General features: G+C 66.1%; 42 protein-coding genes (2 of these 42 cut by a window edge). 17 read left to right on the top strand and 25 right to left on the bottom strand.

Annotation, left to right across the window (positions count from 1 at the left end):
* The 13 genes from CAG44_RS03695 to ccoN (CAG44_RS03630) all read right to left on the bottom strand — a co-directional run.
* A protein-coding gene (locus tag CAG44_RS03695) for a sulfite exporter TauE/SafE family protein (protein ID WP_085691611.1) crosses the window boundary here: on the bottom strand, nt 1-67 show its 5' end (the start). It extends 617 nt beyond the left edge of the window; 67 of the gene's 684 nt are visible here — the first part of the coding sequence; it begins with the start codon at nt 65-67; the stop codon falls past the left edge of the window.
* Nucleotides 60-275: a cbb3-type cytochrome oxidase assembly protein CcoS gene (gene ccoS, locus CAG44_RS03690; RefSeq protein WP_025340014.1), complete on the bottom strand. Its 216-nt coding sequence runs from the start codon at nt 273-275 to the stop codon at nt 60-62. Before ccoS ends, CAG44_RS03695 begins: the two co-directional genes overlap by 8 nt.
* Nucleotides 254-2,728, bottom strand: coding sequence for a heavy metal translocating P-type ATPase (locus tag CAG44_RS03685; RefSeq protein WP_085691610.1), 2,475 nt, complete (start codon nt 2,726-2,728; stop codon nt 254-256). The genes ccoS and CAG44_RS03685 overlap by 22 nt, the downstream gene beginning before the upstream one ends.
* A 139-nt stretch (nt 2,729-2,867) precedes the next feature.
* A complete protein-coding gene (locus CAG44_RS03680) occupies nt 2,868-3,395 on the bottom strand; it encodes a FixH family protein (protein WP_085592831.1) in 528 nt (175 codons plus the stop codon).
* 15 nt (nt 3,396-3,410) lie between these two features.
* On the bottom strand, nt 3,411-4,826 hold the full coding sequence (ccoG, locus tag CAG44_RS03675; RefSeq protein ID WP_085592829.1) for a cytochrome c oxidase accessory protein CcoG: 1,416 nt from the start codon (nt 4,824-4,826) through the stop codon (nt 3,411-3,413).
* Between the two features lie 321 nt (nt 4,827-5,147).
* Nucleotides 5,148-6,125, bottom strand: a complete 978-nt coding sequence (gene ccoP / locus CAG44_RS03670) for a cytochrome-c oxidase, cbb3-type subunit III (protein ID WP_046615057.1) — start codon at nt 6,123-6,125, stop codon at nt 5,148-5,150.
* On the bottom strand, nt 6,122-6,313 hold the full coding sequence (locus CAG44_RS03665) for a CcoQ/FixQ family Cbb3-type cytochrome c oxidase assembly chaperone (protein ID WP_003259925.1): 192 nt from the start codon (nt 6,311-6,313) through the stop codon (nt 6,122-6,124). Before CAG44_RS03665 ends, ccoP (CAG44_RS03670) begins: the two co-directional genes overlap by 4 nt.
* Before the next feature lie 5 nt (nt 6,314-6,318).
* Nucleotides 6,319-6,927 (bottom strand): cytochrome-c oxidase, cbb3-type subunit II, encoded by a 609-nt coding sequence (gene ccoO, locus CAG44_RS03660; protein ID WP_013973496.1) that lies wholly within the window; start codon nt 6,925-6,927, stop codon nt 6,319-6,321.
* Nucleotides 6,927-8,369: a cytochrome-c oxidase, cbb3-type subunit I gene (ccoN, locus tag CAG44_RS03655; protein ID WP_015271137.1), complete on the bottom strand. Its 1,443-nt coding sequence runs from the start codon at nt 8,367-8,369 to the stop codon at nt 6,927-6,929. Before ccoN (CAG44_RS03655) ends, ccoO (CAG44_RS03660) begins: the two co-directional genes overlap by 1 nt.
* Before the next feature lie 443 nt (nt 8,370-8,812).
* Nucleotides 8,813-9,754: a cytochrome-c oxidase, cbb3-type subunit III gene (gene ccoP / locus CAG44_RS03645; protein WP_085592825.1), complete on the bottom strand. Its 942-nt coding sequence runs from the start codon at nt 9,752-9,754 to the stop codon at nt 8,813-8,815.
* Nucleotides 9,751-9,945, bottom strand: coding sequence for a cbb3-type cytochrome c oxidase subunit 3 (locus tag CAG44_RS03640; RefSeq protein ID WP_025340008.1), 195 nt, complete (start codon nt 9,943-9,945; stop codon nt 9,751-9,753). The genes ccoP (CAG44_RS03645) and CAG44_RS03640 overlap by 4 nt, the downstream gene beginning before the upstream one ends.
* A 5-nt stretch (nt 9,946-9,950) precedes the next feature.
* On the bottom strand, nt 9,951-10,559 hold the full coding sequence (gene ccoO, locus CAG44_RS03635) for a cytochrome-c oxidase, cbb3-type subunit II (RefSeq protein WP_013973492.1): 609 nt from the start codon (nt 10,557-10,559) through the stop codon (nt 9,951-9,953).
* A 13-nt stretch (nt 10,560-10,572) separates the two neighbouring features.
* Nucleotides 10,573-11,997: a cytochrome-c oxidase, cbb3-type subunit I gene (gene ccoN, locus CAG44_RS03630; protein WP_013973491.1), complete on the bottom strand. Its 1,425-nt coding sequence runs from the start codon at nt 11,995-11,997 to the stop codon at nt 10,573-10,575.
* A 50-nt stretch (nt 11,998-12,047) separates the two neighbouring features.
* Here ccoN (CAG44_RS03630) and CAG44_RS03625 point away from each other — a divergent pair, with 50 nt between their 5' ends.
* A complete protein-coding gene (locus CAG44_RS03625; RefSeq protein WP_085691609.1) occupies nt 12,048-12,740 on the top strand; it encodes an alpha/beta family hydrolase in 693 nt (230 codons plus the stop codon).
* 113 nt (nt 12,741-12,853) lie between these two features.
* Here CAG44_RS03625 and CAG44_RS03620 read toward each other — a convergent pair whose 3' ends face one another.
* Nucleotides 12,854-13,138 carry a pyrimidine/purine nucleoside phosphorylase gene (locus tag CAG44_RS03620; protein WP_033699336.1) on the bottom strand — a complete coding sequence of 95 codons (285 nt, stop codon included), beginning with the start codon at nt 13,136-13,138 and terminating at the stop codon, nt 12,854-12,856.
* Between the two features lie 74 nt (nt 13,139-13,212).
* Nucleotides 13,213-13,764, bottom strand: coding sequence for an exonuclease domain-containing protein (locus CAG44_RS03615; RefSeq protein ID WP_075045871.1), 552 nt, complete (start codon nt 13,762-13,764; stop codon nt 13,213-13,215).
* Between the two features lie 172 nt (nt 13,765-13,936).
* On the opposite strand from CAG44_RS03615, the gene CAG44_RS03610 reads away from it, so the two are divergent.
* Entirely contained in the window at nt 13,937-14,737 is an 801-nt protein-coding gene (locus CAG44_RS03610) for an ABC transporter substrate-binding protein (protein ID WP_025340005.1), read from the top strand.
* A gap of 63 nt (nt 14,738-14,800) precedes the next feature.
* The gene (locus CAG44_RS03605) at nt 14,801-15,814 is read left to right on the top strand and encodes a GNAT family N-acetyltransferase (protein WP_085691608.1); all 1,014 of its coding nucleotides are present in this window, start codon (nt 14,801-14,803) and stop codon (nt 15,812-15,814) included.
* Nucleotides 15,815-15,929: 115 nt separating this feature from the next.
* On the opposite strand, the gene CAG44_RS03600 is transcribed toward CAG44_RS03605, so the two are convergent.
* Nucleotides 15,930-16,460 carry an RNA polymerase factor sigma-70 gene (locus CAG44_RS03600; RefSeq protein WP_015271130.1) on the bottom strand — a complete coding sequence of 177 codons (531 nt, stop codon included), beginning with the start codon at nt 16,458-16,460 and terminating at the stop codon, nt 15,930-15,932.
* Between the two features lie 317 nt (nt 16,461-16,777).
* Here CAG44_RS03600 and CAG44_RS03595 point away from each other — a divergent pair, with 317 nt between their 5' ends.
* Nucleotides 16,778-29,731, top strand: coding sequence for a non-ribosomal peptide synthetase (locus tag CAG44_RS03595; protein WP_085691607.1), 12,954 nt, complete (start codon nt 16,778-16,780; stop codon nt 29,729-29,731).
* A 278-nt stretch (nt 29,732-30,009) separates the two neighbouring features.
* On the opposite strand, the gene dsbG is transcribed toward CAG44_RS03595, so the two are convergent.
* From dsbG to dsbD, 3 genes are read right to left on the bottom strand one after another with little or no spacing between them, the layout of a single operon-like run.
* On the bottom strand, nt 30,010-30,768 hold the full coding sequence (dsbG, locus tag CAG44_RS03590) for a thiol:disulfide interchange protein DsbG (RefSeq protein WP_046615068.1): 759 nt from the start codon (nt 30,766-30,768) through the stop codon (nt 30,010-30,012).
* Nucleotide 30,769: 1 nt separating this feature from the next.
* Nucleotides 30,770-31,606 (bottom strand): TlpA disulfide reductase family protein, encoded by an 837-nt coding sequence (locus tag CAG44_RS03585; RefSeq protein WP_025340001.1) that lies wholly within the window; start codon nt 31,604-31,606, stop codon nt 30,770-30,772.
* On the bottom strand, nt 31,606-33,321 hold the full coding sequence (gene dsbD / locus CAG44_RS03580) for a protein-disulfide reductase DsbD (RefSeq protein WP_085691606.1): 1,716 nt from the start codon (nt 33,319-33,321) through the stop codon (nt 31,606-31,608). Before dsbD ends, CAG44_RS03585 begins: the two co-directional genes overlap by 1 nt.
* 325 nt (nt 33,322-33,646) lie before the next feature.
* On the opposite strand from dsbD, the gene CAG44_RS03575 reads away from it, so the two are divergent.
* From CAG44_RS03575 to CAG44_RS03535, 8 genes are all read left to right on the top strand, one after another.
* Nucleotides 33,647-36,478 carry a xanthine dehydrogenase family protein molybdopterin-binding subunit gene (locus tag CAG44_RS03575; protein WP_085691605.1) on the top strand — a complete coding sequence of 944 codons (2,832 nt, stop codon included), beginning with the start codon at nt 33,647-33,649 and terminating at the stop codon, nt 36,476-36,478.
* Nucleotides 36,471-37,007: a (2Fe-2S)-binding protein gene (locus tag CAG44_RS03570; RefSeq protein ID WP_013973477.1), complete on the top strand. Its 537-nt coding sequence runs from the start codon at nt 36,471-36,473 to the stop codon at nt 37,005-37,007. Before CAG44_RS03575 ends, CAG44_RS03570 begins: the two co-directional genes overlap by 8 nt.
* A 2-nt stretch (nt 37,008-37,009) precedes the next feature.
* On the top strand, nt 37,010-38,221 hold the full coding sequence (locus CAG44_RS03565; RefSeq protein ID WP_075045863.1) for a cytochrome c: 1,212 nt from the start codon (nt 37,010-37,012) through the stop codon (nt 38,219-38,221).
* A 3-nt stretch (nt 38,222-38,224) separates the two neighbouring features.
* Complete coding sequence (locus CAG44_RS03560; protein ID WP_085691604.1) at nt 38,225-39,196, top strand: XdhC family protein; 972 nt, start codon at nt 38,225-38,227, stop codon at nt 39,194-39,196.
* Complete coding sequence (locus CAG44_RS03555; RefSeq protein WP_085691603.1) at nt 39,193-39,756, top strand: NTP transferase domain-containing protein; 564 nt, start codon at nt 39,193-39,195, stop codon at nt 39,754-39,756. Before CAG44_RS03560 ends, CAG44_RS03555 begins: the two co-directional genes overlap by 4 nt.
* 120 nt (nt 39,757-39,876) lie before the next feature.
* On the top strand, nt 39,877-40,560 hold the full coding sequence (locus CAG44_RS03550) for a response regulator transcription factor (RefSeq protein ID WP_025339994.1): 684 nt from the start codon (nt 39,877-39,879) through the stop codon (nt 40,558-40,560).
* Nucleotides 40,557-41,879, top strand: a complete 1,323-nt coding sequence (locus CAG44_RS03545) for an ATP-binding protein (protein WP_085691602.1) — start codon at nt 40,557-40,559, stop codon at nt 41,877-41,879. The genes CAG44_RS03550 and CAG44_RS03545 overlap by 4 nt, the downstream gene beginning before the upstream one ends.
* 218 nt (nt 41,880-42,097) lie before the next feature.
* Complete coding sequence (locus tag CAG44_RS03535) at nt 42,098-43,489, top strand: aspartate aminotransferase family protein (protein WP_085691601.1); 1,392 nt, start codon at nt 42,098-42,100, stop codon at nt 43,487-43,489.
* A 141-nt stretch (nt 43,490-43,630) separates the two neighbouring features.
* Here the strand turns inward: CAG44_RS03535 and CAG44_RS03530 are convergent, their stop codons facing one another.
* The gene (locus CAG44_RS03530; RefSeq protein WP_085592795.1) at nt 43,631-44,752 is read right to left on the bottom strand and encodes a cupin-like domain-containing protein; all 1,122 of its coding nucleotides are present in this window, start codon (nt 44,750-44,752) and stop codon (nt 43,631-43,633) included.
* Between the two features lie 142 nt (nt 44,753-44,894).
* Here CAG44_RS03530 and CAG44_RS03525 point away from each other — a divergent pair, with 142 nt between their 5' ends.
* Complete coding sequence (locus tag CAG44_RS03525; protein ID WP_085691600.1) at nt 44,895-45,863, top strand: alpha/beta hydrolase; 969 nt, start codon at nt 44,895-44,897, stop codon at nt 45,861-45,863.
* 133 nt (nt 45,864-45,996) lie between these two features.
* Here CAG44_RS03525 and CAG44_RS03520 read toward each other — a convergent pair whose 3' ends face one another.
* Both CAG44_RS03520 and pvdM read right to left on the bottom strand, forming a co-directional pair.
* Nucleotides 45,997-47,283 (bottom strand): aminotransferase class V-fold PLP-dependent enzyme, encoded by a 1,287-nt coding sequence (locus CAG44_RS03520; protein ID WP_085691599.1) that lies wholly within the window; start codon nt 47,281-47,283, stop codon nt 45,997-45,999.
* Nucleotides 47,284-47,300: 17 nt separating this feature from the next.
* Complete coding sequence (pvdM, locus tag CAG44_RS03515; RefSeq protein ID WP_085691598.1) at nt 47,301-48,647, bottom strand: pyoverdine-tailoring dipeptidase-like protein PvdM; 1,347 nt, start codon at nt 48,645-48,647, stop codon at nt 47,301-47,303.
* 312 nt (nt 48,648-48,959) lie between these two features.
* Here pvdM and CAG44_RS03510 point away from each other — a divergent pair, with 312 nt between their 5' ends.
* Nucleotides 48,960-50,570 carry a PvdJ/PvdD/PvdP-like protein gene (locus CAG44_RS03510; RefSeq protein ID WP_085691597.1) on the top strand — a complete coding sequence of 537 codons (1,611 nt, stop codon included), beginning with the start codon at nt 48,960-48,962 and terminating at the stop codon, nt 50,568-50,570.
* A gap of 121 nt (nt 50,571-50,691) precedes the next feature.
* Here the strand turns inward: CAG44_RS03510 and CAG44_RS03505 are convergent, their stop codons facing one another.
* Genes CAG44_RS03505 through CAG44_RS03495 form a run of 3 tightly spaced genes read right to left on the bottom strand, consistent with a single transcriptional unit; the run spans nt 50,692 to nt 55,236 of the window.
* Entirely contained in the window at nt 50,692-52,095 is a 1,404-nt protein-coding gene (locus CAG44_RS03505; protein WP_085691596.1) for an efflux transporter outer membrane subunit, read from the bottom strand.
* 3 nt (nt 52,096-52,098) lie between these two features.
* Nucleotides 52,099-54,063 carry a MacB family efflux pump subunit gene (locus CAG44_RS03500; RefSeq protein WP_025339985.1) on the bottom strand — a complete coding sequence of 655 codons (1,965 nt, stop codon included), beginning with the start codon at nt 54,061-54,063 and terminating at the stop codon, nt 52,099-52,101.
* Entirely contained in the window at nt 54,064-55,236 is a 1,173-nt protein-coding gene (locus CAG44_RS03495) for an efflux RND transporter periplasmic adaptor subunit (RefSeq protein ID WP_085691595.1), read from the bottom strand. It lies immediately after the preceding gene.
* A 354-nt stretch (nt 55,237-55,590) separates the two neighbouring features.
* On the opposite strand from CAG44_RS03495, the gene CAG44_RS03490 reads away from it, so the two are divergent.
* The 3 genes from CAG44_RS03490 to CAG44_RS03480 all read left to right on the top strand — a co-directional run.
* Nucleotides 55,591-56,067, top strand: a complete 477-nt coding sequence (locus tag CAG44_RS03490; RefSeq protein ID WP_025339983.1) for a sigma-70 family RNA polymerase sigma factor — start codon at nt 55,591-55,593, stop codon at nt 56,065-56,067.
* A 168-nt stretch (nt 56,068-56,235) separates the two neighbouring features.
* On the top strand, nt 56,236-56,715 hold the full coding sequence (locus CAG44_RS03485; protein WP_075045851.1) for a histidine kinase: 480 nt from the start codon (nt 56,236-56,238) through the stop codon (nt 56,713-56,715).
* 72 nt (nt 56,716-56,787) lie between these two features.
* Nucleotides 56,788-57,671, top strand: the 5' portion of a protein-coding gene (locus CAG44_RS03480) for an MFS transporter (RefSeq protein ID WP_085691594.1). 442 nt of this gene lie beyond the right edge of the window; only the first 884 of its 1,326 coding nucleotides appear in the window; its start codon is at nt 56,788-56,790; the stop codon falls past the right edge of the window.

Genomic DNA, 57,671 nt, shown 5'->3' with positions numbered 1-57,671 from the left:
GGCAGTGGCCGCCGCCGAGCAGGCCGAGGACCAACGCCGAGCCCAGCAGGGGCAGCAGGTCAGGCACGGGGTGGGGGTTCCTTGTCGGTGTCGGCCTGGTTGTCGTCAGGCTTCACCGCCGCCTGGTGGCGCGGGTCCTGGTCGTCGAACAGGATGCTGTGGGCAGGGCTTTCCAGGTCGTCGTACTGGCCGCTGTCCACCGCCCAGAAGAAGATGTACACGGCCACGCCGACCAGCAGCAGGGCTGCGGGGATCATGACATAGAGTGCGGGCATGACGACTTCCTCCCGGGCAAGGGCGCTTCGTTCGCTGGCAGGCCCGATGGCAGGGGCAGGCGGGTCAGGCGCAGGGCGTTGAGTACCACGATCAGTGAACTGACCGACATGCCGATGGCTGCCCAAACCGGGGTGATCCAGCCAAGCGCGGCGAACGGCAACATCAGGCCATTATACAAGGTCGCCCACAGCAGGTTCTCGAGGATGTTGCGGCGGGTGCGGCGGGCCAGCTCGAAGGCCTGTACCAGCGCCTGCAGGCGGTTGGACAGCAGCACGGCGTCGGCGCTGGTCTTGGCCAGGTCGGTGGCGCTGCCCATGGCGATGCTGATGTCGGCGGCGGCCAGTACCGGCACGTCGTTGACCCCGTCACCCAGCATCAGCACCTTGCGCCCGGCCGCCTGCAGCGCCTTCAGCCGGTCCAGTTTGTCGTCCGGGCGCAGGCCGCCGATGGCTTGGTCGATGGCCAGCTGTGCGGCCACTTCGGCAACCATCGGCGAGCTGTCGCCCGACAGCAGCAGCGTGCGCCAGCCACGGGCCTTGCAGGCCGCCAGCAGGGCAGGGGCGTCGTCGCGCAGGCGGTCGTCCAGGCCGAACCAGGCCAGCGGCCCCTGACGGTCGCCCAGCAGCAGCCACTGGCCGCGCGGCTCTGGCACACCGGGGATTTCCGCGCCGCTCAGGGCGCAGACGAAGGTGGCCTGGCCAATGCGCAGGCGCTGGCCTTCGACCAGCCCTTCCAGGCCCAGGCCCGGCACGGTCTGCACGTCGTCAGCAGGCGTGGCGGTACGGCCGAAGGCACGGGCGATGGGGTGTTCGGAGCGGTTCTCCAGCGCTGCGGCCAGGGCCAGGCAGCGGTCGGCGGGCAGGCTGCCGAGCGGGCGAATGCTGCGCAAGGTCAGGCGGCCCTCGGTCAGGGTGCCGGTCTTGTCGAAAATCACCGTGTCGATCTGGTTCAGGCCTTCCAGCACATGGCCACGGGTGACCAGCAGGCCGAGCTTGTGCAAGGTGCCGGTGGCCGCAGTAAGCGCCGTTGGCGTGGCCAGGGACAGCGCGCAAGGGCAGGTCGCTACCAGCATGGCCAGCACGATCCAGAACGCCCGCGCCGGGTCCAGGTGCCACCACCACAGGCCGATGGCCGCAGCGGCCAGCAGCGAGAACAGCAGGAACCACTGCGAGGCCCGGTCGGCGATTTCGGCCAGGCGTGGTTTTTCGGTCTGGGCGCGTTCCAGCAGGCGGACGATGGCCGACAACCGCGAGTCGTGGCCGAGGGCTTCGACTTCCACGTTCAGGGTGCTTTCGACGTTCAGGGTGCCGCCGGTGACCCGCTCGCCGACCCGCCGTGGTTGCGGCAGGTATTCACCGGTCAGCAACGATTCATCGACGCTGGAGCGGCCTTCGACGATGCGCCCGTCGGCGGGGATTACCGCTCCTGGCAGCACCTGCACCGTGTCACCGCGCTGCAGTTCGCTGAGCAGGATGCGCTCGCTGCGGCCGGCGGCGTCCAGGCGCAGGCACGAGGCCGGCAGCAGGTTGACCAGCTGCGCAGTGGCCGCGGCGGTGCGTTCGCGGGCGCGGCGCTCCAGGTAACGGCCAGTGAGCAGGAACAGCGCGAACATGCCCACGGTGTCGAAATACAGCTCGCCACTGCCGGTGATGGCGGTCCAGATGCCGGCGCCGAAGGCCAGGCCAATGGCCAGCGACACCGAAACGTCCATGGTCAGGTGGCGGGTACGCAGGTCGCGTGCCGCGCCCTTGAAGAACGGTGCGCAGCTGTAGAACACGATGGGGATGGTGAGGAACAGCGCCACCCAGCGCAGGATGGTGTGCAGTTCGGGCGACAGGTCGATGTTGAATTCCGGCCAGGTGGCCATGGTTGCCATCATTGCCTGGAACCACAGCAGCCCGGCCACGCCCAGGCGGCGCAGGGCGCTGCGGTTCTCGCGGGCCAGTTGCTCGGCGGCCTGGTCGGGCTGGTAGGGGTGGGCGGCGTAGCCGATCTGGCGCAGCTCTGCGAGCAGGCGCGAGAGCGGCAGTTGCTTGTCATCCCAGTTCAGCAGCAGGCGGTGGTTGGACAGGTTCAGGCGCGCCTCGGCGACGCCGGGCAGGTTGCGCAGGTGCTTTTCGATCAGCCAGCCGCAGGCGGCGCAGCTGATGCCTTCGACCAGCAGGGTGGTCTCGGCCAGGTCGCCAGCATGGCGAACGAAGGTTTGCTGAACGTCGCTGCGGTCGTAGAGGGCCAGTTCGTCCTGTAGCTGCCTGGGCAGGGCCTCGGGGTTGGCGCTGTTGTCGCTGCGGTGCTGGTAGTAGTGCTCCAGGCCACCGGCGACGATCGACTCGGCCACCGCCTGGCAGCCGGGGCAGCAGAACTGCCGGGGCTGGCCGAGGACCACGGCGTTGAAGCGGCTGCCGGCGGGGACGGGCAGGGCGCAGTGGTAGCAGGGGGTGGGCTGGGTCATAAGGCAGGCACGACTGGTCAGGCAGATATGAAACCCTGTGGGAGCGGGCATGCCCGCGAAAGCGGCAGGCCTGAAAACACCGTTGCCTGGGCTATCGCATTCGCGGGCATGCCCGCTCCCACAGGGATTAGCGGTGTTGCTACTGCTGGTGCTCGGCACCCTGCAGCGCTTCATCACCCAGCTGCAAGGTCACACCATGCTCCACCTTTTCTTCCTCGAACAAGCGCCAAACCTGGCCACCTTCGCTACCCAGCAGCTCAACGAAGCGCCGCCCGTCAACCTTGTCCTCCAGCTGCCCCACATAGCGCCCAGCCTCGACCCGGCTCAGCAGCACCTTGCGGTCTTTCTCCGGCTGGGTTGGCGAAATCAGGTTCAGCTCCAGGCTCTGCGGGTCGCTGTTGCCGGCCAGGCGCACATCCACTTCGCCGGTCAGCTCGTCCAGGTGCACGCCGGCCTTCAGGCCCAGCGTCTGCGCCAGCAGTTCTCGGTCCAGCGAGCGGTTGATGCCCTTGCCAGCCTCGTAGTAGTTGTCGTTCACCAGGTTGTCCGGGTTGTGCACGGCGATGCTGACCATGGTCAGGCTCAGGCACACCGAGGTGGCGAGGATGCCGATGATGATCCAGGGCCAGAGGTGCTTGTACCAGGGGCTGGCGGCGGTGGCAGGCATTGTGGGTTATCTCTCTCAGCGGATCTGTGGGCCGATGAAGCGGCTCTTGGCTTCAACCTGGGCGTCGCTGTCATCGGCGCTCTTGAGGATGAAGGTGATTTCGTTGGTGGTCGATGGCAGTTTCTCGGGCGCGATCGACAGCTGCACCGGCAGGCTGACGATGTCACCAGCGTCCACGCGGATTTCGCGCTGGCCTTCAAGCTTCAGGTCCGGCAGGCCGGTGGCGTCCAGCACGTAGACGTGGTCACGCTGGTCCTTGTTCATCACTTTCAGGCTGTACACGTTCTCGATCCGGCCCTGGGCGTTCTCGCGGTACAGCACGCGGTCCTTGCTCACGTCGAAACCGACCAGCGAACGGGTGGCGAAGGCGGTGGCCAGGCCGACCATCATCACCAGCAGGACCACGGCATAGCCGATCAGGCGCGGGCGCAGCATGTGGGTCTTCTGCCCGGACAGGTTGTGTTCGGTGGTGTAGCTGATCAGCCCCCTGGGGTAGTTCATCTTGTCCATGATGTTGTCGCAGGCGTCGATGCACGCGGCGCAGCCGATGCACTCGATCTGCAAGCCGTCACGGATGTCGATGCCGGTGGGGCAGACCTGCACGCACATGGTGCAGTCGATGCAGTCGCCCAGGCCCGCAGCCTTGTAGTCCAGGTCTTTTTTGCGCGGGCCGCGGGTTTCGCCACGGCGCGGGTCGTAGGAAACGATCAGCGTGTCCTTGTCGAACATCACGCTCTGGAAGCGCGCGTAGGGGCACATGTACACGCACACCTGCTCGCGCAGCCAGCCGGCGTTGCCGTAGGTGGCGAGGGTGAAGAAGCCGACCCAGAAGTAGGCCCAGCCGTCGGCCTGGCCGGTAAAGAATTCGGTGGCCAGTTCACGGATCGGCGAGAAATAGCCGACGAAGGTCATGCCGGTGACGAAGCCGATCAGCAGCCACAGGCTGTGCTTGGCGAACTTGCGCAGGAACTTGTTGCCGCTCATGGGGGCTTTGTCGAGCTTCATGCGCTGGTTGCGATCGCCCTCGGTGACCTTTTCGCACCACATGAAAATCCAGGTCCACACGCTTTGCGGGCAGGTGTAGCCGCACCACACCCGGCCGGCGAACACAGTGATGAAGAACAGGCCGAAGGCGGCCACGATGAGGATGCCAGAAAGCAGGATGAAGTCTTGCGGCCAGATGGTGGCGCCGAAGATGTAGAACTTGCGCTCGGGCAGGTTCCACCACACGGCCTGGTGGCCACCCCAGTTCAGCCATACGGTGCCGAAGTACAGCAGGAACAGCACAGCCCCGCCGACCATGCGCAGGCGTCGGAACAGGCCGGTGAAGGCACGGGTGTAGATCTTTTCCCGGGAGGCGTAGAGGTCGACGGAATCCTTCCCTTTGTTGGCAGGCGGGGTGACGTCATGTACCGGAATTTGCTTGCTCATCATCAAGTCCCACGGCAGTGGAGAAACGCCGCAGCCAGTGCGTGCCGGCCGCAGTCTCGCGCAATCTGCTAGCGCTCTGCGGCCCATGATACGCCGCTGATGGCAGTATGGGGCTGCACTGCGACCTTTAGTCGCGTTGGGTTCGTGGTATGAATCGTGTTATGGCAGGTGTCAATTGATCCAGGTCATCAGCCTGCAAGAAATGCTGTGCCTTTACCGGCCCCTTCGCGGGCTTGCCCGCTCCCACAGGGACAACACCAACCTCAAGACTGGTGGGGAACCTGTGGGAGCGGGCAAGCCCGCGAAGAGGCCGGGCCTGCCTTACTCGGCCTTGGCCGGTTCGGCCTGCTGCGACAGGCTGTACACATAAGCCGCCAGCAAGTGCACCTTGTCATTCCCTTGCAACTGCTCCTGGGCCGGCATCTGCCCCTGGCGACCGTAGCGGATGGTCTGCTGCAACTGGGCAAAGCTCGAACCGTAGATGAACGCCTGCGGATGGGTCAGGTTCGGCGCGCCCATGGCTGGCGTACCCTTGCCCTCCGGCCCGTGGCAGGCCACGCAGTTGGCGGCGAAGATCTTCTGCCCGTTCTCGGCATCGGCCTTCACGCCCTCTGGCAGGGTGCGGCCATCGAGCTTGCTGACCACGAACGCGGCCACATCGGCCACGCCCTGGTCACCGATCACCTCTGCCCAGGCCGGCATCACGCCGTGGCGACCGCCCATGATGGTGGTCTTGATGGTGTCTGGCTCGCCGCCCCAGCGCCAGTCGTTGTCGGTGAGGTTAGGGAAGCCGAAGGCACCCTTGGCGTCGGAGCCGTGGCACACCGAGCAGTTGGAAGCGAACAGCCGCGCGCCCATCTTCAGGGCCTGCGGGTCCTTGGCCACCTCGGTGATGGGCATGGCGGCGAACTTGGCGAAGATCGGCCCGAAGCGGGCGTCGGCCTTGGCCATTTCCTTTTCCCACTCGTGCACGCCGGTCCAGCCCGGCTGGCCGTTGGAAAACTCGGTCTGCTTGTCGTTATCCAAGTACGAGTAGCCCGGCAGGACGCCTTTCCAGTTGCCCAGGCCCGGGTACAGCACCAGGTAGCCGAGGGCGAAGACGATGGTACCGACGAACAGCCAGAACCACCATTTCGGCAGCGGGTTGTCGTACTCCTCGATGCCATCGAAGGCATGCCCGACGGTTTCGTCGGTGACCTCTTCGCGCTGGCCCTTGCGGGTCGACAGCAGCAGCCAGGTCAACGAGAAGATGGTGCCCAGGGTCAGGACGGTAACGTACAGACTCCAGAAGGTTGTCATTGTTTTTTGCTCCCAGAAGCTTTTGCTTGCTCGACGTGCCGGCTGGCTTCGGGGTCATCCGCGAAGGGCAGTTGGGTCGCTTCGTCGAAGTCCTTCTTGCGCCGTGGGTTGAACACCCACAGCGCCAGGCCCACGAAGGCCACCATCACCACGACGGTGCCCAGGCCGCGAATCATCCCGATATCCATCAGCGTCACCGTTTGCTCTTGATGATGGTGCCAAGACCCTGCAGGTACGCGACGATGGCGTCCATTTCGGTCTTGCCCTTGACCGCGTCGCGGGCCCCGGCGATGTCGGCGTCGGTGTACGGCACGCCGAGGGTGCGCAGCACTTCCATCTTCTTCGCGGTGTCCTTGCCGTCGAGCTTGTGCTCGACCAGCCACGGGTACGACGGCATCTTCGATTCCGGTACCACGTTGCGCGGGTTGTACAGGTGCGCACGGTGCCAGTCATCGGAGTAGCGGCCACCGACCCGCGCCAGGTCCGGCCCGGTACGCTTGGAGCCCCACAGGAACGGGTGGTCCCACACGCTCTCGCCGGCCACCGAGTAATGGCCGTAGCGTTCGGTTTCGGCACGGAACGGGCGGATCATCTGCGAGTGGCAGCCCACGCAGCCTTCGCGGATGTAGATATCGCGGCCTTCAAGTTCCAGCGCGGTGCGCGGCTTCATGCCTTCCACGGGTTTGTTGGTGACGTCCTGGAAAAACAGCGGGACGATCTGGGTCAGGCCACCGACGCTCACGGCGATGACCATGAAGAAGGCCAGCAGGCCTATGTTCTTCTCGACGGCTTCATGCTTCATCAGTGCGCTCCCACGACGACGATCTTGGCGGCTTCCTCAGCCTGTGCCGGGTTGGCGGCACGTACGGTACGGAACACGTTGTAGGCCATCAGCAGCATGCCGGTGGCGAAGAACGCACCGCCCAGGGCGCGGACGATATAGCCAGGGTGGCTGGCCTGCAGGGCTTCGACGAAGGAGTAGGTGAGGGTGCCGTCATCGTTGATGGCGCGCCACATCAGGCCCTGGGTGATGCCGTTTACCCACATCGAGGCGATGTACAGCACGGTACCGATGGTAGCCAGCCAGAAGTGCGCGTTGATCAGGCCGACGCTGTGCATCTGCTCGCGGCCATACAGGCGCGGGATCATGTGGTATACGGCGCCGATCGAGATCATCGCCACCCAGCCGAGGGCACCGGCGTGGACGTGGCCGATGGTCCAGTCGGTGTAGTGCGACAGCGAGTTCACGGTCTTGATGGCCATCATCGGGCCTTCGAAGGTGGACATGCCGTAGAACGCCAGCGACACCACCAGGAAGCGCAGGATCGGGTCGGTGCGCAGTTTGTGCCAGGCACCGGACAGGGTCATCATGCCGTTGATCATGCCGCCCCAGCTTGGCGCCAGCAGGATGATCGACATGACCATGCCCAGCGACTGTGCCCAGTCAGGCAGGGCGGTGTAGTGCAGGTGGTGCGGGCCGGCCCAGATGTACAGGGTGATCAGTGCCCAGAAGTGCACGATCGACAGGCGATACGAGTAGATCGGGCGTTCGGCCTGCTTGGGTACGAAGTAGTACATCATCCCCAGGAAGCCGGTGGTGAGGAAGAAGCCCACGGCGTTGTGGCCGTACCACCACTGGATCATCGCGTCGGTGGCGCCGGAGTAGGCCGAGTACGACTTGAACAGGCTTACCGGCAGTGAGATGTGGTTGACGATGTGCAGCATCGCGGTAACCACGATGAAGGCGCCGTAGAACCAGTTGCCGACATAGATGTGCTTGGTCTTGCGCTTGACGATAGTGCCGAAGAACACCAGCCCGTAGGTGACCCACACAATGGCCAGCAGGATCGCCAGCGGCCACTCGAGCTCGGCGTATTCCTTGGTGGTGGTGTAGCCCATCGGCAGGGTGATCAGCGCCCCGACGATCACCGCCTGCCAACCCCAGAAGGTGAAGGCGGCCATGCTGTCGGAGATCAGCCGGGTCTGGCAGGTGCGCTGCACCACGTAGTAGCTGGTGCCGAACAGCGCACAGCCCCCGAAGGCGAAGATCACCAGGTTGGTGTGCAGCGGGCGCAGGCGGCCGAAGCTGGTCCAGGGCAGGTCCAGGTTCAGTTGCGGCCATACCAGCTGCGAGGCGATGAAGACGCCGAGGCCCATGCCAAGGATCCCCCAGACCACCGTCATGATGGCGAACTGGCGGACGACCTTATAGTTATAAGCAGTCGGACTGATTGCTGTGCTCATTGCTAAGGTTCCACGGTTTTGATGTTCTTGTTGGTCGAAAAATCGGCGCCAGTATTGATAACCACCGGGGTTACCGCAACGCAACTTTGGTACGCCGACCCGTGCCCGAGCCCGTTCACTGATGTCCCGCAGCGATCGGGTCTGGACGATTGTACACAAATAAATATTTGTAATGTGTACCGTTTTTCGCCTTTTTCTGATCGATCGGTCAAGCTTTTTATCGGGACGGCGACAGGCTACGCGCCGCGTCTGCTTCGCTCCTTTCGGAGCGAGGCCCACTGAGGCAACAAGCTTAGTTCTGTTCGGAGGGGGTGCAAGGAGGGGTAGAGCGGGGAGAGGGGCTGCTTTGCAGCCCTTCGCGGGCTTGCCCGCTCCCACAGGTTCACCACAATGCTTGAAATCTGTGGTTAACCTGTGGGAGCGGGCGAGCCCGCGAATGGGTGTTACTTGGCAGTCAGGTCTGGCGAAGCTTGATCCTGCGACAGGCTATACACATAAGCCGCCAGCAGGTGCACCTTGTCGTTGCCCTGGATCTCCGCCTGCGCCGGCATCTGACCCTGGCGACCATAGCGAATGGTCTGCTGCAGCTGGGCAAAGCTCGAACCGTAGATGAACGCCTGCGGGTGGGTCAGGTCTGGCGCGCCCATGGCCGGGGTGCCCTTGCCTTCAGGCCCGTGGCAGGCCACGCAGTTGCCGGCGAAGATTTCCTTGCCCTTGGCGGCGTCGGCCTTGATCCCTTCCGGCAGGCTGCGGCCATCGAGGTTGGTGAGCACGAACGCGGCCACATCCGCCACGCCCTGCTCGCCGATCACTTCGGCCCAGGCCGGCATCACGCCGTGGCGACCATTCATGATCGACGCCTTGATGGTTTCCGCCTCGCCGCCCCAGCGCCAGTCCTTGTCGGTGAGGTTGGGGAAGCCATAGGCACCCTTGGCGTCCGAGCCGTGGCACACCGAGCAGTTCGAGGCGAACAGGCGGCTGCCCATTTTCAGCGCCTGCGGGTCCTTGGCCACTTCTTCCACGGGCATGGCAGCATACTTGGCGAAGATCGGGCCGAATCTTGCGTCGGCCTTGTCCATCTCCTTCTGCCATTCGTTGGCGCCGGTCCAGCCATTTTCATAGCCCGGCAGGATGCCCTTCCAGTTGCCCAGGCCCGGGTAGAGGATCAGGTAACCGACCGAGAACACCAGGGTGCCGACGAACAGCCAGAACCACCACTTGGGCAGCGGGTTGTCGTATTCCTCGATGCCGTCGAAGCTGTGGCCCATGGTCTGGTCGGTGGTGTTGTTGCTCTGGCCCTTGCGGGTGGCGAGCAGCAGCCAGGTCAGGCCAATCAGGCTACCGATGGTCAGTACGCAGATGTACGTACTCCAGAAGGTGGTCATTGCCCGTTACTCCTTTTTGCAGCAGGTGCCTGTCCGGCAGAGGGCAGGCGGTCGTCGACGAAGGGCAGCAGGCGCGCTTCGGCGAAATCACGGTCGCGGCGGCGGTTGAATACCCACAGGGTGAGGCCGATGAAGGCGATCATCACCACCAGGGTGCCCAGGCCGCGGATCATGCCGATGTCCATTCCCATCGCATTCACCTCTTGTTCTTGATCGCGGTGCCGAGCACCTGCAGGTAGGCGACCAGGGCGTCCATCTCGGTCTTGCCCTTGACCGCGTCGCGGGCCCCGGCGATGTCATCGTCGGTGTACGGCACGCCCAAGGTGCGCAGGGTGCGCATCTTGGTGTCGGTATGGCTGTTGTCGACCTGCTGGGCGACCAGCCATGGGTACGACGGCATCTTCGACTCCGGTACCACGTTGCGCGGGTTGTACAGGTGCGCACGGTGCCAGTCGTCCGAGTAGCGGCCACCGACCCGGGCCAGGTCCGGCCCGGTGCGCTTGGAACCCCACAGGAACGGGTGGTCCCACACGCTTTCACCAGCCACCGAGTAGTGGCCATAGCGCTCGGTTTCGGCGCGGAACGGGCGGATCATCTGCGAGTGGCAGCCCACGCAGCCTTCGCGGATGTAGATATCGCGGCCTTCCAGCTGCAGCGCGGTGTAGGGCTTCATGCCTTCCACCGGCTTGTTGGTGACGTCCTGGAAGAACAACGGGACGATCTGGGTCAGGCCGCCGATACTGACGGCAAACACCATCAGCAGGGCCAGCAGGCCGACGTTTTTCTCGATGACTTCATGTTTCATCAGGCAGGTCTCCTCAAGCCAGCTGGGCGTTCGCAGGGGCGACATCGAGCGCCGGCGAACGCACGGTGCGCCAGGTGTTCCAGGCCATCAGGAACATGCCGCTGAGGAAGATCGCACCGCCGACGAAGCGCACGATGAAGCCTGGGTGGCTGGCCACCAGGGTTTCCACGAACGAGTAGGTGAGCGTGCCGTCGCTGTTGACCGCGCGCCACATCAGGCCCTGGGCGATGCCGTTGACCCACATCGAGGCGATGTACAGCACGGTGCCGATGGTGGCCAGCCAGAAGTGCGCGTTGATCAGGCCGATGCTGTACATGCGCTCCTTGCCGAACACTTTCGGGATGGTGTGGTACAGCGCGCCGATCGAGATCATCGCCACCCAGCCGAGGGCGCCGGCGTGCACGTGGCCGATGGTCCAGTCGGTGTAGTGGGACAGGGCGTTGACCGTCTTGATGGCCATCATCGGGCCTTCGAAGGTGGACATGCCGTAGAACGCCAGCGACACCACCAGGAAGCGCAGGATCGGGTCGCTGCGCAGTTTGTGCCAGGCGCCGGACAGGGTCATCATGCCGTTGATCATGCCGCCCCAGCTTGGTGCCAGCAGGATCAGCGACATCACCATGCCCAGCGACTGTGCCCAGTCGGGCAGGGCGGTGTAGTGCAGGTGGTGCGGGCCGGCCCAGATGTACAGGGTGATCAGTGCCCAGAAGTGCACGATCGACAGGCGATAGGAATACACCGGGCGTTCGGCCTGCTTGGGCACGTAGTAGTACATCATCCCCAGGAAGCCCGCGGTCAGGAAGAAGCCCACGGCGTTGTGGCCGTACCACCACTGCACCATGGCATCGGTGGCGCCGGCATAGACCGAGTAGGACTTGGTCAGGCTGACCGGCAGTTCCAGGTTGTTGACGACGTGCAGCATCGCCACGGTGAGGATGAAGCCGCCGAAGAACCAGTTACCGACGTAGATGTGCTTGGTGTTGCGCTTCATCAGCGTGCCGAAGAACACGATGGCGTAGCTCACCCAGACGATGGTGATCAGGATGTCGATCGGCCATTCCAGTTCGGCGTATTCCTTGGAGCTGGTGTAGCCCAGCGGCAGGCTGATGGCCGCCAGCAGGATCACCAGTTGCCAGCCCCAGAAGGTGAACGCGGCCAGGCCTGGTGCGAACAGGGTGGTCTGGCAGGTGCGTTGCACCGAATAATAGGAGGTGGCGAACAGCGCACAGCCGCCGAAGGCGAAGATCACCGCATTGGTATGCAGGGGGCGCAGGCGGCCGAAGCTGGTCCAGGGGAGGTCGAAGTTGAGGGAAGGCCAGGCGAGCTGGGCGGCGATGAAGACGCCGAGCCCCATCCCGACGATTCCCCACACCACCGTCATGATGGCGAATTGGCGGACCACCTTGTAGTTATAGGCGGTACTGCTGGTTGTGTTCATGTATGGGTTCCCATCCACGGTTATTTGGCAGGCTTTACAGCGAGGCAAGCATGATTAATGGGCAAAGTGCCGGTATTGACGGGGATCAATGGGCGAAGGTCGGAAATGTCCCAGGCTTGCGCTGCGATCCCCCGCACGTTCGGGGCAAGGACGGCTACAAGGGCTGCCTGATCCTGGCCCATGGCGCAGGTGCGCCGATGGACAGCGGGTTCATGGATGAAATGGCGCAAAGGCTTGCGGCGCTTGGGGTAGCGGTAGTGCGCTTCGAGTTCCCGTACATGGCCGAGCGCAGGGTTGCCGGCGGCAAGCGGCCGCCGAACCCGCAGAAGGTGTTGCTGGAATGCTGGCGCGAGGTGTACCGGCAGGTGCGACCTTTGGTCGCGGGCAAGCTGGCGGTGGGTGGCAAATCCATGGGCGGGCGTATGGCCAGCTTGCTGGCCGATGAACTGGAAGCGGATGCACTGGTGTGCCTGGGCTATCCGTTCTATGCGGTGGGCAAGCCGGAGAAGCCACGGGTCGAGCACCTGGCCGAATTGAAGACGCCGACGTTGATCGTGCAGGGCGAGCGGGATGCGCTGGGTAACCGCGAGGCGGTGGCAGGGTATGCGTTATCGCCGGCGATCGAGGTGAGCTGGCTGGTGGAGGGGGACCATGACCTGAAGCCGCTGAAGGCCTCGGGGTTCAGCCATGAGCAGCACTTGCAGGCGGCGGCTGAGAAGGTTGCAGCTTTCCTAAAAGATTAGTGCTGGATTCTTCGCGGGCTTGCCCGCTCCCACAGGAACTACACAGGCCTGGAAGCTTGTGTGGTATCTGTGGGAGCGGGCGAGCCCGCGAAGAGGCCGGTACAGGCTACCGCTTAGTCACGGTACTCGCACAGGTAGGCAGTATCCACCGCCACCTTCAGCTGGAACTTGCTGTCGGCGGCCACATTGAACTTGTCACCGGCGTTGAAGGTTTCCCAGTTGTCGCTACCTGGCAGCTTCACGGTCAGGGCGCCGGAAACCACGTGCATGATCTCGCGCTTGGCAGTGCCGAACTCGTATTCGCCCGGGGCCATCACGCCGACAGTGGCCGGGCCTTCTTCGCCAGCGAATGCGATCGACTTGACGGTGCCGTTGAAGTACTCGTTGACCTGGAACATGGGCGACTCCTGAAAAGGGGGGATGAAAAAGGGCTGGCCAGTATGCCCAAGCCCACGGGCCCCGTCATCTGCTTTCAGGTAGCGTCCACCGGCAGGCTCAACGGCAGCAGCCGCGCGGTATTGCGCGCATCTTCCAGGGCCCGGTGCTGCTGCCCGCAAAAGTGCATGCCGGCCAGCTGCAGTGCACCGTTCAGCCCCGCGGGGCGCTGCAGGTGGCGGGCCTTGGCGAAGCGTTGCTTGAGGTTGATGTGCGGCAGGGTCCGCAGCAGGCTGTCCAGCCCATGCTGCTGCCACTCCTGGTGCAACTGCTGGCGGTCGTAGTCGCCCCAGCTGACCCAGGCCTGAAGCTGCCCGCGGTGGTGCCCGAGCCAGCGCTCGAAGCTTGCCCATACTTCGCGGAACGGTGCGGCACTGTCCACGCTGGCCTGGCTGATGTGGGTCAGCTCACGGCAGAACGGGGTCAGCTGCGGCCGCCGCCGGGGCTTCACGAAGCGCTGGAAGTGGTCGACCTCGCGGCCTTCGCGGGTAACCAGGCTTGCGCCGATTTCAATGACTTCCATCTCTGTGACCGGCCACCCACCATCGTCGGTGGTGGCTTCCAGGTCGATCACCAACCAATGGCCCATACCAGGCTCCCTTGCAGATCCTGCTAGAGCGTAGCCAAACTCAGGGCATCCGGCATCCCCTGGCAATTTGCCTGCGGCTTTGGCACAAAGCGCCACTATCCGGCAGTTGTGTCCGGCCCGGAAAACGCCTAGCTTAGGTGGACCCAGGCATGAACCGTGATGAGCATCCGTCTTGACTCCAGCGCCCGGCCTAAAGGCCCTGTCTTCCCTGATGCTGCTGGCCGTGTTCTGGCTGGCGGCGCCGGTATGGGCTGCCGATGCCGTCGAAGTGAGGATTGGCGCGGCGCATTTCCCACCGTACACGGTACGCCCCGAGCAGGGTGCCGACAGTGGCCTGCTGCCGCAGCTGGTCGACGCGCTCAACCGCACGCAGCAGCGCTACCACTTCGTCGTGGTGCCCACCTCCATCCAGCGGCGTTTTGGTGACCTCCAGCAAGGCCGCACCGACATGGCCATTTTCGAGAACCCGGAGTGGGGCTGGCAGCAGATTGCCCACCAGAGCGTGGACCTGGGCCTGGAAGATGCCGAGGTGTTCGTCGCCCGCAAGGCCAACGGCCGTGACCCGCATTACTTCGACGACCTGCACGGCAAGCGCCTGGCGCTGATCAACGGCTACCACTATGCGTTCGCCGGCTTCAACTCCGACCCGGACTACCTGCGCACCGCCTACAAAGCGACCCTGACCTATTCCCACGACAGCAACCTGCTGATGGTGCAGGCCGACCGCGCCGACATCGCCCTGGTCACGCGTTCCTATCTCAGCGATTTCCTGGAGCGCAACCCGGCCAGCCGGGACCAGTTGGTGTCCTCGCAGCGCATTGACCAGGTCTACCACCACTACGCCTTGCTGCGCCCGGGGGCGCCGATCGGCGAGCAGTCGTTCGCGGCGCTGCTGCGGGCCCTGCGCGACAGTGGCGAGCTGGCGCGCATCTTCGAGCCCTACCGCATCACGGTGTCGGCCCCACACGACTAAATTCCCGTGGTGCGGCAACGTTCTCAGCAGTGAGCCTTTTCTTCATTGCCGTGAGTCAAGCCCATGCCGTTCGATGCCGCTTCGCAGCCCCAGTCAGCGCCACGCTGGCGCAGCCTCAGTGCCGAGGAGGGCGACAGCTGGCTGAGCCTGTCCCTCGAAGGCCGCCCGCTGATCCAGTTGCGCCTGGAGGTGGGCGCTACCCTGCATGTTCACCTGGAGCGGCTGTGCCCCGAGCGCCCCTATCAGGCCTTGTGGGCCGCCTGTTATTGGCTGCTGGCCCGCGACACCGCCTGCCAGCGCCTGGCCTGGTACCTGCCCGAGGCGTTGCCCCAGGCATTGACCAGTGGCTTGCTGCTTGCCGGCGAGCAGCCTGGCCAATACCTGTGCGAGCGAGCGCTGTTCTGGCAGCTGCCACAGCCGTGGCTGGGCGAGTCGGCCAGCGTGGCATACCCGCAGCAAATGCAGATCAGCAACGGCAAGCGCCACCCACGCCGTGCGCCCAAGCCTCGTGGCGAGGTGTACCGGCGCTTCGATACGCGCCTGGGCAGTTGGGTGTCGCTGCGTACCTTGGAAATCGAACATGACCTGGAGCGCTTCAACCGCTGGCAGAACAACCCGCGGGTGGAGGCGTTCTGGCAGGAGGCTGGCACCCTGGCGCAGCACCGTGAATACCTGGGCAAGCTCGAGGCCGACCCGCATGCCCTGACGCTGATCGGCTGCTTCGATGACCAGCCGTTTGCCTACTTCGAGGCGTACTGGGCCAAGGAAGACCGCATTGCGCCGTTCTACCCGGCCGATGACTACGACCGTGGCATCCACATGCTGGTGGGGGAGGAGAGCCACCGCGGGCCGCACAAGGTGGCCAGCTGGCTATCGGCGCTGGTGCACTACCTGTTCCTGGATGACCCGCGCACCCAGCGGGTGGTGGCCGAGCCGCGTGCCGACAACGGCAAGATGATCGGCTACATGCACGACCAGTGCTTCCATTGCGACAAGGAGTTCGACTTCCCGCACAAGCGCGCGGCGTTGATGATTCTGGGGCGGGAGCGGTTTTTCGATCGCTGCAAACTGGCTTGATATCGAGGTGGCTTCTTCGCGGGCGCGCCCGCTCCCACAGGTCCCCCTCAGTCTTTGAGGTCTGTGCTTTTCCTGTGGGAGCGGGCGTGCCCGCGAAGAAGCAGACTCTGCCTGATCAGGCCTGCCGACTGGCCGTCTTGCGGCAATGTACCAGCGCATCGCGGATCATGAAGTTGACCAGTGTCGGCGACACTCCCAGCTCCTTGGCAATGTCCTTCTGCGGCACGCCATGCAGGCGGTACATCTCGAAGGCATAGCGGGTGCGCTGGGGCAGTTCGTTCAGCGCCTCGGCAATGTCATCCAGCGCGGCAAGGTTGATGTGGGTGGCTTCGGGGGAGGCGTTTTGCACGACTACGTTCAGGCCTTCCTCCTCGCTGCCGGAGTACTTCAACTCCATCGCCTGCTTGCGATAGTGGTCGATGGCCAGGTTGCGCACGATCTGGAACAGGTAGCTCAGCTGCGCCTTGAACGACGATGTGATCTGCGGGGCGGCGCTGAGCCGGAAAAAGGCGTCCTGCACCACATCTTCGGCGCGCGACCGGCAGCCGGTGATGCGGGCAGCAATCTTGACCAGGATGCTGCGGTTGTCTACGAAGGCCTGCAGTAATGGTGAATCGCACTTACTTGTGGATAGTTGTTCCGCCATGGAAATCACCTTGTCACAGAGGGGAAAGGACGCACCCAAATTTGGGAAGCTTCCTACGACGGGCGACAAGCTATTCAGAATGATAATGATTGTCAAATGCGAAATGTAATTGGTAACCGTGCATTTCGGTTCTAAGCCTGCGGCACCGGGCTCGCCCGCGAAAGGGCCTGCGTGGTGCCCTTGCCGGTGCCATGACACGCTAATTTCTCCCCCCGCCCATCCGTTCCCCTGTGTACACCTCAGGCCGCCACATGCCGCTGCGCCCACGTTCGCGCAGCAGCCGGCCCGCCCCAAACAGACACTGGCAGGAACACCCCATGACGGACGCCTTCGAACTCCCGCTCTCGCTGGTCCAGGCCCTGGCGCAACGCGCCGCGCAGACCCCGGACAAAGTCGCCTTGCGCTTTCTGGCCGACGCTCCCGGCGAGCAGGCCGTGCTCAGCTACCGGGACCTCGATCAGCGTGCGCGCACCATTGCCGCTGCCTTGCAAACCCGGGCCAGCTTCGGCGACCGCGCGGTGCTGTTGTTCCCCAGCGGGCCAGACTATGTAGCGGCGTTCTTCGGCTGCCTGTATGCCGGCGTGATTGCGGTGCCGGCCTACCCGCCGGAGTCCGCGCGCCAGCACCACCAGCAGCGCTTGCTGTCGATCATCGACGACGCCGAGCCGCGCCTGCTGCTGACCGTCGCGGCCCTGCACGACAGCCTGCAGGGCCTGGAGGCCCTGGCGGCGGCCAACGCCCCCGAACTGCTGGCGGTGGATGGCCTGGCCCCGGCACTGGCTGCGAACTGGCGCGAGCCCGCACTCAAGGGTGATGACATCGCCTTCCTGCAGTACACCTCCGGCTCCACCGCACTGCCCAAGGGCGTGCAGGTCAGCCATGGCAACCTGGTGGCCAACGAACAACTGATCCGCCAAGGCTTTGGCATCGACCTCAACCCCGACGACGTGATCGTCAGCTGGCTGCCGCTGTACCACGACATGGGCCTGATCGGCGGCCTGCTGCAGCCGATCTTCAGCGGCGTGCCCTGTGTGCTGATGTCGCCGGGCTACTTCCTGGCCCGGCCGCTGCGCTGGTTGCAGGCCATCAGCGAGTACGGCGGCACCATCAGCGGCGGCCCCGACTTTGCCTACCGGCTGTGCAGCGAGCGGGTCAGCGAGGCCTCCCTGGCCGGGCTCGACCTGAGCCGCTGGCGGGTGGCCTATTCCGGCTCCGAGCCAATCCGCCAGGACAGCCTGGCGGCCTTTGCCGACAAGTTCCAGGCCTGCGGCTTCGACCCGCAGAGCTTCTTCGCCAGCTACGGCCTGGCCGAGGCGACCCTGTTCGTCAGCGGCAGCCGCCGTGGCCAGGGCATCGCCGCGCTGGAGCTGGACGCCGAAGCCTTTGCCGCCAACCGTGCGGAGCCTGGCAAGGGCAGTGTGCTGATGAGCTGTGGCTACCCGCAGCCCGGGCATGCCGTGCGCATTGTCGAACCACAACGCCTGCAGGTGCTGGGCGACAACCAGGTGGGCGAGATCTGGGCCGGTGGCCCGAGCATCGCCCTGGGCTACTGGCGCAACCCCGAGGCCAGCGCCCGCACCTTCGTCGAGATGGACGGCCAGACCTGGCTGCGTACCGGCGACCTGGGCTTCATGCGCGAAGGCGAAGTGTTCGTCACCGGGCGCCTGAAGGACATGCTGATCGTGCGCGGGCAGAACCTGTACCCGCAGGACCTGGAAAAGACCCTCGAGCGCGAAGTGGATGTGCTGCGCAAAGGCCGGGTGGCAGTGTTCGCAGTCGAGCAGCAAGGCGAGGAGGGCATTGGCGTGGCGGTGGAAATCAGCCGCAACGTGCAGAAGGCAATCAAGCCCCAGGAGCTGATCAAGACCCTGCGCCAGGTGATCGCCGACGCCTGCCGCCAGGCCCCGGCCGTGGTCCTGCTGCTGAACCCGGGGGCGCTGCCCAAGACCTCCAGCGGCAAGCTGCAGCGTTCGGCCTGCCGCCTGCGCATGGACGATGGCAGCCTGGACTGCTACGCCCGCTTCCCTGAGGTGAGCGAGCCCGTTGCCACGGATGCCGCCGGCAATGAACTGCAGGCGCGCATCGCCGGTGTGTGGCGCGACATCCTCAAGGTCGAGGCGGTGGCGGCAGACGACCACTTCCTGCTGCTGGGCGGCAACTCCATCGCCGCCACCCACGCCACCGCACGCCTGGCCGATGAACTGGGCATCGAGCTGGGCCTGCGCACCCTGTTCGAGGCGCCGATACTGGCTGAATACGCCAAGGCCGTGGCCGCGATCATCGCCGAGGGCGGTGGCCGGGTCGGCGCGATCGCTACTCTGGCGCGCAACCAGGCGCTGCCCCAGTCGCTGGCGCAAAACCGCCTGTGGCTGCTGTGGCAGTTGGACCCGCAGTCGGCGGCCTACAACATTCCGGCCGGCCTGCAGTTGCGCGGTGAGCTGGACGAAAACGCACTGGAAGCGGCCTTCCAGGCGCTGGTGGCGCGCCATGAATCGCTGCGTACCCTGTTTGCCGAAGAGAACGGCCAGGCCCTGCAGCGCATCCAGGCGCAGCAGCAGTTCGACCTTCGCCGCCTGGACCTCGAAGGCCAGGCCGCCGAACAGGTCGCCGCCCAGCGTGAAGCCGAAGCTCGCCAGCCGTTCGACCTGACCCGGGGGCCGTTGCTGCGGGTGACCCTGGTGCGCCTGGACAATGAACACCATCAACTGTGGGTGACCCTGCACCATATCGTCGCCGACGGCTGGTCGCTGAACATCCTGCTGGACGAATTCGCCAAACTGTACGCCGCCCATTGCCAGGGCCTCGAGGCCAACCTGGCACCGCTGACCCTGGGTTATGCCGACTACGGCACCTGGCAGCGACAGTGGCTGGCCGCAGGCGAAGCCGAGCGTCAGCTGCAGTACTGGCAGGCGCGTCTGGGGGATGAACTGCCGGTGCTCGACCTGTGCACCGACCACCCGCGTACCAGTCTGCGCGACCACCGCGCCGCCCGCTTCAACCTCAAGGTACCGGCCAGGCTCACCGAAGCGCTCAAGGGCCTGGCCCGCGAACAGCAGGCCAGCCTGTTCATGGTGCTGCTGGCCGGCTGGCAGGCGCTGTTGCACCGCTACAGTGGCCAGGCCGATATCCGTGTCGGCGTGCCCAACGCCAACCGCCCGCGCCTGGAAACCCAAGGCATGGTCGGCTTCTTCATCAACACCCAGGTGCTGCGTGCGCAACTCGATGGCCGCCTGCCGTTCGACCAGTTGCTGGCCCAGGTGCGCCAAGCCACCCTGGATGCCCAAGCCAACCAGGACCTGCCGTTCGAGCAACTGCTCGAAGCCTTGCCCGAGGCTCGCGAGCAAGGCCTGTTCCAGGTCATGTTCAACCACCAGCAACGTGACCTGTCTGCCCTGCGCCGCCTGCCGGGCCTGCTGGCCGAAGAGCTGCCGTGGCACAGTCGCGAAGCCAAGTTCGACTTGCAGCTGCACAGTGAAGAAGACCACCAGGGCCGCCTGAGTCTGGCCTTCGACTATGCCGCCGAATTGTTCGATGCCAGCACCGTCAAGCGCTTGGCCCAGCATCTGCTGGCCCTGCTCGAACAGGTGTGTGCCGGGCCGCAGCGGGCGCTGGGCGAGGTGCAATTGCTCGACGAGCCTGGCCGCGCGCAACTGCTGAGCTGGGGCGAGGCACCCGCTGCGGCGCCGCAGCGCCTGCTGGTCGAGCAGCTCAACGAGCAGGCACACCTGACCCCGCAGCGCACCGCCCTGGTGTGGGACGGTGGCAGCCTGGATTACGCCGAGTTGCACCAGCAAGCCAACCGTCTGGCCCACTACCTGCGTGACAAAGGCGTCGGCCCCGACACCTGCGTGGCCATCGCCGTCGAGCGTTCGCCGCAGCTGCTGGTGGGCCTGCTGGCCATTCTCAAGGCCGGTGGTGCCTATGTGCCGCTGGACGTCGATTACCCGGCCGAGCGCCTGGCCTACATGCTCGCCGACTGCAACGCTGGCCTGTTGCTGAGCCACAGCAACCTGCTGGGCAAGCTGCCACAGGTGGACGGCGTCAGCGCCATCGCCCTCGACCAGCTGCACCTGGACAGCTGGCCAAGCCATGCCCCTGGCCTGCACCTGCATGGCGACAACCTGGCCTATGTGATCTACACCTCCGGCTCCACCGGCCAGCCCAAGGGCGTGGGCAATACCCACGCGGCACTGGCCGAGCGCCTGCAATGGATGCAGGCCAGCTATGTGCTGGACGACAGCGATGTGCTGATGCAGAAGGCGCCGATCAGCTTCGACGTTTCGGTGTGGGAATGCTTCTGGCCACTGGTGACCGGTTGCAAGCTGGTGCTCGCCGGCCCTGGCGAGCACCGCGACCCGCAGCGCATCGCCGCGTTGGTGCAGGCCCATGGCGTGACCACGCTGCACTTCGTGCCGCCGCTGTTGCAGGTGTTCGTCCAGGAGCCGCAGGCGGGTGCCTGCAGCAGCCTGCGCCGGCTGTTCTCCGGTGGCGAAGCGCTGTCCGCGGCACTGCGTGACCGCGTGCTGCAGGTGCTGCCACAGGTGCAGTTGCACAACCGCTATGGCCCGACCGAAACCGCCATCAACGTCACCCACTGGCACTGCCAGGCCACCGATGGCGAACGCTCGCCGATCGGCCGCCCGCTGGGCAATGTGCTGTGCCGTGTGCTGGACGACGAACTGGAACTGACCGCCCCCGGTGTGCCGGGCGAGCTGTACCTTGGCGGTGCAGGCCTGGCCCGTGGCTACCTGGGCCGCCCGGGCCTCACCGCCGAGCGCTTCGTGCCCCAGGCCGACGGCAATGGCGAGCGCCTGTACCGCAGTGGCGACCGCGCCCGCTGGCAGGTGCAGACCGAGGCGCTGGAATACCTTGGCCGCCTCGATCAGCAGGTCAAGGTGCGTGGCTTCCGTGTCGAACCCGAGGAAGTCCAGGCCTGCCTGCTGGCGCAAGCGGGGGTCGAACAGGCGCTGGTGCTGATTCACAAGGATGCCGTAGGCGCGCAACTGGTCGGCTACTACAGTGGCAGCGCCCAGCCTGATGCATTGCTGACGGTGCTGGCTGAACAACTACCGGCCTACATGGTGCCGGCACAACTCATCCCGCTGGCGCAGATGCCGCTGGGCCCCAGCGGCAAGGTCGACCGCAAGGCGTTGCCGGCCCCGGTGTGGCAGCAGCGGGAGCACATCGAGCCGCAAACCGAGTTGCAGCAGCAGGTCGCTGCCATCTGGCGTGAAGTGCTGAACCTGCCGCGCGTTGGCCTGCAGGATGACTTCTTCGCCCTCGGCGGCCATTCGCTGCTGGCCACTCAAATTGTCTCGCGCACGCGCCAGGCCTGCGATGTCGAGCTGCCGCTCAAGGCCCTGTTCGACGCCAGTGAGCTGGGCGCCTTCTGTGCCGAGATCACGCGTATCCGTGCCGCCGGTGAGCGCAACCTGCAAGGCGCAATCGCCCGCGTCGACCGCCGCCAGGCGGTGCCGCTGTCGTACTCGCAGCAGCGCATGTGGTTCCTCTGGCAAATGGAGCCGGGCAGCCCGGCGTACAACGTCGGCGGCATGGCGCGCCTGCGTGGCACCCTGCATGTGGATGCCTTCGAGCGTGCGTTGCAGGCGCTGGTGGTGCGCCACGAAACCCTGCGCACCACCTTCCCCAGCATCGATGGCGTGCCGTATCAGTGCGTGGCCGAAGACAGCAGCCTGCACCTCGACTGGCAGGACTTCAGCGCCTTGCCCGCCGATGCCCGCCAACAACGCCTGCAACAACTGGCCGACGACCAGGCGCACCAGCCGTTCGATCTGGAGCGCGGTCCGTTGCTGCGTGCCTGTCTGGTCAAAGCCCAAGAGCGCGAGCACTTCTTCGTGCTGACCCTGCACCATATCGTCACCGAAGGCTGGGCCATGGACATCTTCGCCCGCGAACTGGGCGAGCTGTACGAGGCCTTCGTCGATGACCGCGAATCGCCGCTGGCGCCGCTGCCGGTGCAGTACCTGGACTACAGCGTGTGGCAACGGCAATGGCTGGAAAGCGGCGAGGGCGCCCGCCAGCTGGCCTACTGGCAGGCCCGCCTGGGCGATGAACACCCGGTACTGGCGCTGCCTGCCGACCGCCCGCGCCCGGCAGTGCAGAGCCACCGTGGCGAGCTGTACCGCTTCGAGCTCGACCCGGCGCTGGTCGCCCGCGTACATGCCTTCAACAGCCAGCGTGGCCTGACCCTGTTCATGACCATGACTGCCACCCTGGCCGCCTTGCTGCACCGCTACAGCGGCCAGCGTGACCTGCGCATTGGCGCGCCGGTGGCCAACCGCATCCGCCCGGAAAGCGAAGGGCTGATCGGCGCGTTCCTCAACACCCAGGTGCTGCGTTGCGAGCTGGACGGCCAGATGAGCGCCGCACAGTTGCTGGAGCAGGTACGCCAGGTTGCCATCGAAGGCCAGTCGCACCAGGACCTGCCGTTCGACCAGCTGGTGGAAGCCCTGCAGCCACCGCGCAGCAGCGCCTACAACCCGCTGTTCCAGGTGATGTGCAACGTGCAGCGCTGGGCCTTCCAGCAAAGCCGCCAGCTTGCTGGCATGCAGGTGGATTACCTGGTCAACGACGCCAGCGCCACCAAGTTCGACCTGTACCTGGAGGTGACCGACCTCGACGGCCGCCTGGGTTGCTGCCTGACCTACAGCCGTGACCTGTTCGACGAGCCACGCATCGCACGCATGGCCGAGCACTGGCAGCAATTGCTGGCCGGCCTGCTCGACAACCCGCAACAGCGCCTGTGCGAGCTGCCGATGCTGAGCAGCGCCGAGCAGCAGGTGCTGGCGGGCCAGTTGCAGGGCGAGCAGGATCTCGCTCTCGACCAGACCGTGCACGGCCTGTTTGCCGCCCAGGCTGCGCGCACGCCACACGCTGGCGCGTTGACCTTCGCCGGCCGGCACATGACCTATGCCGAACTCGACCAGCAGGCCAACCGCCTGGCCCGCGCCCTGCGCGAGCGTGGCGTCGGCCCGCAGGTGCGTGTGGGCCTGGCGCTGGAGCGTTCGCTGGAAATGGTCATCGGCCTGCTGGCCATCCTCAAGGCCGGTGGCGCCTACGTGCCGCTCGACCCCGAATACCCGCTCGACCGCCTGCGCTACATGATCGAAGACAGCCGCATCGGCCTGCTGCTCAGCCAGCGCACGCTGCTGCAAACCCTGGGGCAGTTGCCCGAAGGCGTGGCGCACTGGAGCCTGGAGGACGACAGCGCCAGCCTGTCGGCCTACAGCGATGCGCCGCTGGACAACCTCAACCTGCCGCAGCACCAGGCCTACCTGATCTACACCTCCGGTTCCACCGGCAAGCCCAAGGGCGTGGTAGTCAGCCACGGCGAGTTCGCCATGCATTGCCAGGCGGTGATCGACGCGTTCGGCATGCGCAGCGATGACTGCGAGCTGCACTTCTATTCGATCAATTTCGACGCCGCCAGCGAACGCCTGTGGGTGCCGCTGCTGTGTGGCGCCCGCGTGGTGCTGCGCGCCCAGGGGCAGTGGGGCGCCGAAGACATCTGCCAGCTGGTGCGCGAGCAGCAGGTGAGCATCCTCGGCTTCACGCCCAGCTACGGTAGCCAGTTGGCGCAGTACCTGGCCGGGCAGGGCGAACAGTTGCCAGTGCGCCTGGTCATTACCGGTGGTGAAGCGCTGACCGGCGAACACCTGCAGCGCATCCGCCAGGCCTTCGCGCCACAGCAGTTCTTCAACGCCTACGGGCCGACCGAAACCGTGGTCATGCCGCTGGCCTGCCTGGCACCACAGACACTGCCGGCGGAGTTGGGCAGCGTACCGATCGGCCGCGTCATCGGTAGCCGCACGGCCTACATCCTCGACGAAGACCTTGCCCTGTTGCCGCAAGGCGCTATTGGCGAGCTGTATGTCGGCGGTGCCGGCCTGGCCCAGGGTTACCACGACCGCCCGGGCCTTTGCGCCGAGCGCTTCGTCGCCGACCCGTTCGGCAGCGAAGGCGGGCGCCTGTATCGCACCGGTGACCTGGTGCGCCTGGGCAGCGATGGCCTGGTCGAGTACGTCGGCCGCGCCGACCAGCAGGTGAAGATTCGCGGTTTCCGTATCGAGCTGGGCGAAATCGAAAGCCGCCTGCAGGCGCATGCCGATGTCGACGAGGCTGTGGTGCTGGCCCTCGACCTGCCGGGCGGCAAGCAACTGGTGGGTTACCTGGTGTGCGGGCAGGCCGCTGCCGACAGCGAGGCCCAGGGCCTGCTGCGCGACGCGGTGAAAGCCGATGCCCGCCAGCATCTGCCGGACTACATGGTGCCGGCGCACCTGGTGCTGCTCGACAGCCTGCCGCTGATGGGCAACGGCAAGCTCGACCGCCGTGCGCTGCCGCTGCCGGACCTGGAACAGGCACGCGAGCAGTACCAGGCGCCTGGCAACGAGGTGGAAGCGCAACTGGCGCAGATCTGGCGCGACGTGCTCAACGTTGCCCGGGTCGGCGTGCAGGACAACTTCTTCGAACTGGGCGGCGACTCGATCCTGTCGATCCAGGTGGTCAGCCGGGCTCGTCAGGCCGGCTTGCAGTTTACCCCGCGCGACCTGTTCCAGCATCAGACCATCCAGACCCTGGCCGCCGTCGTTCAACGCAGCGAAGCCGCCAGCAGCATCGAACAGGGCCAGCGTCAGGGCCAGGCCGGCCTCACGCCGATCCAGCACTGGTTCTTCGACAGTGAAGTGCCACAGCCGCAGCACTGGAACCAGGCTGTTCTGCTGGAGGCGCGCAAGCCGCTGGATGAGGGGGTACTGGAGCGAGCCTTGGCCGGCCTGGTGCAGCACCACGACAGCCTGCGCCTGTGCTTCAGTCAGGCCCAGGGCCGCTGGCAGGCCGAATATGCTTCGCCTGCCACCGGGCAATTGCTGTGGACAGCCACGGTCGCCGACTTCGCCGATTGCCAACCGCTGTACACCGACCTGCAACGCAGCCTCGACCTGGAACAGGGCCCACTGTTGCGCGCCTTGCTGGTTAATGACGGGCAGGGCGGCCAGCGCCTGTTGCTGGCGATCCATCACCTGGTGGTCGATGGCGTGTCCTGGCGCGTGCTGCTGGAAGACCTGCAGGCGCTGTACCGTGGCCAGCCGCTGCCGGCCAAGACCCACGCCATGGGCGACTGGGCCGCACGCCTGGCCAGCTATGCCGGCAGCGATTCGCTGCGCGACGAGCTGGGCTGGTGGCAAGGCCAGTTGGGTGGTGTGCGCCGTGAACTGCCATGTGATCACCCGCAGGGCGGCAACCTGCACCGCCACGCCCGTACCCTGGCCATCGGCCTGGATGTGGCGCAGACCCGGCAGTTGCTGCAGCAGGCCCCGGCGGCCTATCACACCCAGGTCAACGACCTGCTGCTGACCGCGCTGGCGCGTGCCCTGTGCCGCTGGAGCGGCGATGAAGAAGTGCTGGTACAGCTTGAGGGCCATGGTCGTGACGGGCTGTTCGAAGACATGGACCTGACCCGTAGCGTCGGCTGGTTCACCAACGCCTACCCGCTGAGCCTGCGCCCGCTGCCAGGCGAGGACGATGCGGCGCGGGCAGGCTCGATCAAACGCATCAAGGAGCAACTGCGCCAGGTGCCGCACAAAGGGCTGGGTTACGGCGTGCTGCGCTACCTGGCCGATACGGCAGGGCGCGAGCAGATGGCGGCCCTGCCGCAGGCACGCATCACCTTCAACTACCTGGGCCAGTTCGACCAGCAGTTCGACAGCACAGCCCTGTTCCAGCCGCTGGACGCCCCGGCCGGCCTGGCCCACGACCTCGATGCACCGCTGCCCAACTGGCTGAGTGTCGATGGCCAGGTGTACGGCGGCGCCCTGCAACTGCGCTGGACCTTCAGTGCCGAACGCTACGACGAGCGGACCATCGCCAGCCTGGCCGACGCCTATCGCCTGGAGCTGCTGGCGCTGGTCGAGCATTGCCTGGCTGATGGCAACGGCAGTTTCACGCCATCGGACTTCCCGCTGGCGCACCTGACTCAGGCGCAGATCGACGCGCTGCCGGTACCGGCCGCGCAGATCGAGGACGTCTACCCGCTGACGCCGATGCAGGAGGGCATGCTGCTGCACACCCTGCTGGAGCCGGGCACCGGCCTCTACTACATGCAGGACCGCTACCGCATCAACAGCGCGCTCGACCCCGAACGCTTCGCCCAGGCGTGGCAGGCGGTGGTGGCGCGCCACGAAGCGCTACGCGCATCGTTCAGCTGGAACACCGGCGAGGCGATGCTGCAGATCATCCACAAGCCGGGCAACACGCCGGTGGACTACCAGGACTGGCGTGGCCTCGACGACGACGCCCAGGAGCAGCGCCTGCAGGCTCTGCACAAGCAGGAACGCGAGGCTGGTTTCGCTCTGCTCAGCGAGGCGCCGTTCCACCTGCGCCTGGTGCGTGTGGCCGACGAGCGCTACTGGTTCATGATGAGCAACCACCACATCCTCATCGATGCCTGGTGCCGTTCGCTGTTGATGAACGATTTCTTCGAGATCTACCAGGCCCTTGGCGAGGGGCGCCAGGCCCGCTTGCCGGTGCCACCGCGCTACCGCGACTACATCGGCTGGCTGCAACGCCAGGGCCTGGACGACGCGCGAGCCTGGTGGCAGGCCAACCTGGCCGGCTTCGAACGTGCCACCCCCATCCCCAGCGACCGCCCGCTGCGCCACGACCATGCCGGTAGCGGCATGATCGTCGGCGACTGCTATACGCGCCTGGCGGTGAGCGACGGCGTGCGCCTGCGCGAGCTGGCCCAGGCCCACCAGCTCACCGTCAACACCTTCGCCCAGGCGGCCTGGGCCCTGGTACTGGCGCGCTACAGTGGCGACCGCGACGTGGCCTTTGGCGTGACCGTGGCCGGGCGCCCGGTGAGCATGCCGCAGATGCAGCGTACCGTCGGCCTGTTCATCAACAGCGTTGCCCTGCGCGTGCAATTGCCGGTGGCGGGTGAGCGCTGCAGTGTGCGCCAGTGGTTGCAAGGCTTGCTGGAGCGCAACATGGAGCTGCGCGAATATGAATACCTGCCGCTGGTGGCGATCCAGGAATGCAGCGAACTGCCCAAGGGCCAGCCGCTGTTCGACAGCCTGTTCGTGTTCGAGAACGCGCCGGTGGAAACTGCCGTGCTCGACCATGCCCAGCACCTGAATGCCAGTTCCGACTCGGGCCGTACCCACACCAACTTCCCGCTGACAGCGGTGTGCTACCCGGGCGATGACCTTGGCCTGCACCTGTCGTTCGACCAGAGGTACTTCGACTACCCGACCGTCGAGCGCCTGCTGGCCGAGTTCAAGCGCCTGCTGCTGGCGCTGGTGCAAGGCTTTGAAGGGGAGATGAGCGCACTGCCGTTGCTGGGCGCCGAGGAGCAGCGTTTCTTGCTGGAGGACTGCAACCGTACCGCGCGCGCCTATCCGCTGGAAGACAGCTACATCGCGCAGTTCGAGGCGCAGGTGGCCGCGCATCCGCAACGTACCGTGGCCCGCTGCCTGGACGCGTCCTACGACTACGCCGGCCTGAACCTGGCGGCCAACCGCCTGGGCCATGCCTTGATCGCGGCGGGTGTGAACCTGGACCAGCCGGTGGCACTGCTGGCCGAGCGTGGGTTACCGCTGCTGGGCATGATCGTCGGCAGCTTCAAGGCCGGCGCCGGCTACCTGCCACTGGACCCGGGCCTGCCGGCGGCGCGCCTGCAAAACATCATCGAGCTCAGCCGTACACCCGTGCTGGTGTGCAGCGCGGCCTGTGCCGGGCAAGGGCGGCAGTTGCTGGACCAGCTTGCAGTGGCGGCACGGCCGCAGTTGCTGGTCTGGGAAGACATCCAGGCCAGCCCGGTGGCCAGCCACAACCCCGGCATTCACAGCGGGCCGGAGAACCTCGCCTATGTGATCTACACCTCAGGCTCCACCGGCTTGCCGAAGGGGGTGATGGTCGAGCAGCGCGGCATGCTTAACAACCAGCTGAGCAAGGTGCCGTACCTGGCGCTCGGCGAGCACGACGTGATCGCCCAGACGGCCTCGCAGAGCTTCGACATTTCGGTGTGGCAGTTCCTTGCCGCGCCGCTGTTCGGCGCCAGGGTGGAGATCGTGCCGAACGCCATTGCCCATGACCCGCAGGGCCTGCTGGCGCATGTGCAGGCCACCGGCATCAGCGTGCTGGAGAGCGTGCCGTCGCTGATCCAGGGCATGCTGGCCAACGACCACCAGGCCCTCGATGGCCTGCGCTGGATGCTGCCGACCGGCGAAGCCATGCCACCGGAGCTGGCGGCGCAGTGGCTGCAGCGCTACCCGCAGATCGGCCTGGTCAACGCCTACGGCCCGGCGGAGTGCTCCGATGACGTGGCGTTCTTCCGCGTCGATGCCGCCTCGACCCGTGGCAGCTACCTGCCGATCGGCACGCCGACTGACAACAACCGCCTGTATCTATGCGGCGAGGACCAGGCGCTGGTGCCACTGGGTGCGACAGGTGAGCTGTGCGTGGCCGGCACCGGCGTGGGCCGTGGCTATGTCGGCGACCCGGTGCGCACGGCGCTGGCGTTCATTCCCCATCCATATGGTGCGCCGGGCGAACGCCTGTACCGCACCGGCGACCTGGCGCGGCAGCGCCCGGACGGGGTGCTGGAGTATGTCGGGCGCATCGACCATCAGGTGAAGATTCGCGGCTACCGCATCGAACTGGGTGAAATCGAAGCCCGCCTGCACGAACAGCCGGAGCTCCGCGACGCTGCCGTTGGTGTGCAGGAGGGCGTCAATGGCAAGCACCTGGTGGGTTACCTGGTGGCGCATCAGGGCGTTGCAGCCGACGCTGCGTTGCTGGAACAGCTCAAGCAGCGCCTGCGTGCCGAGTTGCCGGAGTACATGGTCCCACTGCACTGGGGCTGGTTCGACAGCCTGCCGCACAACGCCAACGGCAAGCTCGACCGCAAGGCCCTGCCGGCCATCGACATCGGCGGCCAGCACAGCCAGGCCTACCAGGCGCCGCGCAATGAGTTGGAAGAGGTACTGGCCGGTATCTGGGCCGATGTGCTCAAGGCCGAGCGGGTCGGGGTGCACGACAACTTCTTCGAGCTGGGCGGGCATTCGCTGCTGGCCACCCAGATCGCCTCGCGGGTGCAGAAGCAGTTGCAGTTGAACGTGCCGTTGCGGGCGATGTTCGAGTGCAGCACGGTGGAGGAACTGGCGGTGTATGTGCAGGGGCTGCAGGGCAGTGTGCTGGATGACGACAAGGTCGACCGGCTCAGTGACCTGATGGCCGAGCTGGAGGGGTTGTGACCTGAGCAGGTGAGGCCTGCACCGCCCCTGGATTGGTGCACAAAAGTTGAAATTGCTGGGGCCGCTATGCGGCCCTTTCGCGACACAAGGCCGCTCCTACAGATACGGCGTTGTTCTCGAGGTTTGGCGCTGTACCTGTGGGAGCGGGCATGCCCGCGAACACCGGCGCAGCCGGTGCCATACACCGCGTTGAGTTCTTCGCGGGCTTGCCCGCTCCCACAGGGCTGCCACAGCCTTGTGCTGCGAATGGGCTGCAAGGCAGCCCCGGCGATTTCACATCAGCGCTTGCCGAGAATCTTCCCAAGCAACTCCGGCCGCGGCGCGCCTTGCTGGCTCTGCAGGTTGCCCTGATCATCCTGATAGAAGATCGCCGGGGTCGCCTGCAACCCCATTTCTTCCATCAGCGCCATGTTTGCCGCCAGCTTCTGCTGCACCGCCTCCGGCACCTGCTCCAGTGCCTTCAACTTGCTGGCTTTGCCCGCTTTTTCATGCTCGTGCAGTGCCTTGGCCGGGTCTTTCGCCGCCAGCAGCGCCGCCGACTTGCCCGGGCTGTCCTCGCGGATGATGCCGACCATGATATGGCGCAACTGCACCTTGCCCGACTCCACCCATGGCCGCGCCTGTTCCCAGAACATGTTGCAGTACGGGCAGTTGGGGTCGCTGAACAGGTACACCTTGCGCGGTGCATCGTCCTTGCCGTCGGCGATCCAGGAGGTTTTCTCCATCTTCGCCCAGATTTCCTTGCTCATCGGCGCATACACCAGCTTTTTCAGCGGCTCGGCACTGAGGTCGTTGCCCTGTTCGTCGAACAGGCTGCCGACCAGTACATGCTTGCCGTCAGGGGTGAGGTACAGCGCCAGGCCATTATTCTGGTACTCGGCGGCATACCCGCGCAGGCCGTTGGGGGCGTCGAAGCTGCCTTTGATCACGGCGCCCTTGGCTTGCAGTTGCGCAATCGCCTTGGGCAGCTCTTCGGCCTGCAGGGTAGGGGCAGCTAGCAGAGCCAGGGACAGGGGCAGCAGTGCAGTCAGTCGCATGTCAGTTTCCTTGTGCGGCAGGGGCGGGCGCGGTGGCCCGGTCGAAAGGCTCCAGGGCATGGCGCAGGCTGGCCCGGGACAGCTCGCCCAGATGGCTGCCGACCAGGCGCCCGTCGGCGTCGTAGAACAGGGTGGTGGGCAGGGCCATGGAGCCGACGCGCTGGGCCAGCAGACCGGTGCCGTCGAACAGCACGTGGGTCAGGCTCAGGCCGGTGGTGGCGAGGAAGGTGCTGACGTTTTCCGGGGTCTCGCCCTGGTTGACGAACAGGAAGGTCACGTGCGGGTAAGCGCTTTGCGCCTGTTGCAGCACCGGCATTTCGCGTCGGCAGGGTGGGCACCAGGTGGCCCAGATGTTGATGACCAGCGGTTTGCCGCGGTAGCTGTGCAACGCTACGGATTGGCCGTTGGCCTTGCGCAGGCTCAGCTCGGGCAGTTCGGTGCCCTTGCTGTACAGGTGGCCACCGAGGCTGGCCAGGCCCCAGAACAGCGCGCCGCTGAACAGCGCCCAGCCCAGCGGACGGCGCAGGCCCGGATGGCGCCAGCCCTGCCACAGGGCGCCGAGCACGATGCCGGCAAGGCCCGACCAGAACAGGAAGCCGCCATCACGGATATCGATGATCTGCAGCGGGTCGTCCTGGTACATCGGCCAATAGGCCAGCACGAAGCCGGCGCGTGCGCACAGCAAGCCGATCAGGAACAGATTGAACAGTGCCGATTCCGGGCTCTCGCCGCCACGCCGGGCGACCCACCAGCCGACCATGCTGGCGATCACCAGGGCGGTGAGCATCAGCAGGTGGTTGAGGGCCATGGTCAGTGGCCCGAGGGTTACGGTCAGCATCAGCCTTGGCTCCTGGTCTGGGTCCAGTGTTGCAGGAAGGCGGCTGCATCCACCTCACCAGTGATGCGCCGCGCGCGGCGTTCGTCGCCTTCCGGGCCGACCCAGATGATGCTGGGCGGGCCAGGTACCTGGTAGCGCTGCAGCAGGGCCTGGCTGGCCGGGGTGTCGGCGGTCACGTCCAGGCGCAGCAGGTGCACACCGGCCAGGCCGGCCTGCACGTCGCTGCGGGCGAACACCTGTTTTTCCATGACCTTGCACGACACGCACCAGTCGGCATAGTAGTCGAGCATCACCCACTGGCCACGGGCCTTGGCTGCATCCAGTTCGCGTTGCAGGTCTTCGGGGCGGCTGACGGTGACGAAGGCGTCCTCGGTGTGCTGGCCGGTAGCCGGCGCAGCGCCGCCACCGGCGAACGGGCGCAGCGGCTGCCAGAGGTCGTCGCCACCGGCCGCCGCCCCCACCAGCAGCAGGCCGCCCCACAGGGCACCCAGCAGCGGCAACGCGCGCAACGCCGGCAACCGCTGCAGGGCCGGCCAGGCAGCCCAGGCCAGGGCAATCAGCAAGGCGCCGCTCAGGGCCAGCAGCAATGCTGCGGGCAGCAGGCTGCGCAAGGTGTATAGCGCCATGCCCAGGAACACGAAGCCGAACACGCCCTTGACCCGGTTCATCCAGGCGCCCGGGCGGGGCAGGAAGCGGTTGCCGAGGGTTACCAGCAACAGCAGCGGCACGCCCATGCCCAGGCCGAGGCTGAACAGTACCAGCGCCCCCTGCAGCACGTCGCCGCTCTGGGCGATGTACAGCAGCGCGCCGGCCAACGGCGCGGTCATGCACGGGCCCATCAGCAGGCCGGATAGCGCGCCCAGCAGCGCCGCGCCATACAGGTTGCCACCACGGGTGCCTTGCCCGGCGCGGTCGAGGCGGTCACGCACGGCGGCGGGCAGTTGCAGTTCGAAGGCGCCGAACATCGGCAGGGCGAGCAGCACGAACAGCCCTGCCAGGCTGCCCAGCAGCCAGGGTTGCTGCAGCCAGGCCTGCAGGCTGGCACCCAGCAGCGCGGCGACCACGCCCAGGGCGGCATACACCAGGGCCATGCTCAGTACATAGACCCCGGCCAGTATCCAGCCGCGCCGGGCACTGGCGCCATTGCCCATTACCAGCCCGGCGAGGATCGGCAGCATCGGCAGCGAGCAGGGGGTAAAGGCCAGCAACAGGCCCAGGCCGAAGAACGCCAGCAGGCTCCAGGCCAGGTGGCCTTGTTGCAGGTCGCTGGCCAGGGCCTGGTCACTGGCTTGTTCGGCCGCCGGCACCACACTGCCACCCAGGTCGACCAACGTGGTTTGCGGCGGGTAGCACAGGCCGGCGTCGGCACAGCCCTGCCAGCCCAGGCGCAGCTGGCCCCGGGCATCGGCCGGTAGCAGCAGTTCGAGCTGGTCGCGGTACACCGCGCTGTCGCCGAAGAACTCGTCGTGATGATTGAGAGCGGCTGGCAGTTGCGGGTGCTGTTCGGCAGGCAGGCCGTCGAACTTCAGGCGCTTCTGATACAGGTAGTAGCCAGGCTGGATCTGGAAGAACAGGCGCATTTGGCCGTCGGCCTGGCGGTCATGGGTAAGCACGAAGGCCTGGTTGACCGGCAGGAAGTCCGGTTTGACATCGAACGGGTTGGCCTGCAACGGGCCGGCCAGCAGCAGTGTCAGGAAGAGCAGGAGGACGCGCATGTCTTCGCCTTGGCAGTACGTTGAAAGGGGTCATGCTGGCTTGGGTCGATTAACCCAAGGTTAACTCTGGTTTTTGGTCAGGGGGGGCGCATCAGGGCTTGGAGGTGTATGCCGTGGGATTGTTTGCGCCTGGGAGATCCTAAGACAACCACCTACCAGCCCCAGAGCAAATTCCGCCCCAGATCCCAGACATGTCGCGACATATTGTCGACTTGACTTTGCCTGCGCCAACACAATTGCTGTAAAGTTGACGTACAGGTCAGCTTTTCAGGCTAGTACCAGAATCAAAAAAAGGGCAGTCCCCCTGCTGCCCAGAGGATCAAGCATGTCCAACCGTGATATTTCCCGGCGCGCCTTCCTGCAAGGCGGCCTGATCGCTGGTGTCGGCGTGACCATGGCGCCGCTCGGCAGCCAGGCATTCGCCGCGCTGATGGAGGAACGCGTCACCACCTCGCCGCAGAAGTGGATGAACCATGACGGCAAGGCGCGTTTCCGTAACGATGCCTTGTCCAAGGTGTGCGGCGACAAGGTGTTCGCCCGCGACATCCGTGCCAAGGACATGCCCGGCTGGCCCGTGCAGCAGGGGCATGCGCTGCTGCTCAAGGCGACCAAGGCCGACCGTATCTATGCCGGCCATGACCTCAGCCTGCTTGGCGCCGACCTGCAGCCGGACCGCATCGTCACCGCGGCCGACCTGGAAAAGGACGGCATCGCCTGGCCCGAGGCCCACTCGCCCGACCCGCTGCTGCCGCCCGGCAAGGTGCCGATGTTCATCGGCCATCCGGTGGCGATCCTGATCTGGCACGACTTCGAGCGCTTCCGCCAGGCCAAGCGCAAGCTGCAGTTCAACGACCAGGCGATCCGCTATGGCGCCCAGGCGCCGCTGTACCAGCGCGACCCCTACGGCAGCTTCCGTTTCGTGCGCGTGGGCGGTGCCACGCCGTTCGACGACGATGAATTTTCCAGCCTGAAGAATTCCATGCTGTTCCCCACCATCCTCAACCGCAAGCCGGTGTGGTCGAAGCAGCCCAACCAGCATGGCGATCTGACCGAGCAGGGCCTGTTCCATGCCAAGCGCATGGCCGAGCAGCTGGACAACCCGCCAGAGGACTGGCTGGTGTTCGACGAGCGCTACAAGACGCCGTCCATCGAGCCGGCCGCCCTGGAGCCGGACAACGGCAACGGCTGGTACGACCCGGCCAGCGGGACGCTGCACTTCGTGGTCGCGACCCAGTGCCCGTTCGAAGTGGCGCAGGAATGCGTGCACATGATCAAGCCGTCGCGCTTCGCCCTGAACACGCTGAACATGCACCCGGGCTATACCGTGGGCTACGGCTCGAAAGACAACAACATCTTCGTCTTCTACGCCGCCGTGGCCGCGCTGTATGGCGCCGGTGTGCCGATCCGCCTGGCCAACGACCGCTACGAGCAGTTCCAGAGCGGCATCAAGCGCCATGCCTTCGATATCCGCTACCAGTTGGCGGTGGACAAGAAGGACAACAGCTTCAAGATCTTCCGCGCCGACATGAGCTGCGACGGCGGCGGGCGTATCAACTACAGCCCGTCGGTGGCAGCGGTGGGGGCCACGGCGGCGCAGTCGATCTACTACATGCCGCAGAACGACCTGTCGGTCACGGCCTATCATTCCCGTGGCGTCGAGGCCGGCTCCATGCGCGGCTACGGCACCCTGCAGACCATGGCCGCCACCGAAATGATGGTGGATGAGATCGCCGGGCGCCTGGGCGTCGATGCCATTGACCTGCGCCGCGCCAACGCGCTGAAGTCGGGCATGAAGAACACCCAGGGCGCGGTCCCGGCCGGCGCCCTGCGCTTGTACGAGATTCTCGACAAGGCGGCCGTGCACGACTGGTGGCGCAACCGCGATGCGCGCAAGCAGCAGATGGACGCCAAGGACCCGGACCACTGGTATGGCGTGGGCTTTGCCATCTGCCAGAAAGACTTCGGCACCGGCTCCGAAGCCCCCATGGCCAGCATCGAATTCAGCCGCGATGGACGCATCAGCCTGCGCCACATCGGCACCGAACTGGGTACCGGCATGTCCACCTCCCAGGCCCTGGTGGTCAGCGATTTCCTTGGCCGCTCGGCCGACGAGGTGAAGACCGCGGTCACCGAATGGCCGGAGCTGCAGCTGACCACCAGCGGCAACCCGTACCTGATCAGCCAGCCCGAGCAGGACGCCGCGCTGCGCAACCCGCGCTGGGTCGGCAAGCTTGCTTCGCCGTCGTCGGCGACCAACTCGGCCTTCTACTTCAGCCATGCCACCCGCGAAGCGGCACGCGTGCTGTTCAACCACGGTCTGTGGCCGGCGGCCATGGCCATCTGGCGCCAGGGCCCTTACGGCGGCCAGGCCAACCCGCTGGTGGTGCGCCGCGAGAATGCGGTATGGGTCAACGGCGAGCTGACCGGCAACGGCCTGTCACCGATCCCGTTCGCCCAGCTGGCACAAAAGGCCCATGACATGGGCCTGGTCACCGGCGTCAGCGTGCACGGTTTCAACCGCTGGAGCTGGGCCGAGGCCGACTTCGTCATCGACGGCGTGCGCGAACGCTTCCCGCTCGACGCGGTGGCGGTGAAATACGGCGATGGCGCGGTGAACGCCAAGAAGGCGCAGATGAGCAGCCACGGCTACCACCTGCTCGACCGGCAGAACGCCGCCTACCCCGACACCCAGCTGAACAACGCCATGGTCACCTACTACAGCCCGGTGGCGACCATTGTCGAAGTCAAGGTGAACAAGGGCACTCACGAAGTGCAGGTACTCAACCATCACAGCTGGGTCGAGTGCGGCCGGGTGCTGGTGCCGGAACTGGTCAAGGGCCAGCTCGAGGGCGGTATCGCCATGGGCATCGGCCATGCCTTGACCGAAGAAATGCCGTTGTACGAGGGCGGGCCCGGGGAGGGCGACTGGAACTTCAACCGCTACCGCCTGCCGCATGCGCGCGACGTGGCGGTGTGGCAGCAGACCAGCGAAATCCTCCCGCCGCTGTCACCGACCGACCCGTCCAAGGGCATCGCCGAGGTGGTGATGATCCCGGTCGTCGGTGCCATCGGCAATGCCGTCGCGCATGCCATCGGCAAGCGCGTTCGCGATCTCCCCATCACCCCAGCCCGTATCAAGGAGGCCCTCAATGGCTAACCGTCCACTGCAACTGACCCTCAACGGTCAACCGGTCGGCCCGGTCGAGGTCCCCGACGACCTGGCGATGATCGACTACCTGCACGAACACCAGAACCTCACCGGCTCGCGCCTGGGCTGCGGCCAGGGCATCTGCCACGCCTGCGTGGTGATCGTCGACAACCCCGACGGCACCAGCGAGGAGGTGCGCACCTGCATTACCGGCGCGCATTACTTCGAGGGCAAGAAGGTCCGCACCATCGAGGGCCATGCCAAACAGGACGAGGCCGGCAACCTCACGCTGAACCCGATCCAGCAGAAGTTCGTCGACCTGTTCGCCTTCCAGTGCAGCTACTGCGCGCCGGGCTTCGTCAATGCCGCCACGGTGCTGGTGGAAACCGCCCAGCGCCAGCCGCTGAAGAAGAGCGAGGTGGAAGACCGCATCGAGGCGAGCCTGGGCCACCACATCTGCCGTTGCACCGGCTACGTGCGTTACTACGACGCCACCCGCACGGTGCTCAACGACCTTGGCCTGGTCAAGGAGGGTTGAGCATGGGTCTTGTTCGTAGCGCACTGGCGCTGGCTCTCGGCCTTGCCATTACCTCGCTTGCCCAGGCAGCCGACCAGGCGCAGGTCAAGCGCGGTGAATACCTGGCCCGTGCGGCCGACTGCATGGCCTGCCACACCGCCGAAGGCGGCGCGCCGTACGCCGGCGGCCTGCCGATCCATTCGCCGTTCGGCACCATTTACGGCAGCAACATCACCCCGGACAAGCAGTACGGCATCGGCAACTACAGCGCCGACGAATTCTTCGCGGCGGTAACCGAGGGCAAGCGCAAGGACGGCGCCAACCTCTACCCGGCGATGCCGTACACCTCGTACCACCTGATCAAGCGCGAAGATTCGGACGCGATCCTCGCCTACCTGATGACCGTGCCGCCAATCAACCGCCCGGCACCGCAGACTGCGTTGCGCTTTCCGTTCAACGTGCGCCAGGGGCTGAGCGGCTGGAACATGCTGTACGGTAAAAGCGTTCAACTGCAGCCGACCGAGGGCAAAAGCCCGGCCTGGCAGCGTGGGCAGTACATGGTCGAAGTCATGGGCCATTGCGGCGAGTGCCATACCCCGCGCAACCCGATCGGTGCGTTGCAGCAAGACCAGCGCCTGAGCGGCGGCCTGCTGGGTGGCTACCTGGCCCCGAGCCTGCTGGCCCAGGACCTGGCCGAGCGCGGCTGGACCCAGCCGGACCTGACCACCTTCCTCAAGCATGGCATCAGCGCCCAGGGCAGCATGTTCAACGAAATGTTCCCGGTGGTGCACCACAGCACCCAGCACCTGGAGGATGCCGACCTGGCGGCCATGGCCACCTACCTGCTGGGCGACCAGCCACCGCCGGCCAAGGCCATCCAGGCGGTGGCGCTGGAGCAGATGAGCGACAGCGCCAGGCGCGGCCGCCAGCAATACCTGAATGTCTGCGCGGGCTGCCATGGGGTGGACGGCGAGGGCAAGCCGCACATCGCCGTGGCCATGCGCGGCAACACGGTGCTGCGCCAGGCCGACTCGCGCAACCTGGTCAAGGTGGTCCTCGAAGGCATCCGTGAGCAGCAGTTCACCGGCTTCGAGCGCATGCAGCCGATGCCGGGCTTTGCCGACAAGCTCGATGACCAGCAGGTGGCGGATATGGTCAACTACCTGCGCCAGGCCTGGGGTGGATTGCCCGGTGACCTCAGCGTACAGCAGCTCGCCGAGCTGAAGGCGGAGTAAAGGGTGCAGCATCTCGATCTACAGGTGGTCCGCCAGGCGTTGCAGTGGTCGTGCGGCGGCCAGCGGGTGTGGTTGTGCACGGTGCTCGCCACCTATGGCTCGGCGCCCCGTGCACCGGGCTCGCTGCTGGCGGTGAACGCCAGCGGGCAGTGGCTGGGTTCGCTGTCCGGTGGCTGCGTGGAAGACGACTTTCTCGAGCGCGTGGGCCGGGGGGAGTTTCCCGAGCCAGTGGCCATCGTGCGTTATGGCGATGGCAGCGACTCGCGTTCGAGCATCCGCCTGCCCTGTGGCGGCGTGCTGGAAGTGCTGGTGGAGAACCTGCCGGCCGAATGTGACGTGCAAGCGCACCTGCGTGAGCTGGAAAGCGCATTGCAGGGCCAGCGCCGCGTGCTGCGTGAAGTGAGCCTGCCCGAGGGTAGGCGCCTGCTTGCCGATGACCACAGCCAGGGGCCGCGTGTGCAGCGTGAAAGTGCCTGTGTACGCTTGCGTGTGGGGGCCGCCCAGCGTCTGCTGCTGGCCGGGTACTCCAGCGTCGCGCATTTCTGTGCCGAGTTCGGCAAGGGCATGGGCTTCGAAGTCATCCTCTGCGAGCCGCGTGACGAAGTGCTCGACGGCGTGCGGCTGGATGGCATCGAAGTGCGCCACGAGCTGCCGTCAGAGTTCATCGCCCATGGCGGTTGCCATGCCGACACGGCGGTGGTGGCGCTGACCCACGACCCGAAGATCGATGACCTGGCGATGCTCGAAGCGGTGCGCACCGAGGCGTTCTATATCGGTGTGATGGGCTCCCGGGTGACCTCCGACAAGCGCCGCGAACGCCTGCGGCGGATCGGTGGCCTGGGCGAGGTCGAACTGGGCCGCATCCACGCCCCGATCGGCCTCAACCTGGGCAGCAAGACCCCGGCCGAGATCGCTTTGGCGGTGCTGGCCGACATTCTGCGGGTGCGCAACGGCATCGAGCGGGGCGCGCTGTGAGCGTGGTTGCGCTGGTGCTGGCGGCAGGCCGCGGCACGCGTTTCGGTTCAGACAAGCGCCGGGCGACCTTGGCTGATGGTCGCAGCCTGCTGGCGCATAGTGTGGAACGGGCCCAAGCGGTGTTCGATGATGTGCGCGTGGTGTTGCGCGCGGGCGAGTGGAGCGAGGATTTTGCCTTGCCTGCCGATTGCCGGGTTATCGCCAGCCCGGATGCGGCGTCGGGAATGGGGCATAGCCTGGCTGCCGGCGCCAGGTCGTTGGGTGACAGCCAGGCGCAGGCGGTGGCGATCTTGCTGGGTGATATGCCTTGGATCGAATCGGCCACCTTGCGTCGGTTGGCCGAGGCGGCCACCGCCTCGACCATCGTGTTGCCGCGCCATGCGGGGCAGCAGGGGCACCCGGTGGTCTTCGGCCGCGACTTCTGGCCGGCGCTGGGGCAGCTTGCCGGGGATGAAGGGGCCCGGTCGGTGGTGCAAGCGCATCGGGATCGTTGCGTGGTGGTTGAAGTGGAGGATGCTGGGGTGTTGCTGGATGTAGATACGCCGCAGGGGTTGATTTAGGCACTGGTGTTCGCCATCGCACCCAAGACGAACACCACAATCCACCCCACAAAAGGTCCATAATCCCCCCTTAATCTGCCCAAGGTGCAATGCCAGCCACACCATTCCGGGAGCCCCGCCATGCACGTTCTGCTCTGTGAGGACGACGACCTGATCGCCGCCGGCATCTGCGCCGGCCTTACCGCCCAGGGCCTGACCGTGGACCGTGTGGGCAACGCCGCCGATGCACGGGCGATGCTGCAGGCCGCGCAGTTCGACGTGATGATCCTCGACCTTGGCCTGCCCGACGAAGACGGCCTGAAGCTGTTGCGCCGCCTGCGCGAGAAAGGCGAGACGCTGCCAGTGCTGGTGCTCACTGCCCGTGATGCGGTCACCGACCGGGTCGATGGCCTGCAGGCCGGCGCCGACGATTACCTGCTCAAGCCGTTCGACCTGCGCGAGCTGGCTGCTCGCCTGCACACCCTGCTGCGGCGGGTGGCCGGGCGGGCGGTGAATGTGATCGAACACGGCCCGCTGCGCTACGACCCGAGCAGCTGCGAGGCAACCCTGGCCGGCCAGCCGGTCGACCTGTCCCGGCGTGAACAGGCATTGCTCCAGGCGCTGCTGCAGAACCCCGGGCGGGTGCTGTCCGGCGAGCAGCTCAAAGACTGCGTGTACGGCTTCAGCGACGAAGTCGAGAGCAATGCCCTGAACGTGCATATCCACCATCTGCGGCGCAAGCTGGGCAACGGCATCGTCGAGACCGTGCGCGGCCTGGGCTACCGGCTGGGCCCGGCGCAGGCGCCGGAGGAGGCCGCATCATGAGCCTGCGGGTACGCCTGAGCCTGATCCTGGGCAGCGCCTTCGTGATCATCTGGGCGCTGGCCGCCGCGTGGATGCTGCGCGACCTGCGCCAGCAGATGATGTTCTCCCTCGACCAGCGCCTGGTGGCTTCGGCGCGCATGGTTGCCGGGCTGATCGACCAGCTGCCGCAGCCGCTGACCGCCAAGGGCGGGGAGGCGCACTTTTCCGCCGACCAGTTCAGCGTGCCGGACGGCATGGCCTGCCAGGTCAGCTCGCTGCGTGGCGAGATTCTCGCCAGCAACCACAAGCACGACGGCGTCATGGACGATGAACGCAGCGGTTTCCGTGACCAGACCATCGACGACGCGCTGTGGCGCACCTTCACCTACAACCATGGCGATGTGCGTATCACCACCGCCGACCGGCACATGGAGCGCGAGGCGCTGAACCAGTCGATCCTGCTGGCAGCCTCGGCGCCGGTGCTGATGGCCCTGCTTGGCAGCCTGGGGTTGTTGTGGATCGGCCTGGGCAAGGGCCTGGAGCCGCTCAACCGCATGCGCGATGCCCTGCGCCGCCGGCGCGCGGACAGCGTCGAGCCGCTGCAGGTGGCGGGCATGCCCAGCGAACTGCAACCGTTGCTGGAAACCCAGAACCAGCTGTTCCTGCGCATTGCCCAGACCATCGAGCGTGAGCGGCGCCTGACCGACGATGCCGCGCATGAACTGCGCAGCCCGCTGACGGCGATCAAGACCCACCTGCAGGTAGCGCGGATGACCGATGGCGCCGTGCGTGAGCAGGCGCTGGAACATGCCGAGCAGGGCGCCGACCGCATGCACCGCACGCTGGAGCAGTTGTTGATGCTGGCGCGGGTGGAGGGCAGCCTGTCGTTCGAGGATGGCGTGCAGTGCAGCGCCGAGCAGGTGGCCCGGCAGGCGGTGCAGGATGCCGGCGGCGGTGACAACCGGCGCATCGTGCTGCGCTTGCCTGAAGCCGCTACGCAGATCTACCTGGGCATGCCTGCGCCGTTGGCGGTGGCGGCGCTGCGCAACCTGCTGGACAACGCCTTGCGCCATGGCGGCGACGAGGCGGTGGAGCTTGAGGTGCAGATGGCTGACGGCCAGGTGGGCTTCATGGTGCGGGACCATGGGCCGGGGATTGCCGAGGCGGACCTGGAACACCTGACCGAGCGCTTCTGGCGTAACGGGCAGAGTGGTGGATGCGGGCTGGGGCTGGCGATCGTGCAGGCGATCGTGCAGCGTTGTGCCGGTAGCCTGAAGTTCGACAGCCGCAGTGATGGGTTGCGGGTGTTGTTGCAAGTGCCGGCGCGCTCGGCCAGCTGATCTTCACTGTCTGTGCCGGCCCTTTCGCGGGCTTGCCCGCTCCCACAGAGATCGCATGCATCTCAGACCCTGTGCAGTACCTGTGGGAGCGGGCAAGCCCGCGAAAGGGCCGGCACAGGCAGAGTAAAATACAGTAACAACCGCTAAATCCTCCCCGCACTCAAGCGTTTCCCAAGCGACGAACACCCGCACTTTCGCTTGCTTGCGAGGATTCACCCATGTCCACCGCTTCCTGCCTTGCCCAGGTCCCGCCGGCCAGCGCGCCGCGTGCCTTGTACGAGTTCACCGATTCACCCTTGCTGCAACGCCAGCAACAACAGGAGTCCAACGCTCGCAGCTACCCGCGGCGCATCCCGCTGGCACTCAAGCGCGCCCGTGGCATCCATGTGGAGGATGTCGAAGGCCGCCAGTTCATCGACTGCCTGGCCGGCGCCGGCACCCTGGCGCTGGGCCACAACCACCCGGTGGTGGTCGAGGCGATCCAGCGGGTACTGGCCGATGAGCTGCCGTTGCACACCCTGGACCTGACCACGCCGGTCAAGGACCGCTTCGTCCAGGACCTGTTCGGTGTGCTGCCCGAGGCGTTGCGCCGTGAGGCCAAGGTCCAGTTCTGCGGCCCGACCGGTACCGATGCAGTGGAAGCAGCGCTGAAACTGGTGCGCAGCGCCACCGGTCGCAGCACCGTGCTGGCCTTCCATGGCGCCTACCATGGCATGAGCCAGGGTGCGCTGAGCCTGATGGGCAGCCATGGCCCGAAGCAGCCGCTGGGTGCCTTGCTCGGCAACGGTGTGCAGTTCATGCCGTACCCCTACGACTACCGTTGCCCGTTCGGCTTGGGCGGCGAAGCCGGGGTCAGGGCCAACCTGCATTACCTTGAAACCCTGCTGCTCGACCCGGAAAGCGGCGTGCCGCTGCCGGCGGCGGTGATCCTCGAGGTGGTGCAGGGCGAGGGAGGGGTGATCCCGGCCGATATCGAGTGGCTCAAGGGGGTACGCCGTATCACCGAGCAGGCCGGCGTGGCGTTGATCGTCGATGAGATCCAGAGCGGTTTCGCCCGTACCGGGCGCATGTTCGCCTTCGAGCATGCCGGCATCATCCCGGATGCGGTCACCTTGTCCAAGGCCATTGGCGGCAGCCTGCCGCTGGCGGTGGTGGTGTACCGCGACTGGCTGGATACCTGGAAGCCGGGCGCCCACGCCGGCACTTTCCGTGGTAACCAGATGGCCATGGCGGCGGGCTCGGCGGTGATCGATTACCTGGTCGAGTATCGCCTGGCAGAGCATGCCGAGGCCATGGGCCAGCGCCTGCGCCAGCACCTGCAGCAGTTGCAGCGGGATTATCCGCAGTTGGGTGATATTCGCGGGCGTGGCCTGATGCTTGGGGTGGAGCTGGTGGACCCGCAAGGCCAGCGGGATGCGCTTGGGCATCCGGCGGCCAACCGTGAATTGGCGGCGAAGGTGCAGCGCGAGTGCCTCAAACGCGGGCTGATCCTGGAACTTGGTGGGCGGCATGGGGCGGTGGTGCGCTTCCTGCCGCCGTTGATCATCAGTGGCGAGCAGATCGATGAGGTCGCGCAGCGCTTTGCCGAGGCGCTGATCGCGGCGGTCTGATCGATTGCCGGGGCCGCTGCGCGGCCCTATCGCCGGCAAGCCAGCTCCCACAGGGACTACGCCGACCGGAAGGCTTGCGCTGTACCTGTGGGAGCCGGCTTGCCGGCGATAGGGGCGCAAAGCGCCCCCTGCTAATCCCGGCTACCAACCGCGCCCGGAATTCACCCAGAAGTTCACCGACAGCGAGGTGGTCACAGACTCCACCTGGTGGAACCACCCTTCAGGCAGGAACAACAGGTCACCGGCCTGCAGCACCACGCGCAGGAACGGCACCTCGCGCGCCGCCGGGAAGCGCTGGTAGTCCGGGGCGTCGGGGTTGAAGTCGCAGCCGTCCAGGCCGCCCTTGGGGCTGGTCGACCAGGTACCCAGGGCCGGGCGATGGTGCGGCGCGGCAAGGATGAACGACTTTTGCCCCCATACCTGTGCGAACAGGTTGTCGGTGTCGTCGCGGTGCAATGGCGTCAGGGTGCCCTTGGGGCCGATCCAGATGCGCGGCGCAATGAACTTCTCGCGGGCGAAGTACTGCGGGTAGCGAATCAGCGTCAGCAGCTTTTCCGGCACGATGTTGTTGCCCATGTAGGCCGGGGTTTCGCCGGGTTTGGCAGGGGTGTCCAGCGAGGCGATGAAGTCGGCCATGGAAGTGGAACGGAAGTCGCGGTCGGTGGAGAAGGTCTTCTTCACGTAATCGCCGTGCCGGGTGATGCCCTGCAGTTCGGCGAAATGCTCCAGCGAAGCTTCGCGGCCCATGGTGAACAGCGGCCAGTCCTGCAGGGCATCGCTGATGACCACCGGCGTCCCGTGCGCCAGGTATTCGCCCTGGAAGCGCGCCAGCGGCATGTCGGCGCGGGCAATGCGTGCCACCTCGCGCTGCACCGGTTGCGCGGCCGACACCCGTTCGCTGAGGCGTGCCGGTGTCGGGTAGCGTTGGTTCATCGACACCTTGGTCGCCGGCGCGCCGCGCCGGGCGTTGCTGATGATCTGCGGCAGCAGGGTGGCCAAACCCATGTTGCCGCTGATCTTCAGGCGGGCGCTGGCGAACAGCTCTTCGACGTTGGCGGTGCCGCCCATGATGCCGAGGAAGTCACGCTCGGCCACCTCGATGGTGACGTCCGGGGCGCTGTGCCGGCCGGCACCGGTGCGGCTGCTGTCGCGCACCTCCGACCAGAAGGCCCGGTCCTGGCCGAAGACGAACTGGAAAACGCCTTCGATGCCGACGGCATGGGCGTTGGCGAACAGTTTGCTGAGGATGCTCTGAAGGTCCACGGTATGCCTCTGGCGGTCTTTCGTTGTGCTGGGATAACGAGTGCCTGCACCAACGATTTAGCCGTGTGGGCGGGTAATTTTTCGGTGTGCTGCTACGTCCCGTAGGGAGGCTCGAGTCACATTGTTCACCCAAGGAACCCACATGGCATTGCACCCTGATCTGGCGGCATTTCTGGAACTGGTCGAATTTGGCCGGCTGACGGGCAGGAGCCTGCCCATGCACGCGATGGACGTGGCCCAGGCCCGTGCCGAGTTCGAAGGCAGCTCGCAGGTACTCGACCCGAGCCCGCCCGGCAACGTCACGGCCAGCGAGTTGCAGATTACCGCGCGCGACGGTGCCCGCCTGGCTGCTCGCCTGTACCGCCAGGGCGATGCTGGTGCTGCCTTGCAGCCAGTGATCCTGTACCTGCATGGCGGCGGCTATGTGGTCGGCAGCCTCGATTCGCATGACTCGGTGTGCCGTCGCCTGGCGGCCCTGGGCGAGTTCGCGGTGCTGGCGGCGGACTACCGGCTGGCACCGGAGCAGCAGTTCCCGAAAGCCCTGCACGATGTGCTGGACGCCGCCAACTGGCTGGCTGAGCAGGCGGCCTCGCTGGGCCTGGACAACCGCCGGGTGGTGCTGGTAGGGGACAGCGTGGGCGCCAGCCTGGCGGCGGTGCTGGCCATTACGGCGGTGGAGCAGCCCGAGGCGCTGGCGTTCAAGCCGCTGGCACAGTTGCTGTTCTACCCGGTGACCGATATCTCCTGCTGGCGTGAGTCCCATCGCGAGCATGCCGAGGGTTACCTGCTGGAGACGCCTACCCTGGAGTGGTTCTACCGGCACTATGCGCCGCAGCGCGAGCAGCGCCTGGACTGGCGGGTGTCGCCGTTGCTGTCGACGCTGTGCGAGCCATTGGCGCCGGCTTGCCTGTTCGTGGCCGAGTATGACCCGTTGCATGATGAGGGCATGGCCTATCGTGACTGGCTGGTGGCGGGTGGGACGGCGGTGACCTTTGCCCGGGTGGAGGGGTTGACCCATGACTTCTTGCGCATGTCGGGGATCGTGGGGCAGGTGGAGGGGATTTACCGGGATGTCGGGGAGTGGTTGAAGCGGGTCGGCGGCCAGTCCTGACTTGAGCTCGCCGGGGGCGCGTTGCGCCCCTATCGCCGGCAAGCCAGCTCCCACCCCGACCGCACCGACTTCAAGCCATTTGCAGTACCTGTGGGAGCCGGCTTGCCGGCGATAGGGCCGGTACAGGCAACCCTCAAGCGCGCAGGTAGCGCTTCAGAATATCCCCCAATCGCTCGATCTCCGCCTCGGTATTCAACAGCCCAGGCGCCGTCCGCACCACCGGCCCGACATCCCGCGACACCGCATCGACCACGATGCGCTGGCTGTTGAGATACCGGGCCACCTCGTCAGCATCCTGCCCCGTGACCCGGAAGAAGGTGAAACCCGCCGAATACTGCGTGCTGCGCGGTGTCACCAGCTCGACCCCCGGCAGCGCCTCAAGCCGCTGCCTGAGATAGCCATTAAGCCCATGAATCCGCGCCTGCACCGCCGCCTTGCCCAACTGCAGGTGCAGCTCGAACGCCTTGCCCAATGCCCAGCGGTGCTCGAACGCGTGGTAACCCCCGGGCGTCATCACTGTGGCAAAGTCCTCGTTCTCGGAAAACGTGGCAATGGTCGGGTTCAGCTGCTTCAGTTCGGGGGACGCCGCACAGATGATCCCGGTACCCCGCGGCCCGAACATCCACTTGTGCGTGCCGGCGATGAAGTAGTCGCAGTTGAGATCGGCAAAGCGCATGTCTTCGACGCCGAAGCCATGCACACCGTCGATCACGTAGATGATCTGGTCCTGCTCGTCACGCTGGCGATTGACCTCGCGCACCAGCGCGCCGATCTCGCCCACGGGCAGTTTCACGCCACTGCCCGAGTGCACCCAGGTCATGCCCAGTACCCGTGTTTTCGGCCCGATGGCCGCCGCGATGGTGGCCAGTACCTGGTCGCTGTTGACCTTGGCGGGGTCGTCGAACAGGCGCAACCGGTGCACCGGTGTGCCATCGCGCGTGGTGCGAAAACCCATGGTATGGCGAGCGGCCGAATGCTCGTGCATGGTGGTGAGAATTTCCTGCCCCGGGGCAATCTTCAGCCCGCCATAGATCAGCCCCAGGCCTTCGGTGGTGCTGCCGGTCAGGGCGATTTGCCGGGGCGTCACTTCGAGGTAGCGGGCCGCCCATTCACGCACGGCGGCTTCGTGCTTCCACTCCGACTGGCTGTCCCAGTCGACCATGCGGGCCGGGTGGCGGTCGAAGCGGGCGCGCAGCGCCTCGATGGCTTCGCGCACGGGCCGTGGGTGCGAGGTGATCAGGAAGTTGGCAAAGTGCGCGTACGCCGGGTCCAGCTCGAACAGGTTGCGAAACGCGGCCCAGTCGCTGGCGGTGGCAGGCTGCGCAGCCGCCGCTCGGGCGGCAGGCAGCAGTGGGCTTGTGAGGGGCAGGGCGGCCGCAAGCAGGCCGGCCTGCTTGAGAAAGGTGCGACGATCGTTCATCAATTGGCTCGCAAGGGTCAGGGGGATGAGGTGGCGACAGGTTGCGCGGCGCGCTGCACCTGCTCCCACACCCGCAGGAAGTTGCCGCCCCAGAGCTTGGCGATATCCGCTTCGGAGTAGCCGCGGCTGATCAGTTCGGCGGTGACGTTGCGTGCTTCACTGGCGTTCTGCCAACCGTCGATGCCGCCGCCTTCATTGAAGTCCGAACTAAGGCCGACATGGTCGATGCCGACCTTGCGCACGGTGTAGTCGATGGCGTCGCCATAGTCCTTGAGCGTGGCCGGCGGTTCCTCCTCGAGAATGCCGTACAGCGCGTTGGCGTACTGGCCGACCTTCTGCTCGGGCCAGCCGGCGATCACCGGGTCACCGGGCATCAGTGCGTAGTCGAGGTTGGCCAGTGGCGGCAGGTCGTAGCGGGCGCGCAGGGCGTTGAGTTTGTCCTGGGTCTTGCTGCTCAAGGGCTTGAGGTAGGTGGAGAAGGCCACCAGCTGGACCACGCCGCCGCTGTCCTTGATCAGCTGCAGCTCCTTGTCGGAGAGGTTGCGCTTGATGTCGACCATCGCCCGCGGCGCCGAGTGCGAGGCCACCACCGGCGCGCGGCTGAGGGCAACGGCCTGGGCCAGCGCCTTGCTGGACATTTGCGACACATCGATGATCACGCCCAGGTCGTTCAGCCGCTGCACGGCGCGCTTGCCGAGCGGCGACAGGCCGTCCAGGGCATCGGCGGTGTCATTGAAGAACGGCAGCGGGCGCGAAGAGTCGGCCCAACTGTTGTTGCCCACGTAGCTGAAGCCGAACATGCGCACGCCGCGCGCGGCCCAACGGTCGAGCTGGTCGATGTCATCGCCCAGCGCATAGGCGTTGAGCATGCTGAGGAACACCGCGAACTTGCCTTCGCCGTGCAGGCGCCGCATGTCTTGCGGGGTATAGGCAATACCCACCTGCTGCGGGAAGTCGCGGACCATGGCGGTGATGGCGTTGTAGCGCACCTCCTGGGTGTGGCGGGCGGCTTCGACAAAGCCTGGGGTAGGGCGGTGCGGGCCACCGTCACCGGTCCAGGACTCCGGCCAGGCGAAGATGGTCAGGGCCGCGCCAGACGAACGCCCGCGTGCGGCCTTGGCCAGGTCGAAGCGGCCATTGCCATCCTTGTCGGCCTCGCTGCCTTCGGTGCCGAAGGTCAGCGGCAGGGTGACATGGCTGTCGAACGAGATGATGCGTTCCTGCAGGTCGTTGGCCTGGCGGGTCACCTCCCTGGAATAGCCGGCGGGTGTGGCGAAGTAGTGCCAGGCGGCAAACCCGGCGCCAGCGGCAACCGCCGCGGCCAGGCTGATAAACAGGGCTTTCTTCCAGCGTGGAGTCGTCATCTTGGTCTCAATAGGTTCACCGTCGAGGGATGGGCACAGAGGCCGCCGCTACCTGCAGTGAACGAGCTCGCAGCCGAGAAATTTAGCGCCTGTCGGGGGCCGCCATGCGGCCCAATCGCCGGCAAGCCAGCTCCCACCTCGAGCGCATTGGCCTCAAGCCATGTGCAATCACTGTGGGAGCTGGCTTGCCGGCGATTGGGCTGCGCAGCAGCCCCGGATGCAGCCGGAGCGCCGCTAAATTTCGTCTGCCGTGCAACGTTCTAGCCTTGGACGGGCCGTGCTCCATGGCCGCAATGAATGCACAGGTATGCAATGACGATTTCCCGACGCGGTTTCATCGCCGGTGTGGCATTGACGGGTATGGTGGTGCCCGGTGCGCTGGGGGCGCTGTATGTGCAGCGCCAGCGTGCCGCCGAGGAATTCCCGGAAACCCCTGGCGAGGCCGTCGTCGAGTTGGCCGATACCCGCCTGCAGCAGTTGGGCGATACCCTGCGCGGCATCTGGCGCTGGACCCTGCAGGGCAAGGATGCGGGCCTGGACGGCCTGCCCACGGGTGAACTGGAGCTGTTCCTGGATGTGGCAACCAGCGGGCGCGCCCTGCGCGGCTACCTGGATACCCCCGAGCGCCTGCGAGGGCAGGAAGAGCCGCGCTACCGCGTGGTAGGCGACCTGTTGGCGGACAAGCCGGGCACCCTGCGCTGGCGCCTGTTTTCGGCCCAGGCCCGCTATGAGTGCCATATCGTGCTCGACGAGGTCTGGGGCCGGTTCGGCAACGCCGGGCCGGCCACCCTCAACGGGCGCATTTCACGCCTGGACCGCGCGCTGACATTGCCCGTGGAGGACAACCAGTTCCTGGCCTTGAAGCGCACCTTCCCCGAGGCGCGCGAGCGTATCCCGCTGAACCCGCAACTGCTGGCCTGGCTGACCGCCCCGGAGCATCGCCTGTTCCACCAGCTGTGGCACTCGTCGCGGGACAAATGGCACAAACTGGGCAAGGACAAGCAGGGCGCCCTGCGTGGCCTGGGCTGGCAGCCCGGGCCGCGTGATCGCGAGCGTGATGCGCGGGGCCGGCACAAGGACCGCAACGGCTCGGGCGAAGACTTTTTCTTCATGCACCGGCACATGCTTGGCAGTGCCCGTGCCTTGCAGGACTTGCCGTCATGGACGCGCTTCCCGCTGCCGCAGCCGGAACTTGAGCGCGACCGGGCCGGATTCGCCCGCTACTTCGACAACCATGACGGCAATGCCCTGCCGCCCACCTGGCTGGCCAGCGGTGATGCGGAATACACCCAGTGGGTGCGCGACATCAAGACGCCGGATACCTTCCATGGCAACTTCCTGGTCTGGGAGTCACGCTACACGGACCCGGAGTACCTGAGCACCTTGACCCTGGGCCAGTTCGGTTCGGAAGTGGAGCTGGGCCTGCACGACTGGCTGCACATGCGCTGGGCATCGGTGCCGCGCGACCCCTCCAACGGCATGCCGGTGCCGACGGCGCGCACGCCGGATGATTTTGCCGAACGCTGGTTTGCCGAACAGAACGATTTTCTCGGTGACCCGTTTTCATCCCATGTGAACCCGGTGTTCTGGCACTTTCATGGCTGGATCGACGACCGCATCGAAGACTGGTTCCACGCTCATGAACGGCTGCACCCGGGCGAGGTACGGCGCCTGGAAGTCAATGGCGTGCCATGGTTTGCGCCAGGGCGCTGGGTGGAGGTGGCCGACCCGTGGCTGGGGCCGGATACCCATGGCTGCTCGACGGTGCCGGGTTTGCGGCCCGGGCGCAGTGTAGAAATGGACCCGGAGACCATGAAGCTGGCGTTGCGCATCATCTACAGCGATGACGATGTGCTCGACAAGCTGCGGCCCAAGGTACCGCAGCGGCCGTGGTATGCGCGCAACCTGAAGGTGCGGAACTAGTCGCTGCCTGTACCGGCCCTATCGCCGGCAAGCCAGCTCCCACAGGGTCTGCGCCGGGTTCAAGACATGCGCTGTACCTGTGGGAGCTGGCTTGCCGGCGATAGGGCCGGTACAGGCGACCTTACTGGCTGGCCACCCACCCACCCCCCAATGCCTTGTACAACGCCACGCTACCCTGCAACCGGGCCAGGCGCAGTTGTGCCTGCTGGTCCTGCGCCACATACAAGGTGCGCTGGGTCTCCAGCACGCTCAACAGCGTCTCCGCTCCCGCGCCATAACGCTGCTGCGCCAGGTCGAACGCCAGCCGCGCCTGCTCCACCTCTTCATCCTGCCACTGCCGCTGGCGGTCCACGCCCTGGATCGCATTGAGCGCTTTCTCGACATCGGCAAAAGCGGCCAGGATGCTGCTGCGGTAGGTCTCCAGCAACTCCATCTGTTCAGCCTCGGCCAGTTCACGCGCGGCACGCAGCCGGCCGTTGTTGAAGATCGGCGCGACCAGGCCGCTGGTGAGGGTGTAGTAGGAGCTGTCGAACAAATGGGCAAAGGTATTGGCGCCAGCTCCCAGGTTGGCCCCGAGGGTGAGCTTGGGCAGCATGGCGGCGCGGGCGACCTGCACGTTGGCGCTGGCGGCGGCCAGCCGTGCTTCTGCTGCGGCAATGTCCGGGCGGCGGGTGAGCAGCTCGCTGGGCACGCCGCTGCCAATGGCGGGCCATTGCAGGGTGTTGATCGCGTCCTGGCTGGTGGGTAGCGACTGCACCGGGTCGCCGAGCAGGGTCGCCAGGGTGACCCGGCTGTCTTGCCACTTCTGTTCCAGTAACGGCAGCTGGCGTTGCTGCGCGGCCACCAGGCTGCGCTGCTGAGCCAGTTCCAGGCGCGTGGCGGACCCGCTGCGCTGGCGTGCATCGACCAGGCCCAGCACGTCCTGGGCATTGCGCAGGTTGAGGCGGGCTATGCGCAACTGTTCCTGCAAAGCCAGGCCCTGAAGGTAGCTGTCGGCCACCGCGCTGACCAGGGTCAGCGCCACGGTCTGGCGGTCGAAGCGGCTGGCATCCAGGCTGCGCAGGGCGCTCTCACGGGTCGCCCGCAGGCCGCCCCAGAAGTCGATTTCGTAGCTGGCGCTGAGCTGCATGTCGAACGAGGTGCTGGTAGGTTCGCTGCGGCTGACATCCAGCTGGTCATAGCCGTCACCGTGCAGCAGGCGTTGGCGGCTGCCGTCCAGGCCCAGCTTCAGCTCCGGCAACAGCGGCGCGCCGGCAATGACCGCGCGGGCCTGGGCCTGGCGTACCCGCGCAGTGGCGGCAGCCAGGTCATGGGCATTGTGCAGGGCGTGCTGCACCAGGCGGTCGAGCTCGCTGCTGGCGAAGGCTTGCCACCACTGTGTCGTTGGCAGTTGTACCGAGGGTGATGCGGCCTCGCCTTGCCAGGCGGATGGCGCGGCGATACCGCTGGCGGGTGTTGGCGGCGTGCTGCAGGCGGCGAGGCATACGCATAAGGTCAACAGGCTGATGCGGCTAGGCAGAGTCATGGGTTATTCGCTGGTAAGGGCTTTGACCGGGTCGAGGCGGGCGGCCTTGCGCGCTGGCATGAAGCCGAACACGATGCCGGTGACGACGGCGCAGGCGAAGGCGCCGAGCATGGCGGGCAGGGCAAAGGCCACCGCCACTTCGGCCAGCATCAGGCCGCCACCGATGGCCAGGGCCAGGACGATGCCAGCCAGGCCGCCGACCATCGACAGCATCACTGCCTCGCTGAGGAATTGCCGCAGGATGTCGCGCTGGCGCGCACCAGTGGCCATGCGGATGCCGATTTCACGGGTGCGCTCGCGCACCGTCATCAACATGATGTTCATCACGCCGATGCCGCCCACCAGCAGCGAGATCGCGGCGATCGCCCCCAGCATCAGCGACAGGCTGTTCTGCGTGCGCGCCTCGGCCTGGATCAGCGCCGCGTCATTGGTCAGCTCGAAGTCCTGGCGGCCGTTGTGGCGCTGGCGCAGCAGCTTGTCGATGGCCGCTTCGGCCTCGTTGACCCGCGTGGAGTCCAGGGCGGCAACGGCGATGTAGTCCGGGTCGCGCTGGCCGAACAGGCGGATGGCTGCGGCGGAGTAGGGCACCACGATGCGCCCGTCGCTGTCCTGGTCGCCAGAGCTGGCGCCCTTGCCGGCCAGGATTCCGACCACCTGGAACGGCACATTGCCGATCAGCAGGTACTGCCCCAGAGGGTCGCGCCCAGGGTCGAGCATCTTTTCCCGCACTTTCTGGCCGATCACCGCCACCGCGGCAGCGTTGGCTTCATCGGCATCGGTGTAGAAGCTGCCTTGCACCGCCGGCCAGTTGAAAATCTCGGGGAACCCGGTGTTGTTGCCACCCACATAGAACCGCTGGCTGTTGTTGCCGTGGCGCACCATCATCTTTTCGCCGATCACCGGCATCACGTGCTTGACCTGCGGCAGTTGGCCGATGGCAGCGACATCGTCGAGGGTGATGGTGCCGGCCTGCTCGCCCAGGCTCGCCGGCTTGCCGTTCAGGTAGAGGATGTTCGAGCCGAAGGCTGCCATCTGCGCCATGACCTGGCGCTTGCTGCCTTCGCCCACTGCCAGCATCACCACCACCGAGGCCACGCCGATGACGATGCCCAGCAGGGTCAGGGCGGTGCGGAAGCGGTTGACCCACATCACCCGCCAGGCCGCCTGCAGGGCTTCGAGCAATTCGCCTTTCCACGCCCCGTGCAAGGTCGCGCCACGGTCCAGGCGCTGGCGCAGCTGGTCGGCCTGCAGCCCGCGGCCGTTGTCGACCGTGGGCTTTTCGGCGGCCGAATCGCTGATGATCAGGCCGTCGCGAATTTCGATCACGCGCTGCGCCCGCGCCGCGACGTTGCGGTCGTGGGTGATCAGGATGATCACGTGGCCCTGGCTGGCCAGCTCGTCGAGCAACGCCATCACTTCGGTGCCGCTGTGGCTGTCGAGGGCGCCGGTGGGTTCGTCGGCGAGGATGATATGGCCGCCATTCATCAACGCCCGGGCAATCGACACCCGTTGTTGCTGGCCGCCGGACAACTGGTGCGGGCGGTTGCCGGTGCGGCTGGCCAGGCCCAGGCGGCCGAGCAGGGCGCTGGCACGGGCGTGGCGTTCGCTGGCGGCGAGGCCGGCATAGATGGCCGGCATTTCGACGTTTTCCTGGGCCGAGCCCGAGGGGATCAGGTGGTAGCCCTGGAACACGAAGCCGAACGCCTCGCGGCGCAGCCAGGCCAGTTCGTCGCTGCCCAGTTCGGCCACATCCTTGCCGGCGAAGCGGTAGCTGCCGGAAGTGGGGCGGTCGAGGCAGCCGAGGATATTCATCAAGGTCGACTTGCCGGAGCCGGAGGCGCCGACGATGGCGACGAACTCGCCGGGATGGATGCGCAGGCTGATGCCATGGAGGATATCGACCTTGGGCGTTTCGACGCCGCCGTAGGATTTACGGATGTCGACCAGCTCGATCAGGGGTGTGCTCATTCAACCTCCGCTGACGCCAGGGGCGCCGATCACCAGGCGTTCGCCTTCGTTGAGGCCGTCCAGCACCTGCACGCGCAGGCGGTCGCTGAGGCCGGTGCGTACCTGGCGCTGTTCCACCTTGCCGTCGCGGGTCAGCACATGCGCCAGGCGCAGGCCATCGCCGTCGTCCAGCGCGGCCAGTGGTACGGTCAGCACCTGGCTGGCTTTGCCTGCGACAAAGAACACCTGCGTGGTCATCTCGGCCATCAGCGCGCCGTCCGGGTTGTCGACATCCAGCAGCACGCTGTACTGCACCACCTGGCTGCCGGCACTGCCATTGCTGACGCTGGCCGGGCTGCCGCCACCCTGGCTGGCCTGCTCCAGAGGCTTGGGCGGGATCGGTAGCACTTGCCGCACGGTGCTGGTCCAGCGGCGCTTGCCGCCGGCCAGGGTGGTGAAGTAGGCGGTCATGCCCGGGGTGACCTTGCCGATGTCGGCCTCCGACACCTGGGCCCACACGGTCATCGGCGAGAGCTTGGCGATGCGCAGGATCAACGGGGTTTGCTGTTGGGCATTGAGGGTTTGCCCCTCACGCGCATCTACCGCCACTACCGTGCCGTCCATCGGCGCATAGATGCGCGTGTAGCCCAGCTCGGCCTCGTCGCTGCGCAGGCTGGCCTGGGCCTGGCGGATCTGCGCCTGGAACATGTCGATGCGCGCCTGGGTGACCTTCAGCTGTGCGGCGGCCGTTTGCACGTCCTCGTCGCGGGTGGCACCGGCGGCGGCCAGGTCCCGTTGGCGTTTGAGCTGCTGCCGGGCCAGTTGGAACTGCGCGCGTTGTTCTGCCAGCTGGGCCTTGAGGTTGTCGATCGAGTAGCGGCCGGCATCCAGCCGGGCCTGCTGGGTCGAAGGGTCGATCTCGACCAGCAGCTGGCCTTTGCGTACCGTGTCGCCGACCTCCACATGCAGGGTGTGGATCTGCCCCGACGCCTGGGCACCGACGTCCACATAGCGCCTTGGTTGCAGGGTGCCCAGTGCGGTGACGCTGCTTTCGATGTCGGCGCGGGTCACGGCAACCGTGCTGAGCGGCTGTGCGCCGTAGGGCAGGGCCTTCCAGGCCAGCAGGCAGCCCAGGCTGAGCAGGCCCAGGCCGCTGAGCAGGAGCCGGCGACGGGTGTTGGTTAAAGGTCTCATGCAGACATCCAGCCGAGGGGGTGCCAGATAGACGAAAGCGGCAGAAGGGGATTTAGCGCAGTGAGTTTGGCGCGGTCTGTGTAGGAGCGGCCTTGTGTCGCGAAAGGGGTGCGAAGCGCCCCCAGGATCTTCGCATCACTGCAGATTGCCGGGGCCGCTTTGCGGCCCTTTCGCGACACAAGGCCGCTCCCACAGACGGCGCATACACTTGGGGTGGTGGCGGTATTGCTCCATGCACCTTGTTGCTGAGAATAATTATAATTTGTAAGATCGCACGCTGACATCACTCGGTCCCGCGTTGCTGCCTGAAAGGGCTTTCTGGCATAGGCTGGCAGGACGATCTCAGGTAACGTCGTGGAACATTACTATCGCGAACTGGTGGGCTTCCTTTCCGCGCGCCTGGGCAATCGTCAGGCCGCCGAAGACGTGGCGCACGATGCCTACCTGCGGGTGCTGGAACGCACCGACGCCGAGCGCATCGAGCACCCGCGTGCCTTCCTTTACCGCACCGCGCTCAACCTGGTGGTCGACCGCCACCGGCGGCATCAGGTACGCCAGGCCGAGCCGCTGGAGGTGCTGGACAGCGACGAGCGCTGGCATACCCCGGCGCCGACCCACGACATGCAGCTCGACCAGCGCCTGGCGCTGATGCAGCGCGCGCTGGATGAGCTGAGCAAGGTCTGCCGCGACTGCTTCCTGCTGCGCAAGCTCGAAGGCCTGTCACACCAGCAGATTGCCGAGCACCTGGGTATTTCCCGCAGCCTGGTGGAGAAGCACATCGTCAATGCCATGAAGCACTGCCGGGTGCGCATGCGCGAGTGGGAATCCTGATCGCCGGGTTGAATGCAGATGAAAATTCCGTCAGTCGATCACTTGATTTCCACGGTTTTCCCGACTTCTATCAAAGAAGACCCCTGCCAGGCGTAGCCTTGGCGGCAGCCGTTACTGGCGCAGTATGGTCATGGAGCCTACCCATTACCCAACTGCCCAGGTCCCGCCATGGCCAACAAGACCCTGCGCATCCTCATCGCCGACGCACACCCCTGCCAGCGCCTGCAACTGGAGCGGCTGCTCAACGGCCTGGGCTACTACCGGATAGCGCCAGTGGACAGTTTCGAGGAGTTGCAGCGCCTGGTGCTGAGTGCCTTGCAGCCTTTCCACCTGCTGTTGGGCAATATCGAGCTGGCCAGCCATGTCGGGGTCGACCTGGCGCGCTTCTGTCGCGTCAGCACGCAGATCCAGCACGCCCTTCTTTATCACTCTACCCAGTTGCAAGTGCCCTTGGTGCCGCAGACCGAGCGCCAGGCCGTCAGCCTGAGCCTGCCCCAGGTGCCGGACAACGAGGCACTGGAGGCGTTCATGGCGATCATCGATACGCCGCTGTTGGTCGGCAAGCTGCCGCTGCCGGGCGCCATGCCGGCTGCCACGGTAAGGCCACGGCCGAAGGCCAATTTCGTCAACACCATGTTCAACCGCTAAAGCAGCAGCGGGCAGGGCAAGGGGGCAGCTATTTGCTATCCTCTTGCCCTTTGCCGATTTGCGGACCCTGCCATGACTGCCATCGATACCGCTCGCCCGCCCCGGTTCAGCCGCGGCGACCACCGGACCCTGGGCCTGGCGGCGTTGGGCGGCGCGCTGGAAATCTACGACTTCATCATCTTCGTATTCTTTGCGCTGACCCTCAGCCAGCTGTTCTTCCCGCCCGAGATGCCCGAATGGCTGCGCCTGCTGCAAAGCTTCGGAATCTTCGTCACCGGCTACCTGGCGCGGCCGCTGGGCGGCATCCTGATGGCGCACTTCGCCGACCACCTGGGACGCAAGCGGGTCTTCAGCCTGAGTATCCTGATGATGGCCCTGCCGTGCCTGTTGATCGGTGTGATGCCGACCTACGCCGACATCGGCTATGCCGCGCCGCTGATCCTGCTGGCACTGCGTATCCTGCAGGGCGCGGCGGTGGGCGGCGAGGTGCCGAGCGCCTGGACTTTCGTCGCCGAGCACGCGCCAGCCGGGCGGCGCGGTTATGCCCTGGGCTTCCTGCAGGCCGGCCTGACCTTTGGCTATCTGCTGGGGGCACTGACCGCGACCTTGCTGGCGCAAGTGTTCACCCCGCAGGAAATCCTCGACTACGCCTGGCGCTACCCGTTCCTGCTCGGCGGGGTATTCGGCGTGATCGGCGTGTGGCTGCGTCGTTGGCTCAGCGAAACACCGGTGTTTCTTGCCCTGCGCGCGCGCCAGGAGCAGCCGGTGAGCTTCCCGCTGCGGCGGGTGCTGGGCGAACACCGCCGGGCGTTGATCCCGGCGGCGCTGCTGACCTGCGTGCTGACTTCCGCCGTGGTGGTGCTGGTGGTGATTACCCCGACAGTGATGCAGCAGCGCTTCGGCATGAGTGCCGGGCACACCTTTGCCCTTAGCAGCGTGGGCATCGTCTTCCTCAA

This window comes from Pseudomonas sp. B13(2017), from assembly GCF_002113245.1.
GTDB classification, from domain to species: domain Bacteria; phylum Pseudomonadota; class Gammaproteobacteria; order Pseudomonadales; family Pseudomonadaceae; genus Aquipseudomonas; species Aquipseudomonas putida_Z.
This window is presented reverse-complemented; position numbering and strand designations above follow the sequence as displayed.

Bases quoted from the DNA above. Each gene is read 5' to 3' on its own strand.
- ccoS (WP_025340014.1), bottom strand. From the start codon at position 275: ATGCCCGCACTCTATGTCATGATCCCCGCAGCCCTGCTGCTGGTCGGC.
- CAG44_RS03685 (WP_085691610.1), bottom strand. From the start codon at position 2,728: ATGACCCAGCCCACCCCCTGCTACCACTGCGCCCTGCCCGTCCCCGCC.
- CAG44_RS03680 (WP_085592831.1), bottom strand. From the start codon at position 3,395: ATGCCTGCCACCGCCGCCAGCCCCTGGTACAAGCACCTCTGGCCCTGG.
- ccoG (WP_085592829.1), bottom strand. From the start codon at position 4,826: ATGAGCAAGCAAATTCCGGTACATGACGTCACCCCGCCTGCCAACAAA.
- ccoP (WP_046615057.1), bottom strand. From the start codon at position 6,125: ATGACAACCTTCTGGAGTCTGTACGTTACCGTCCTGACCCTGGGCACC.
- CAG44_RS03665 (WP_003259925.1), bottom strand. From the start codon at position 6,313: ATGGATATCGGGATGATTCGCGGCCTGGGCACCGTCGTGGTGATGGTG.
- ccoO (WP_013973496.1), bottom strand. From the start codon at position 6,927: ATGAAGCATGAAGCCGTCGAGAAGAACATAGGCCTGCTGGCCTTCTTC.
- ccoN (WP_015271137.1), bottom strand. From the start codon at position 8,369: ATGAGCACAGCAATCAGTCCGACTGCTTATAACTATAAGGTCGTCCGC.
- ccoP (WP_085592825.1), bottom strand. From the start codon at position 9,754: ATGACCACCTTCTGGAGTACGTACATCTGCGTACTGACCATCGGTAGC.
- CAG44_RS03640 (WP_025340008.1), bottom strand. From the start codon at position 9,945: ATGGGAATGGACATCGGCATGATCCGCGGCCTGGGCACCCTGGTGGTG.
- ccoO (WP_013973492.1), bottom strand. From the start codon at position 10,559: ATGAAACATGAAGTCATCGAGAAAAACGTCGGCCTGCTGGCCCTGCTG.
- ccoN (WP_013973491.1), bottom strand. From the start codon at position 11,997: ATGAACACAACCAGCAGTACCGCCTATAACTACAAGGTGGTCCGCCAA.
- CAG44_RS03625 (WP_085691609.1), top strand. From the start codon at position 12,048: ATGATTAATGGGCAAAGTGCCGGTATTGACGGGGATCAATGGGCGAAG.
- CAG44_RS03620 (WP_033699336.1), bottom strand. From the start codon at position 13,138: ATGTTCCAGGTCAACGAGTACTTCAACGGCACCGTCAAGTCGATCGCA.
- CAG44_RS03615 (WP_075045871.1), bottom strand. From the start codon at position 13,764: ATGGGCCATTGGTTGGTGATCGACCTGGAAGCCACCACCGACGATGGT.
- CAG44_RS03605 (WP_085691608.1), top strand. From the start codon at position 14,801: ATGCCGTTCGATGCCGCTTCGCAGCCCCAGTCAGCGCCACGCTGGCGC.
- CAG44_RS03600 (WP_015271130.1), bottom strand. From the start codon at position 16,460: ATGGCGGAACAACTATCCACAAGTAAGTGCGATTCACCATTACTGCAG.
- CAG44_RS03595 (WP_085691607.1), top strand. From the start codon at position 16,778: ATGACGGACGCCTTCGAACTCCCGCTCTCGCTGGTCCAGGCCCTGGCG.
- dsbG (WP_046615068.1), bottom strand. From the start codon at position 30,768: ATGCGACTGACTGCACTGCTGCCCCTGTCCCTGGCTCTGCTAGCTGCC.
- CAG44_RS03585 (WP_025340001.1), bottom strand. From the start codon at position 31,606: ATGCTGACCGTAACCCTCGGGCCACTGACCATGGCCCTCAACCACCTG.
- dsbD (WP_085691606.1), bottom strand. From the start codon at position 33,321: ATGCGCGTCCTCCTGCTCTTCCTGACACTGCTGCTGGCCGGCCCGTTG.
- CAG44_RS03575 (WP_085691605.1), top strand. From the start codon at position 33,647: ATGTCCAACCGTGATATTTCCCGGCGCGCCTTCCTGCAAGGCGGCCTG.
- CAG44_RS03570 (WP_013973477.1), top strand. From the start codon at position 36,471: ATGGCTAACCGTCCACTGCAACTGACCCTCAACGGTCAACCGGTCGGC.
- CAG44_RS03565 (WP_075045863.1), top strand. From the start codon at position 37,010: ATGGGTCTTGTTCGTAGCGCACTGGCGCTGGCTCTCGGCCTTGCCATT.
- CAG44_RS03550 (WP_025339994.1), top strand. From the start codon at position 39,877: ATGCACGTTCTGCTCTGTGAGGACGACGACCTGATCGCCGCCGGCATC.
- CAG44_RS03545 (WP_085691602.1), top strand. From the start codon at position 40,557: ATGAGCCTGCGGGTACGCCTGAGCCTGATCCTGGGCAGCGCCTTCGTG.
- CAG44_RS03535 (WP_085691601.1), top strand. From the start codon at position 42,098: ATGTCCACCGCTTCCTGCCTTGCCCAGGTCCCGCCGGCCAGCGCGCCG.
- CAG44_RS03525 (WP_085691600.1), top strand. From the start codon at position 44,895: ATGGCATTGCACCCTGATCTGGCGGCATTTCTGGAACTGGTCGAATTT.
- CAG44_RS03520 (WP_085691599.1), bottom strand. From the start codon at position 47,283: ATGAACGATCGTCGCACCTTTCTCAAGCAGGCCGGCCTGCTTGCGGCC.
- pvdM (WP_085691598.1), bottom strand. From the start codon at position 48,647: ATGACGACTCCACGCTGGAAGAAAGCCCTGTTTATCAGCCTGGCCGCG.
- CAG44_RS03510 (WP_085691597.1), top strand. From the start codon at position 48,960: ATGACGATTTCCCGACGCGGTTTCATCGCCGGTGTGGCATTGACGGGT.
- CAG44_RS03505 (WP_085691596.1), bottom strand. From the start codon at position 52,095: ATGACTCTGCCTAGCCGCATCAGCCTGTTGACCTTATGCGTATGCCTC.
- CAG44_RS03500 (WP_025339985.1), bottom strand. From the start codon at position 54,063: ATGAGCACACCCCTGATCGAGCTGGTCGACATCCGTAAATCCTACGGC.
- CAG44_RS03495 (WP_085691595.1), bottom strand. From the start codon at position 55,236: ATGAGACCTTTAACCAACACCCGTCGCCGGCTCCTGCTCAGCGGCCTG.
- CAG44_RS03485 (WP_075045851.1), top strand. From the start codon at position 56,236: ATGGCCAACAAGACCCTGCGCATCCTCATCGCCGACGCACACCCCTGC.